This window comes from Anaeromicropila populeti, assembly GCF_900112775.1.
Lineage (GTDB): Bacteria > Bacillota > Clostridia > Lachnospirales > Lachnospiraceae > Anaeromicropila_A > Anaeromicropila_A populeti.
The window spans coordinates 1-57,671 of record NZ_FOYZ01000015.1; the positions used below are offsets into that span (position 1 = coordinate 1).

At 33.8% G+C, this 57,671-nt stretch carries 54 protein-coding genes, 8 tRNA genes, 1 rRNA gene and 1 other annotated feature (1 of these 64 running past the window's edge); of the genes, 42 read left to right on the plus strand and 21 right to left on the minus strand.

The window, feature by feature from the left end; all coding sequences use genetic code 11:
* The 18 genes from BM305_RS15605 to BM305_RS19900 all read left to right on the plus strand — a co-directional run.
* A 23S ribosomal RNA gene (locus tag BM305_RS15605) occupies positions 1-293 on the plus strand; the annotation flags it as partial.
* Between the two features lie 58 nt (positions 294-351).
* Positions 352-425: transfer RNA gene (locus BM305_RS15610), tRNA-Asp, on the plus strand.
* Positions 426-467: 42 nt separating this feature from the next.
* A tRNA-Val gene (locus tag BM305_RS15615) sits at positions 468-540 on the plus strand.
* 71 nt (positions 541-611) lie between these two features.
* Positions 612-684 (plus strand) — tRNA-Thr (locus tag BM305_RS15620).
* Positions 685-692: 8 nt separating this feature from the next.
* Positions 693-774 (plus strand) — tRNA-Tyr (locus BM305_RS15625).
* 29 nt (positions 775-803) lie between these two features.
* Positions 804-876, plus strand: a tRNA-Met gene (locus tag BM305_RS15630).
* Between the two features lie 43 nt (positions 877-919).
* Positions 920-992, plus strand: a tRNA-Phe gene (locus BM305_RS15635).
* Between the two features lie 39 nt (positions 993-1,031).
* A tRNA-Lys gene (locus BM305_RS15640) sits at positions 1,032-1,104 on the plus strand.
* An 82-nt stretch (positions 1,105-1,186) separates the two neighbouring features.
* Complete coding sequence (locus BM305_RS15645) at positions 1,187-1,909, plus strand: NAD-dependent protein deacylase (RefSeq protein WP_330393512.1); 723 nt, start codon at positions 1,187-1,189, stop codon at positions 1,907-1,909.
* A 209-nt stretch (positions 1,910-2,118) separates the two neighbouring features.
* Entirely contained in the window at positions 2,119-3,075 is a 957-nt protein-coding gene (locus tag BM305_RS15650) for a beta-ketoacyl-ACP synthase III (protein WP_092562884.1), read from the plus strand.
* 58 nt (positions 3,076-3,133) lie between these two features.
* Positions 3,134-3,364 carry an acyl carrier protein gene (gene acpP / locus BM305_RS15655; RefSeq protein ID WP_092562887.1) on the plus strand — a complete coding sequence of 77 codons (231 nt, stop codon included), beginning with the start codon at positions 3,134-3,136 and terminating at the stop codon, positions 3,362-3,364.
* A gap of 23 nt (positions 3,365-3,387) precedes the next feature.
* Positions 3,388-4,329 (plus strand): ACP S-malonyltransferase, encoded by a 942-nt coding sequence (fabD, locus tag BM305_RS15660; protein WP_092562890.1) that lies wholly within the window; start codon positions 3,388-3,390, stop codon positions 4,327-4,329.
* Positions 4,330-4,341: 12 nt separating this feature from the next.
* On the plus strand, positions 4,342-5,082 hold the full coding sequence (fabG, locus tag BM305_RS15665; RefSeq protein ID WP_092562893.1) for a 3-oxoacyl-[acyl-carrier-protein] reductase: 741 nt from the start codon (positions 4,342-4,344) through the stop codon (positions 5,080-5,082).
* A 20-nt stretch (positions 5,083-5,102) separates the two neighbouring features.
* A complete protein-coding gene (gene fabF / locus BM305_RS15670) occupies positions 5,103-6,341 on the plus strand; it encodes a beta-ketoacyl-ACP synthase II (RefSeq protein ID WP_092562896.1) in 1,239 nt (412 codons plus the stop codon).
* 17 nt (positions 6,342-6,358) lie between these two features.
* A complete protein-coding gene (gene fabZ / locus BM305_RS15675; protein WP_092562900.1) occupies positions 6,359-6,781 on the plus strand; it encodes a 3-hydroxyacyl-ACP dehydratase FabZ in 423 nt (140 codons plus the stop codon).
* 103 nt (positions 6,782-6,884) lie between these two features.
* Positions 6,885-7,538: a cadherin-like beta sandwich domain-containing protein gene (locus BM305_RS15680; RefSeq protein ID WP_092562903.1), complete on the plus strand. Its 654-nt coding sequence runs from the start codon at positions 6,885-6,887 to the stop codon at positions 7,536-7,538.
* Between the two features lie 68 nt (positions 7,539-7,606).
* The gene (locus BM305_RS15685) at positions 7,607-8,047 is read left to right on the plus strand and encodes a TM2 domain-containing protein (RefSeq protein ID WP_092562906.1); all 441 of its coding nucleotides are present in this window, start codon (positions 7,607-7,609) and stop codon (positions 8,045-8,047) included.
* Between the two features lie 122 nt (positions 8,048-8,169).
* A complete protein-coding gene (locus BM305_RS19900; protein WP_408606132.1) occupies positions 8,170-8,478 on the plus strand; it encodes a DUF2752 domain-containing protein in 309 nt (102 codons plus the stop codon).
* Between the two features lie 29 nt (positions 8,479-8,507).
* Here BM305_RS19900 and BM305_RS15695 read toward each other — a convergent pair whose 3' ends face one another.
* From BM305_RS15695 to BM305_RS15745, 11 genes are all read right to left on the minus strand, one after another.
* Complete coding sequence (locus BM305_RS15695; RefSeq protein WP_092562912.1) at positions 8,508-9,050, minus strand: DUF4190 domain-containing protein; 543 nt, start codon at positions 9,048-9,050, stop codon at positions 8,508-8,510.
* 76 nt (positions 9,051-9,126) lie between these two features.
* Positions 9,127-10,545, minus strand: coding sequence for a D-alanyl-D-alanine carboxypeptidase family protein (locus BM305_RS15700; RefSeq protein WP_177214765.1), 1,419 nt, complete (start codon positions 10,543-10,545; stop codon positions 9,127-9,129).
* A gap of 32 nt (positions 10,546-10,577) precedes the next feature.
* Entirely contained in the window at positions 10,578-11,195 is a 618-nt protein-coding gene (locus BM305_RS15705; RefSeq protein WP_092562918.1) for a V-type ATP synthase subunit D, read from the minus strand.
* Between the two features lie 19 nt (positions 11,196-11,214).
* Entirely contained in the window at positions 11,215-12,600 is a 1,386-nt protein-coding gene (locus tag BM305_RS15710) for a V-type ATP synthase subunit B (protein WP_092562921.1), read from the minus strand.
* A gap of 39 nt (positions 12,601-12,639) precedes the next feature.
* Positions 12,640-14,406: a V-type ATP synthase subunit A gene (locus BM305_RS15715; protein WP_092562924.1), complete on the minus strand. Its 1,767-nt coding sequence runs from the start codon at positions 14,404-14,406 to the stop codon at positions 12,640-12,642.
* Between the two features lie 26 nt (positions 14,407-14,432).
* On the minus strand, positions 14,433-14,999 hold the full coding sequence (locus BM305_RS15720) for a V-type ATP synthase subunit E (RefSeq protein WP_092562927.1): 567 nt from the start codon (positions 14,997-14,999) through the stop codon (positions 14,433-14,435).
* 19 nt (positions 15,000-15,018) lie between these two features.
* Entirely contained in the window at positions 15,019-15,327 is a 309-nt protein-coding gene (locus BM305_RS15725; protein ID WP_092562930.1) for a V-type ATP synthase subunit F, read from the minus strand.
* Positions 15,328-15,337: 10 nt separating this feature from the next.
* Positions 15,338-15,757: an ATP synthase subunit C gene (locus BM305_RS15730; RefSeq protein ID WP_092562933.1), complete on the minus strand. Its 420-nt coding sequence runs from the start codon at positions 15,755-15,757 to the stop codon at positions 15,338-15,340.
* Between the two features lie 12 nt (positions 15,758-15,769).
* Entirely contained in the window at positions 15,770-17,671 is a 1,902-nt protein-coding gene (locus BM305_RS15735; protein WP_242940563.1) for a V-type ATP synthase subunit I, read from the minus strand.
* A 28-nt stretch (positions 17,672-17,699) separates the two neighbouring features.
* The gene (locus BM305_RS15740) at positions 17,700-18,734 is read right to left on the minus strand and encodes a V0D/AC39 family V-type ATPase subunit (protein ID WP_092562936.1); all 1,035 of its coding nucleotides are present in this window, start codon (positions 18,732-18,734) and stop codon (positions 17,700-17,702) included.
* A 23-nt stretch (positions 18,735-18,757) separates the two neighbouring features.
* Complete coding sequence (locus BM305_RS15745; protein WP_092562939.1) at positions 18,758-19,069, minus strand: hypothetical protein; 312 nt, start codon at positions 19,067-19,069, stop codon at positions 18,758-18,760.
* Between the two features lie 174 nt (positions 19,070-19,243).
* Between BM305_RS15745 and trmB the strand changes: the two genes are divergently transcribed.
* The 3 genes from trmB (at position 19,244) to trxA (ending at position 20,458) form a co-directional block, all read left to right on the plus strand.
* Complete coding sequence (gene trmB / locus BM305_RS15750) at positions 19,244-19,879, plus strand: tRNA (guanosine(46)-N7)-methyltransferase TrmB (protein WP_092562942.1); 636 nt, start codon at positions 19,244-19,246, stop codon at positions 19,877-19,879.
* A gap of 71 nt (positions 19,880-19,950) precedes the next feature.
* The gene (locus BM305_RS19230; RefSeq protein ID WP_177214766.1) at positions 19,951-20,100 is read left to right on the plus strand and encodes a hypothetical protein; all 150 of its coding nucleotides are present in this window, start codon (positions 19,951-19,953) and stop codon (positions 20,098-20,100) included.
* A gap of 40 nt (positions 20,101-20,140) precedes the next feature.
* Positions 20,141-20,458: a thioredoxin gene (gene trxA / locus BM305_RS15755; RefSeq protein ID WP_092562944.1), complete on the plus strand. Its 318-nt coding sequence runs from the start codon at positions 20,141-20,143 to the stop codon at positions 20,456-20,458.
* Positions 20,459-20,524: 66 nt separating this feature from the next.
* Here the strand turns inward: trxA and BM305_RS15760 are convergent, their stop codons facing one another.
* The gene (locus tag BM305_RS15760) at positions 20,525-21,745 is read right to left on the minus strand and encodes an AI-2E family transporter (protein WP_092562947.1); all 1,221 of its coding nucleotides are present in this window, start codon (positions 21,743-21,745) and stop codon (positions 20,525-20,527) included.
* Positions 21,746-21,961: 216 nt separating this feature from the next.
* On the opposite strand from BM305_RS15760, the gene BM305_RS15765 reads away from it, so the two are divergent.
* The 14 genes from BM305_RS15765 (at position 21,962) to BM305_RS15835 (ending at position 41,543) form a co-directional block, all read left to right on the plus strand.
* Positions 21,962-22,034: transfer RNA gene (locus BM305_RS15765), tRNA-Lys, on the plus strand.
* A gap of 241 nt (positions 22,035-22,275) precedes the next feature.
* Entirely contained in the window at positions 22,276-22,926 is a 651-nt protein-coding gene (locus tag BM305_RS15770) for a hypothetical protein (RefSeq protein ID WP_207649504.1), read from the plus strand.
* A gap of 335 nt (positions 22,927-23,261) precedes the next feature.
* On the plus strand, positions 23,262-24,425 hold the full coding sequence (locus tag BM305_RS15775) for a serine hydrolase domain-containing protein (RefSeq protein ID WP_092562953.1): 1,164 nt from the start codon (positions 23,262-23,264) through the stop codon (positions 24,423-24,425).
* Between the two features lie 141 nt (positions 24,426-24,566).
* Positions 24,567-29,603 carry a tandem-95 repeat protein gene (locus BM305_RS15780; RefSeq protein WP_092562956.1) on the plus strand — a complete coding sequence of 1,679 codons (5,037 nt, stop codon included), beginning with the start codon at positions 24,567-24,569 and terminating at the stop codon, positions 29,601-29,603.
* A 140-nt stretch (positions 29,604-29,743) separates the two neighbouring features.
* A complete protein-coding gene (locus tag BM305_RS15785) occupies positions 29,744-30,589 on the plus strand; it encodes a DNA adenine methylase (protein WP_092562959.1) in 846 nt (281 codons plus the stop codon).
* Positions 30,579-31,919 (plus strand): type II restriction enzyme, encoded by a 1,341-nt coding sequence (locus BM305_RS15790; protein WP_242940564.1) that lies wholly within the window; start codon positions 30,579-30,581, stop codon positions 31,917-31,919. The genes BM305_RS15785 and BM305_RS15790 overlap by 11 nt, the downstream gene beginning before the upstream one ends.
* Positions 31,920-31,946: 27 nt before the next feature.
* Positions 31,947-32,462 carry a cob(I)yrinic acid a,c-diamide adenosyltransferase gene (locus tag BM305_RS15795; protein ID WP_092562962.1) on the plus strand — a complete coding sequence of 172 codons (516 nt, stop codon included), beginning with the start codon at positions 31,947-31,949 and terminating at the stop codon, positions 32,460-32,462.
* Between the two features lie 30 nt (positions 32,463-32,492).
* Positions 32,493-33,428, plus strand: a complete 936-nt coding sequence (locus BM305_RS15800) for an AAA family ATPase (protein ID WP_408606133.1) — start codon at positions 32,493-32,495, stop codon at positions 33,426-33,428.
* 11 nt (positions 33,429-33,439) lie between these two features.
* A complete protein-coding gene (locus tag BM305_RS15805) occupies positions 33,440-34,531 on the plus strand; it encodes a DUF58 domain-containing protein (protein WP_092562965.1) in 1,092 nt (363 codons plus the stop codon).
* Positions 34,509-37,040, plus strand: a complete 2,532-nt coding sequence (locus BM305_RS15810) for a transglutaminase-like domain-containing protein (protein ID WP_092562969.1) — start codon at positions 34,509-34,511, stop codon at positions 37,038-37,040. Before BM305_RS15805 ends, BM305_RS15810 begins: the two co-directional genes overlap by 23 nt.
* Positions 37,041-37,143: 103 nt before the next feature.
* Positions 37,144-39,132, plus strand: a complete 1,989-nt coding sequence (gene tkt, locus BM305_RS15815; RefSeq protein ID WP_092562971.1) for a transketolase — start codon at positions 37,144-37,146, stop codon at positions 39,130-39,132.
* Positions 39,133-39,291: 159 nt separating this feature from the next.
* Positions 39,292-40,014, plus strand: coding sequence for a GTP pyrophosphokinase (locus BM305_RS15820; RefSeq protein WP_092562974.1), 723 nt, complete (start codon positions 39,292-39,294; stop codon positions 40,012-40,014).
* 586 nt (positions 40,015-40,600) lie between these two features.
* Positions 40,601-40,846 carry a hypothetical protein gene (locus BM305_RS15830; protein ID WP_092562980.1) on the plus strand — a complete coding sequence of 82 codons (246 nt, stop codon included), beginning with the start codon at positions 40,601-40,603 and terminating at the stop codon, positions 40,844-40,846.
* Positions 40,847-40,862: 16 nt separating this feature from the next.
* Positions 40,863-41,543 (plus strand): hypothetical protein, encoded by a 681-nt coding sequence (locus BM305_RS15835; protein ID WP_092562983.1) that lies wholly within the window; start codon positions 40,863-40,865, stop codon positions 41,541-41,543.
* Positions 41,544-41,707: 164 nt separating this feature from the next.
* Here BM305_RS15835 and BM305_RS15840 read toward each other — a convergent pair whose 3' ends face one another.
* From BM305_RS15840 to BM305_RS15850, 3 genes are read right to left on the minus strand one after another with little or no spacing between them, the layout of a single operon-like run.
* Positions 41,708-42,967, minus strand: coding sequence for an Ig-like domain-containing protein (locus BM305_RS15840; protein WP_092562986.1), 1,260 nt, complete (start codon positions 42,965-42,967; stop codon positions 41,708-41,710).
* Between the two features lie 12 nt (positions 42,968-42,979).
* Complete coding sequence (locus BM305_RS15845; RefSeq protein WP_092562988.1) at positions 42,980-43,951, minus strand: S1 RNA-binding domain-containing protein; 972 nt, start codon at positions 43,949-43,951, stop codon at positions 42,980-42,982.
* 37 nt (positions 43,952-43,988) lie between these two features.
* Complete coding sequence (locus BM305_RS15850; RefSeq protein ID WP_092562991.1) at positions 43,989-44,765, minus strand: GNAT family N-acetyltransferase; 777 nt, start codon at positions 44,763-44,765, stop codon at positions 43,989-43,991.
* Positions 44,766-44,912: 147 nt separating this feature from the next.
* Here BM305_RS15850 and BM305_RS15855 point away from each other — a divergent pair, with 147 nt between their 5' ends.
* Positions 44,913-45,626, plus strand: a complete 714-nt coding sequence (locus BM305_RS15855) for an NUDIX domain-containing protein (RefSeq protein ID WP_092562994.1) — start codon at positions 44,913-44,915, stop codon at positions 45,624-45,626.
* 65 nt (positions 45,627-45,691) lie between these two features.
* On the opposite strand, the gene glgB is transcribed toward BM305_RS15855, so the two are convergent.
* From glgB to BM305_RS15885, 6 genes are all read right to left on the minus strand, one after another.
* Positions 45,692-47,932 (minus strand): 1,4-alpha-glucan branching protein GlgB, encoded by a 2,241-nt coding sequence (gene glgB, locus BM305_RS15860; RefSeq protein WP_092562997.1) that lies wholly within the window; start codon positions 47,930-47,932, stop codon positions 45,692-45,694.
* Entirely contained in the window at positions 47,917-49,263 is a 1,347-nt protein-coding gene (locus tag BM305_RS15865; RefSeq protein ID WP_092563000.1) for an alpha-amylase family glycosyl hydrolase, read from the minus strand. The genes glgB and BM305_RS15865 overlap by 16 nt, the downstream gene beginning before the upstream one ends.
* Positions 49,264-49,302: 39 nt before the next feature.
* Positions 49,303-49,881 (minus strand): TetR/AcrR family transcriptional regulator, encoded by a 579-nt coding sequence (locus tag BM305_RS15870; protein ID WP_177214767.1) that lies wholly within the window; start codon positions 49,879-49,881, stop codon positions 49,303-49,305.
* A gap of 319 nt (positions 49,882-50,200) precedes the next feature.
* Complete coding sequence (locus BM305_RS15875) at positions 50,201-51,520, minus strand: IS1380 family transposase (protein WP_092563006.1); 1,320 nt, start codon at positions 51,518-51,520, stop codon at positions 50,201-50,203.
* A 416-nt stretch (positions 51,521-51,936) separates the two neighbouring features.
* A complete protein-coding gene (locus BM305_RS15880) occupies positions 51,937-52,512 on the minus strand; it encodes a DUF1700 domain-containing protein (protein ID WP_092563009.1) in 576 nt (191 codons plus the stop codon).
* Positions 52,509-52,859, minus strand: coding sequence for a PadR family transcriptional regulator (locus BM305_RS15885; RefSeq protein ID WP_092563012.1), 351 nt, complete (start codon positions 52,857-52,859; stop codon positions 52,509-52,511). The genes BM305_RS15880 and BM305_RS15885 overlap by 4 nt, the downstream gene beginning before the upstream one ends.
* 165 nt (positions 52,860-53,024) lie before the next feature.
* On the opposite strand from BM305_RS15885, the gene BM305_RS15890 reads away from it, so the two are divergent.
* From BM305_RS15890 to BM305_RS15915, 6 genes are all read left to right on the plus strand, one after another.
* A complete protein-coding gene (locus tag BM305_RS15890; RefSeq protein WP_092563014.1) occupies positions 53,025-53,510 on the plus strand; it encodes a glutathione peroxidase in 486 nt (161 codons plus the stop codon).
* Between the two features lie 5 nt (positions 53,511-53,515).
* On the plus strand, positions 53,516-54,061 hold the full coding sequence (locus BM305_RS15895) for a glutathione peroxidase (RefSeq protein ID WP_092563017.1): 546 nt from the start codon (positions 53,516-53,518) through the stop codon (positions 54,059-54,061).
* 60 nt (positions 54,062-54,121) lie between these two features.
* Positions 54,122-54,544: a MarR family winged helix-turn-helix transcriptional regulator gene (locus BM305_RS15900; protein WP_092563020.1), complete on the plus strand. Its 423-nt coding sequence runs from the start codon at positions 54,122-54,124 to the stop codon at positions 54,542-54,544.
* Between the two features lie 105 nt (positions 54,545-54,649).
* Positions 54,650-54,886 (plus strand) — a binding site (T-box leader).
* 67 nt (positions 54,887-54,953) lie between these two features.
* Complete coding sequence (locus tag BM305_RS15905) at positions 54,954-56,333, plus strand: TrpB-like pyridoxal phosphate-dependent enzyme (protein WP_092563022.1); 1,380 nt, start codon at positions 54,954-54,956, stop codon at positions 56,331-56,333.
* A 118-nt stretch (positions 56,334-56,451) separates the two neighbouring features.
* Positions 56,452-56,904 carry a D-aminoacyl-tRNA deacylase gene (dtd, locus tag BM305_RS15910; protein WP_092563025.1) on the plus strand — a complete coding sequence of 151 codons (453 nt, stop codon included), beginning with the start codon at positions 56,452-56,454 and terminating at the stop codon, positions 56,902-56,904.
* 10 nt (positions 56,905-56,914) lie between these two features.
* Positions 56,915-57,671 carry the 5' portion of a sensor histidine kinase gene (locus BM305_RS15915; protein WP_092563028.1) on the plus strand. Its footprint extends 326 nt past the window's final position, so 757 of the gene's 1,083 nt are visible here — the first part of the coding sequence; it begins with the start codon at positions 56,915-56,917; the stop codon falls past the right edge of the window.

A 57,671-nucleotide genomic window follows, 5' to 3' on the forward strand; every position in this document is an offset into this window, starting at 1 on the left:
CGGTCCCTATCCGGCGCGGGCGTAGGATATTTGAGAGGAGCTGTCCTTAGTACGAGAGGACCGGGATGGACGAACCTCTGGTGTATCGGTTGTCTTACCAAAGGCATGGCCGAGTAGCCAAGTTTGGAAGGGATAAACGCTGAAGGCATCTAAGCGTGAAGCCCCCCTCAAGATAAGATATCCCTGCCGAAAGGCAATAAGACCCCTTGCAGACTACGAGGTAGATAGGTCAGAGGTGGAAGTGTGGCAACACATGGAGCTGACTGATACTAATAGGTCGAAGGCTTAATCAAAAAGTTTGGATGAATACAGTGTGTAGTTTTGAAGGTATGAATAGTACCTTTCAAGTACGGCCTAGTGGCTCAGTTGGTTAGAGCGCCGCCCTGTCACGGCGGAGGTCGAGGGTTCGAGTCCCTTCTGGGTCGTTTAAAAAGTAAATATTTTGTTATTTGTTGTAAGAAAAATGTGGGATCTTAGCTCAGCTGGGAGAGCATCTGCCTTACAAGCAGAGGGTCACAGGTTCGAGCCCTGTAGGTCCCATTGGTTTTGTATAATATAATGAAATGTGAATATAATAATATATACAAAACAACTATTAGATAATTGGATATGCCGACGTGGCTCAATTGGCAGAGCAGCTGACTTGTAATCAGCAGGTTATCGGTTCAAGTCCGATCGTCGGCTTTAAATATGGATGGATTCCCGAGTGGCCAAAGGGGGCAGACTGTAAATCTGTTAGCAACGCTTTCGAAGGTTCGAATCCTTCTCCATCCATTAGCCTTTAAATAGGTTTTATATAATATCGCGGGGTGGAGCAGCTGGAAGCTCGTCGGGCTCATAACCCGAAGGTCGCAGGTTCAAATCCTGTCCCCGCAATTTTTATGCAAAATTTTGTATAAATTAATAGGAAGTAGAGCATGCCCAGATAGCTCAGTCGGTAGAGCAGAGGACTGAAAATCCTCGTGTCACTGGTTCGATTCCGGTTCTGGGCATTTCATATGCACTAAGTCATGTGTAAATGATATTTTTATGGGATATTAGCTCAGTCGGTAGAGCACTTGACTTTTAATCAAGTTGTCCGGGGTTCGAATCCCCGATGTCTCATTTTATGATAAAGTACAAGTAACAGATTATAAAACAAAAGTTTTATAATCTTTTTTTTATTTAAGAGAGGAAGGAATACATTTTGAATCAATTAGAAATATTAAAGCAGTGGATTTTAGAAAGTAAAAAAATAGTTTTTTTTGGTGGTGCTGGTGTAAGTACTGAAAGTGGAATACCTGATTTTCGAAGTGTAGATGGTCTTTATAATTTAAAGTATAAATATCCACCTGAAAAAATACTTAGCAGATCGTTTTTTAAGGAGCATATAGATGAGTTTTATGAATTTTATAGGGATAAAATGATTTATTTAAATGCAGAACCCAATATTACACATAAGGTACTTGCAAATATGGAGCAGTCTGGTAAAAAAATAATTGTTATAACTCAAAATATAGATGGATTACATCAAAAAGCAGGAAGTAAAAATGTAATAGAACTTCATGGTTCTGTTTTAAGAAATTACTGTATGAAATGCAATAAATTTTATACAGTAGATACTATATTAGAACAAGAAGTTCCAGTCTGTTCGTGTGGAGGCATTATAAAGCCAGATGTAGTATTATATGAAGAAGGACTAAAAAATGTTATTATTGAAAAGGCAATTAGTGCTTTAGTAGAAGCAGATATGGTTATAGTAGGTGGAACATCATTATCTGTATATCCAGCAGCTGGAATGATTCAATATTATAAGGGTAACAAATTAGTATTAATTAATAAAACCTCTACTTCATATGATAAATATGCAAATTTACTTATTCAAGAGTCACTAGGAAAAATATTTACGGATATTGAAATTAATGTATAATTTTTGGTTAAAGAGAAATGATATACAAATAATTATATTACTAATGTAATTGAATGAAATATTTAGTTAAAAAATTAATAAAAATATTACTGTTAAATTTTAGAATTTTTAGATTTAATAGTTGACAAACTATATATATAATAATATACTTTGAATATCAAAGCATTTGAAACACAAATAAATAATAAATTATGAAGGTAGAGGATATAATGAAAATAATTGGAACAGGAAGTTATTATCCTGAATATATATTAACAAATAAAAGATTAGAAGAACTTGTAGAAACAAGTGACGAGTGGATTAAGGAAAGAACAGGTATTCAGGAAAGGAGAATATCTCAAGGTGAAGGTTCCTCTGTATTAGCAATTAATGCTGCAAAGAATGCATTAGACAATGCAAAAATTCAACCTGAAGAATTGGATATGATAATTTTGTCAACAATAACTCCGGAGTGTTATGTCCCTAATATGGCATGTCTTGTACAGAATGCAATTGGTGCCTACAATGCCCTTTGTATAGAAATGAATGCGGCGTGTACTGGTTTTGTATATGCTTTGCATACAGCTAATTTATATTTAGAATCAGGTATGGTAAAAAAAGCACTTGTTATTGGAGTAGAAAGATTGTCTGAAATGATTGATTACACAGATAGGACAACTTGTGTACTATTTGGTGATGGAGCAGGAGCAGTAATAGTTGATAATAGTTCTAGCAGCTGCTATGCTGCAAAGTTAGGTTCGGATTCTAGAAAAATGAAAGCATTGTATTGCAAACATCCATCTTTAGTAAACTATATGTCAAAAGATAACTGCCAGAGAGACTATTTATATATGGATGGTCAAGAGATATTTAAATTTGTTTTAAGAATTATTCCACGTAATATAAAGGAATTGTTAGAACAGACCAATGTTGATGTAAGTGAAATAAAATATTTTGTATTGCATCAGGCAAACAAAAGGATTTTAGAAGCAGTTGCAAAAAAGTTAAATGTACCAGAAGAAAAATTTCCAATGAATTTGGATAAGTATGGTAATACATCGTCAGCATCTGTTCCAGTTTTGCTACATGAAATGAATGAAAAGAATATGCTTGCCAAGGGAGATAAAATAGTATTGAGTGCTTTTGGTGGTGGTTTAACATGGGGAACAATTATAATAGAATGGTAATGAATTTAGAGCTACATAATATAGCTTTATAAATAAAAATTTAATGGAGGAAATTAAAATGAAATTAGATGAATTAAAAGAGGTTGTTGCAAGTGAATTAGGAGTAGCAGTGGAAGAACTAACAGAGGATACAAAGTTTGTAGATGATTTAGGAGCTGACTCATTGGATTTATTTCAATTAGCTATGGCATTAGAAGAAAAGTTTGAAATTGAAATTCCAAGTGAGGATTTAGAAAAAATTATGTCTGTGGGAGATGCTTTGAAGTATATTGAAGAGAAGTTAGCATAATTAATAGGGGAAAAGGTGAAGAAATGAGTAAAATTGTATTTGTTTTTCCTGGTCAGGGAGCACAATATGTAGGGATGGCAAAAGAGTTTTATGATTCATTTGCCGAGTGTAAGGAAGTATTTGATAAAGCGGCTGAAGTTTTGGATTTTGATATTACAGAGTTATGTTTTAATGATAATGAGGATATTAATAAAACTGAATATACCCAGGCAGCTATTTTAACAGCTAGTATTAGTATATTGAGAGCTGTTGAGATGAGAGGAATAAAACCAGATTACACAGCAGGACTAAGCTTAGGAGAATTTAGTGCGCTTGTTGCAAATGGCACCTTTTCCTTTGAAGATGCAGTTAAAGTTGTTAGAAAACGCGGAATATATATGGAAAATGAAGTTCCGAATGGAAAAGGGACTATGGCAGCAGTGTTAGGCTTGAATAGTGATGTAATAGAAAGTATTTGTAATAAAGTTACAGTAGAAGAAGGAAACCCTGTGGAGCCAGCCAATTATAATTGTCCTGGGCAGGTTGTAATTTCAGGAGAAAGACAGGCTGTTTTAAGAGCAAAGGAAGAAATGGAACAGGCAGGCGCAAAAAAGGTTGTGTTACTAAATGTAAGCGGCCCATTTCACTCAGTAATGCTTGAGGGTGTTGAGGAAAAGTTAAGGAAAGAATTTGCGCAGGTAGAATTTCATAAGGGATTAATTCCATATGTTTCAAGTGTAACAGGGGAAAAGGTTGATGTAGATACTGATTTACAAATAATTAAGGGATTACTTGAAAAGCAGGTGCATGTTTCTGTAAAGTGGCAGCAGACAGTTGAAAAGCTGATTGAAGAGGGAGCAGATACTTTTATTGAAATAGGTCCAGGAAAAACATTAAGTGCATTTATAAAAAAGATAAATAGAGGAGTTAAAGTTGTAAATATAGAAAAAATTAGTGATTTGGATAAATTAAATGATCTTTTATGAGAGGATGAATTTATGTTTACAGATAAAATTGCATTGGTTACGGGGGCCAGTAGAGGTATTGGAAGAGAAGTAGCATTACAGCTTGCCAGAAATGGGGCATTTGTAATTGTAAATTATAATGGAAGCGAAGAAGCCGCAAAAAGTGTTTTAAACGAAATAGTAAGCATTGGTGGGAAAGCTGAGATTTACAAATGTAATGTTGGAAGTTTTAATGATGTAAAAACTATGATTGATTATATAATAAAGCAATATAAGAAAATTGACATATTAATTAATAACGCTGGAATTACAAGAGATAATTTATTGATTAAGATGAGTGAGAGTGAGTTTGACGATGTCTTAAATATCAACTTAAAAGGTGCCTTTAATACTTCAAAGCATGTAATAAAGTATATGATAAAGCAGCGTTCTGGTAAAATTGTTAATATTTCATCAGTAGTTGGACTTACTGGGAATGTCGGTCAGGTAAATTATTGTTCTTCAAAAGCTGGTATTATTGGTATGACAAAAAGTTTAGCAAAAGAAGTTGCTTCAAGAGGTATAAATGTTAATGCAATTGCACCAGGTTTTATTGAGACGGATATGTCAAATGAATTATCAGAAGATGTCATTAATAGTATAATGAATTCAATTCCAATGAAAAAGATTGGTCAGCCAGGTGACATTGCAGATGCGGTTATTTTTTTATCTTCGGAACAATCTAAGTATATTACAGGACAGACATTAGAAGTAAATGGCGGAATGAATATGTAAGAATATAAATGAGGTATAAAATGAGTAGAAGAGTTGTTATTACAGGAATGGGTGCATTAACTCCAATTGGAAATACAGTAGAAGAATTTTGGGCAGGTGTTAAGAAAGGTACAGTTGGTATTGAACCTATGACTCGATTTGATAATACTGATTTTAAAGTAAAGGTTGCTGCACAACTTAAAAATTTTAATGTTTTAGATCATATTAATGTTAGGGAAGCAAAAAGGCTGGATATGGAGAGTCAATATGCAATTGTTGCAGCAAGAGAAGCAATAAAAGATTCTGGTTTGCAAGTAACAGAGGAGAATGCAGATAGAATAGGATGTATTATCGGAACTGGAGTAGGTGGAATTCAAACACAGGAAAATGAGACTAGAAAGTTGGCCGATAAAGGACCTAAAAGAATTTCTCCGTTACTGGTACCTATGTTTATTTGTAACATGGCTGCTGGAAATGTTGCAATTGATTTGGGACTTAAGGGAAAATGTATTTGTGTAATCACTGCATGTGCAACAGGTACTAATTCTATTGGAGAAGCATATCGTAGTATTCAATATGGAGAAGTAGATGCAATGGTTACAGGAGGTACAGAGGCATCTATTTGTCCAATAGCAGTGTCTGGTTTTGTGGCATTAAATGCATTATCTTTATCAGAGGATCCGATGAAAGCATCAAGACCATTTGATAAGGAAAGAAATGGTTTTGTAATGGGTGAGGGTGCAGGTGTGTTGGTTTTAGAGGAGCTAGAACATGCAAAGGCACGTAATGCTCATATATATGCAGAAATTGTTGGATATGGTTCTACTTGTGATGCAAATCATATTACAAGTCCTTTAGAGGACGGTAGTGGTGCTGGAAAGGCAATGCTTCAAGCAATTAAAGAGGCTGGTATTACACCAGAAAAAATTGATTATGTAAATGCTCATGGTACAAGTACAGAATTAAATGATTTGTACGAGACAAGAGCAATTAAGTATGCTCTTAGGGAACATGCTTATAAGACGGTTGTTAATTCAACTAAATCAATGGTTGGACATTTATTAGGAGCAGCAGGAGCAGTAGAATTAATTACATGTGTAAAATCAATTAATGAGCAATATGTTCATGCTACAGTTGGATTACATAATTCAGATCCAGAATGTGATTTAGATTATGTTCCAAATGAGGGAAGAAATATAAAGGTTGATTATGCAATATCTAATTCATTAGGTTTTGGTGGGCATAATGCCAGTCTTATTGTAAAAAAATACGAAGAATAATTTAAAAGGGGACTATTATGTTAGGAATAGAGGATATAAAAAAAATTATACCCCATCGTGCACCGATGTTATTAATTGATAAGGTAGATAAATTGGTACCTGGAGTATCTTGTGTTGCCTATAAGGGAGTAACTTTTAATGAGCCATTTTTTGCTGGACACTATCCTGAATATCCTGTTATGCCTGGTGTTCTTGTAATAGAAGCAATGGCACAGTCAGGGGCTGTAATAGCATTAAGTTGTGATAAATATAAGGGGAAAATTATTTTATTTGGTGGAATTGAAAATGCAAAGTTTAGAAAACCAGTAGAACCAGGTTCTCTTTTAAGAATTGAGACTGAATTAGTTAAAATAAAAGGACCTGTAGGAAAAGGTCATTCAAAAGCTTACGTAGATGATGAACTAAAAGTTGAAGCAGATTTAACATTTGTAATTAGATAAAAAGAGATGTCTAGGCATCTTTTTTTATTGTCCCAGTATATTACGAATTTCATATGGTTAAAATAGTTATAGTATACTATGTTAATTATAAAGGAGAAAAAATATGAGTGTAACTATTTATAAATCAAGTGTGGCAAAAAAATGTTTATCAGGACTTAGTGTAAATGATATAAATAGTGAGTTGTGTTTAAATCCAGGGTTTTTACCAACCGTTTTGGAATATAAAATTAGTACAGAGTATGATTTACCAGAGACTCCAGATGAGTATAGTATTACAATTACACCTACTATGGAGTCTGTAGGAAAAATAAAGGTAAATGGAACAGAAGTGGAAAATGGACAGCCTTCTTTTCAAATAAATTTGGACGTAGGGCTTAATACTATACCAATTCAGATTATTTCTAATACGGGAAATATTATGCGGGAATATAAGATTTTAATTACACGTGCAAGTAATGCAAACTTAAAAGAACTTGTAATAGGAAATGATTTATTGACAACTGAATTAACTCCGGCTTTTCTCTCTAATATGTTTTTTTATTCAGCTGATTTTAGGGCATATAATATTTCATCAATTAATGTAAAAGCAAAAGCAGAAGATCCAAAAGCATTTATTCGAATTAATGGTATAAATATACAGGGGGATTCTAATTCTGTTAATATTGAATTAGTGCCAGGCAGTAACTTAATTTATGTTACAGTAGGCTCTCATGTTGGAAGTTTACAACAAACTTACCAAATTGTTTTACAAAAATAAATCCAATTGAAAGCACAATATAACTGTGGTAAACTATTAACATACTATTTGAAGGGATGTATGTGAAAATGTTTTGTAGAAATTGTGGTGAGCAATATCCAGTGGAGACCTCAGTTGTTTGTGTTAAATGTGGGACACCAAAAGGAAAAGGAAAAGCTTTTTGTCCCTATTGTGGGGAAAGACTTGCACCAAATAGTGAGATTTGTCTGCGATGCGGATCTTCTGTTATTATGATAGATGATTCAGGACAAAAATCCAGAGTAGCTGCCGGGCTTTTTGCGATATTCTTTGGAACTTTTGGTGTACATAATTTTTATTTAGGTTATACAACAAAAGCAATTATTCAGTTATGTGTGAGTTCGGTTAGTATATTGTTAATGTGTTGTACATTTGGAATTACAGGAATTATAACTGGTGGAATTGGAATATGGGCTTTTGTAGAAGGAATTTTAATTTTAGCAGGGAAAATTAATGTGGATGGAAATGGAATTCCATTAAAAGATCAATGAACAAAAGAAAGCAAAAACCTAGTCCTGAAGCTTGTTTATATATAATAGGATGTGTATTTTTTTCACTTGTAATCTGCCTTGAAGTAATAAAAAAAGTATTTCATATTAATATTATAAGAAAAATGCCTCCTTGTTTCTTTCATGCATATACAGGATATTATTGTCCTGGTTGTGGGGGCACAAGGGCAACACAATATTTAATTCATGGCCATATTATAAAAAGTTTTATTTATCATCCCTTGGTTCCGTACCTGGGAATTGGTGGCATGCTTTTTATGATAAGTCATACAATAGCTTTTTTTTCAAAAGGTAAAATCAAAGGAATAAAATATCATGATTTTTATGTAATATTAATGGCAGTTATTATTATTGTACAGTTTCTAGTAAAAAATGCTCTTATTTATTTTTTTCATATTTATTTGTTGAAATAAAAATAGGATTACAATGTAATCCTATTTTTTTAATAACTATTATAATCATTTAAAAAGCTATTAATTCCAGTAGATGAATAATCATTGCTATATACAACAATTAATACAATACCAATAATAATTAAAATAGATAAAATGGCACCTATTATAGAACAAACAATTCCGCCAATAGCTTGACCAGTAAATCTAGGTTCACCCTTCTTACTAATAATACCAAGAATTAATCCAACAATGCCCATTAATATACCAAAACCATAGCAACAAGAAAAAGGTATAGATAAAATTCCTAATACCAAGGAAGCAATTGCTAAACCGTTTACTTTCTTTGGTTCAAACTGTGACTGCATATTATATCCATATTGTTCATTAAAATCATTTGCCTGATTATAGTTAGGCTTCTGGTTATAATTGTTGCTCTGTTGGTTATAGTTAGGTTGCTGATTAAAATTCATTGGCTGAGAACCATATCCAGGCTGCGGTTCCATATGATCTGATTGCAGGTTATTACTAGTCTGCAAATCAGAATTGCCGGTTGTATCTAAACCAGTCTGTTCATTATCATTGTAGTCCATTAAAAAATCCTCCCTTTGCTCATTATGTAACTCTGGTATAATTTTATCATAATTAAGTTTTAAAGACAATTTATTTTTAGAAGTTACGACGGTTATAATTTCGATACCGTCTATAATGTTGGCGAAGAGAAAAATTCTTTGCTCGTTTTCTTTTTATATGATATGATATAGCAAAAAAAACAATAATAATTAGCGTAATAATAACTATGCATATAATAATAACGGGAAATACCTTATTAGTTGAATCACTTCCAATTTGATCTTGTTTTACTTCTTGAATAGATGTTTTGGTAACTAATCTTGGAGAATCAATTTGATTGTATATTATGTTTCCAGAACCAACAACTTTTCCGTCATAAGTATATTCAATAGTTCCAATTATATTTTCACCAGGTGATAAAGAAGTATCATGAAAATATGATATTGTCTGTGTAACTTCTGAAATATCAACATTATTTGGTAGAATAACAGAGGAACAGTTATCCAAGTAAATTGGAAGTTGACCATTATTTAAAAGAGAATTATAACGATCAAATAATGGAAAATCTTCTTCTAGACTGTTAGACTCTAATGATGAAATAGTTTGTATACTGTAGTTTTGAAAGCAAAAATCAAATAATTTTTTAGTATCTGTATATTCATTAGAGGGATAAGCAGGTCCTTGCGATTTCATTACAACACAAATTAAAGTCATACCGTCTTTTTCAGCAAAGGTTACTAAAGTATTTTGCGCTTTAGTGGTATAACCTGTTTTTCCACCTATACAATATTCATATTCGTATTGAGGATATTTATATCCGTTTAGCATCTGATGATGATTTTTAATCCAATCTCTGGCAGGCTTAATATTTGTCTTAGGAATAATATAACTCTTTGTACTCGTTATTTTTCTAAAAGTTTCGTTTTTTATTGCCTCACGACTGATAAGAGCCATGTCGTAAGCTGTTGTATAATGGTTATCATCATGTAAACCGTTTGGGTTCATGAAATGAGAATCCGTACAACCTAATTCTTGTGCTTTTTGATTCATTAATTCTACGTAAGCATCAATACTTCCGGAAATATGTTCGGCAACACCCAGACATGCTTCATTAGCAGATTCCAGCATAATACCATAGAGACTTTGCTCCATAGTTAGTTGTTCACCCACATCAATGGCTATATGGCTGCTTCCTGGTTCAATTCCATACACTGCGTTTTTAGAATAGGTCACTATTTCATTTAGTGAGCTGTTTTCAAGGGCAATTAGTGTGGTAAGTATTTTAGTAATACTGGCAGGATAATGTACTTCATGTATGTTTTTTTCATACAAAATAAGTCCAGTGGCAGCATCCATAACAATTGCTGACTCAGAGCATAAACTGGAGGCATCAGGACCTTCTGGCCATTGAAAAGATGTGTTGTCATTAGTTTTATCAGCTTTTGCAATAGTTGGTTGAAAAAGTGATGTTAGTAAAAGCAAAAGTACAAAAATAATTGTAAATGGTTTTTTCATAAAAATAGTCCTCATTGATCTTTAATTTTCTATTAGTTGCAATGCATTTTTTTTATAACTTTTAACCGTGTAAACTCCTCGCGTTCTTTTTCCTCTAAAGCATTTTGGATTTCAATAGATAATGCAGTATAGTTAGGTATTGTTATATTTTGTAATGCATTTGCTCGTTTTTGGGTTTTTTTAATACTATTGGCTAATCGATAAGCAGCATTTTCAATCATTGACAGACGAATCGTTAATTCTTTTACTTTGTTAAATCGATTTACTGCTTCATCTAAAGACAAGCGTGTTCCATAAAAAGAATAAGTAGGTTTAATTCTTTTATTTTCAAATTCAACAAGTGGTATTTCAGTGCCCATAATACTGCGTTGCTTAATAACAATAGAATTTTCCTCAGGTATAGTATGACTCAATTCTTCTACATTGTAAATACCTAATTCAATATTTGCCCGTTGTAAAGCAAGATAAGCTGAATTAAATGTAGTATTTATTTCGTTTTGTATGTTGGATGCCTCATTAATAAGCTGCATTAATTCTCGTATTAAAATATTTCTTTTTTTATCCATTAACTCAAACCCCTGTCTGGCAAGTGCAAGAGAATTTTTTGCTAATATTAAATTACTTTTTGTTGGAAAAGAATTAGTATTCATTTAACCACCTCGTTTATCTCTACACAAAAGTAGTATTTTTATAATACTTATTCAGGATTTTTGTATCAATACGATCTAGTTCTTCTTTTGGTAACAGAGATAATAAATTCCAGCCCATATTTAAAGTATCTATTAACGAACGATTAGAACTGTAGCCTTGTGCAATAAATTCTGATTCTAAAGCTGTACCAAATCGTAAATATTTTTTATCAAGTGGGGATATTTCATCTTCACCAATTACACTTGCCAGGGCCCTGGCTTCTCCCACATGGGCATAGGAGGAGAAAAGCTGATTTGCAAGATCTTGATGATCTTCCCGTGTATAATCAGAACCAATACCATCTTTCATAAGACGTGATAAAGAGGGCAATATATTTATAGGTGGATAAATTGCCTTTTGATGTAAAAGACGGTCTAATACAATTTGTCCTTCTGTAATGTAACCTGTCAGGTCTGGAATAGGATGTGTAATATCATCATTTGGCATTGTTAAAATGGGTATTTGTGTAACCGAGCCATTAACACCAGAAATAATTCCTGCACGTTCATATAACGCTGCTAATTCACTATATAAATAGCCAGGATATCCTTTTCTGCTTGGAATTTCACCTTTGGAGGAGGAAACTTCACGCATTGCTTCTGCAAAGGAGGTTATATCAGTTAATATAACAAGAATGTGCATGTTTTTTTCAAATGCAAGATACTCCGCAGTAGTTAAAGCTACCTTTGGTGTAATTAGGCGCTCTATTACAGGATCATTTGCCAAATTTAAAAACATGGTTACATGTGAACTAACGCCATTTTCCTCAAATGTTTTTTTGAAAAACTCAGCTACATCATGTTTTATTCCCATAGCAGCAAATACGATACCAAATTGTTCATTAGAACGATTTCCCAAGGATGCTTGTTTGACTATCTGGGCGGCCAGCTGATCGTGTGGCAGACCATTTCCAGAAAAAATGGGCAGCTTTTGTCCTCGAATTAAAGTAGTCAAACAGTCAATTGAGGAAATACCGGTTTGAATATAATTTCTTGGATATTCTCTTTTGCATGGATTTAGTGGAAGACCATTTATATTTTTTTTGATAGGAGAAATAATTGGAGCTAATCCATCAATAGGTTTACCTATGCCATTAAAAATACGTCCTAAAATATCCTGGGACAAGGCAATTTCCATTGGATGTCCTGTTAATTTTGTACGAGTATTTTTGAGAGACATTTCTTCTGTTCCTTCAAATACCTGAATTACAGCCTTGTCCTCATAAATTTCAATAATTCTTCCTATCTTCTTATTAACATTTTCAACTGTAAATTCCACAATTTCTTCATAAGAAGCATCTTGAATACCTTCTAATACAATTAATGGACCATGAATTTCACTTAAGCCTAAGTATTCAATAGACATTAAAAAACTCCTTTCTAAATAAAATACTTATGTTTCAAATTATGCATTCGTAGTAATAAGCCGATTATAAAATTCATCAATCTGATTTTTATAAAGATCAAACTTATTTAGTTCGTTATTTGCCACATCATATTTAATTGATACAATACGTTCAAAAATACGATCTTCTCGCAGCAATGCCATAGGCATATTAAGTGCAATTAGCTGTTTACATTTTTCATACAGGTATAAAATAATTTCCATCATTTTGAGCTGCTTATTCATGGGAACGTAGGTATCTTCCTTATGAAATGCATTTTGTTGTACAAAGCCCAGTCGAATGACTCTTGCAATTTCTAAAATTAATTTTTGATCATCTGGAAGTACATCACTGCCTATTAATTTTACAATTTCATTTAGTTTGTTCTCTTGAGATAGAATGCTTAATATTTGGTTTCTACAGTTTATAAAACTGGTGCCTACATTTTGGGTATACCAAGGAGTTAGATCAAATATATAATCGCTATAACTGTTTAGCCAATTAATGGCTGGAAAATGCCTTGCATAGGCCAATGCCTTATCTAATGCCCAAAAGCATCTGACAAAACGTTTGGTATTTTGGGTTACTGGTTCTGAAAAGTCACCTCCCTGGGGAGATACTGCTCCAATTATGGAGACACTTCCTTCGGTGCCATTAATATTTTGCATAAAGCCAGCCCGTTCATAAAAAGCAGCCAGCCGGGATGCCAGATAGGCAGGAAAACCCTCTTCCGCAGGCATTTCTTCCAGACGTCCAGATAATTCCCGAAGTGCTTCAGCCCATCTGGAAGTAGAGTCAGCCATTATTGCTACATGATAGCCCATATCGCGATAATATTCGGCTAATGTAATTCCAGTGTAGATGCTGGCTTCTCTGGCAGCAACAGGCATATTTGAAGTATTAGCAATCAAAACGGTTCTTTCCAGAAGGAGATTACCCGATTTTGGATCTGTTAATTGTGAAAATTCTTCTAATACGTTGGTCATTTCATTACCACGTTCGCCACATCCAATATATAAAATAATATCCGCATTGGACCATTTTGCCAGTTGATGCTGTGTCATTGTTTTACCAGTGCCAAAACCGCCTGGAATGGCAGCAGTCCCTCCTTTTGCAATGGGGAAAAGTGTATCTAGAATTCTTTGACCAGTCAATAAAGGCTGTTCTGCTGAGAATCTTTTATTTACTGGTCGTGGAATTCGAATAGGCCACTTTTGTAGTAAAGATAATGGAAGTTCCTCATCTTGCTCATTTTTAATTGTTATAATAGGTGTATCAATTGTATAAGCACCATCTTGTAAAACATTTGTTACAATTCCAGATATATGTGGCGGAACCATACACTTATGAATAATAGAGGCTGTTTCAGGAACTTCAGCAATTATAGTTCCGCCCCATACTTTATCACCTGCCTTCACAGTAATATGAACGTCCCATTCTTTTTTCATATTAAGGGGAGATACACTAATTCCTGGTGGAATAAATGCACCTGAACTGTTAGCAATTACATTTAAGGGACGTTGAATACCATCAAAAATATTTCCAATAATACCAGGAGCTAATGTGACGGAAAGAGCGCTTCCTGTTGAGTAAACAAGTTCACCTGGCTTTAATCCTGTTGTATCTTCAAATACCTGAATTGTTATTATATCTTTTGTCAGACCAATTACTTCACCTACAAGTCGTTCTTTTCCGATATAGACCATTTCCCCCATTTTAAAATCTAGATTTTCCTTTATATAAACAACGGGGCCATTAACACCATATATAATTCCTGTTGGTTCCATTGTAATCACCTCCGGTTTTTTTGTTATTAAAATGAAAATTTCTCCAGTTCCTCTGCTAGTTTAGTTGCAAAAGAATAATCAATTAGTATGTTTTTCGTATGAATAATAGCACGAATACCACCAGTAAAATCATCCTTGCTTAACTCCAAAGAAATGCCAGTTTTCTCTTCTAAAAATTCTTTTTTATTAAAATCTGAAGAACTTAAGTAAATGGTTACTTCTGCACCTAAAATAAAATTTTTAGCAAAATTTATTTGTTTTTCCAACAATGTCAAATAGTCATTTGTCTTCATATAGGTCAATAGCTTTGAAAGAACCTTATTGTATATTATTTGTTCATACTCTTTGTTCTTTTCTGCCAATGTACGTTTTAACGAAAGAGTAGTATCTGAAATAATCTTATTTTTCTCTTTCATAATGGAGTCCTTTTCTATTTGCAGTAACTGTTCAGCAGCTTGTTGAGACTTTTCCTTTTGAATTTTTGCAGACTCCCTTAGGTTATTTTCATATTCCTTTAACAGTTCAATGCTTTGAGTGGTTGCATCACTAATAGCAGCATTGTAAAATATATCTAGTTTTTCATTTAAGGTCATAGAATACCACCCCCACACTTTATAATTTAAGACCAATTGCTTCTTTTACATAGTTAGTTATAAAATCTGGTTTTCGTCCAGTTCCATGTCTATCAGGAATTTCTACAATTAGCGGAAGACGACGGTTAAGTTTTACGTCATCTATAATATCAGGAAATTCCCGTCCAAACTTTTCTGTTAGTAGAACGATTCCCACTTCTTTATCCTTAAATGCTTTCTCTAATTCCTCTTTTAAATGCTCTTTTGAATGAATCACAACACCATTTACACCGGCAAGCCGCATACCTGTATAGGTATCCACATTATCACTTATTAAATACATTTTCATAACACCATTCCTATCCTAATATAGTAAAGGAGATAAGCAGGCCATATAAGGCAATAGATTCTGCAAGGGCAACAAAAATCAGTGCTTTACCCATAATGCTGGAATCTTCGCTTAAGGCTCCAAGGGCTGAGCTGGCAGCAGAGGCAACGGCAATACCAGCGCCAATACAGGAGAGCCCTGTAGACAAAGCGGCAGCCATGTATTTCCAACCGCTTTCGGCGGTATTTGTAACGGCATCTGCTTCAGCAGCAGAAATTTTTCCTCCAAATAAAAAGATATCAGCGATAATCAGGGTTCCAAAGAAAAATAATATGTTAAAGCCCAATGCAGCTATAAAGCTGCCTTTTTTCTTTTCACTAAACAGATATACTCCAAAAGGAATTACAATACTAAAAATAAGTATAGAAGCAAAAATTATTTTTGTAGTCATAAGGCTGTCCTCCTAATTTGTAAACTTTGAATTAAATGGTTTAAATGTTTTCCCTGTTCCGCGATAAAATCGGCTGAACATTTCATAATATTCCAGTCTTAATACTTGAATACCAACTACAAGTCCTTCCAATGCGGTAACAGCAATATTTCCAATAATCAGTATAAAGACATTAGGTGTTCCACTAGCAGTGTCTGCAAGCGATAGGACGACACCCATCATGCCGGCATGGCTAAGAGCAAATGCCCCTACACGTACAAAAGAAATAGTATTTGTAGCATAGCTTAAAACTACGTCAAATAATTCAACCAGTCCTTCTATAAAAAACATAGATTTACTGCCTGGAGGAAAAATTTTTTTTTGTTTTTGAACCAAATGTGTAAAAGGCTCTTTTAAAAATATTGCAGCTAAGGGAAGACAAAGCAAAATTCCAGACAGGTGAGAACCTGGTATTTTACGTCCTGTTAGTGCTAGAATAATAAGTAATACAGCAAGGCTATAGCATATTAATCCAGCTAGACCACTGGGATCAAAAAAAACTTTTTCAATATTTTTGGATCGAATTCCATTAATTATATTTAAAATCATGGCAAATATTATAAGACCAATACCAAATCCAATGGAAGTAAGTAAGGTTGACATGATATTATCCATTGGCTTCCGCCATAAAGCGGGTATAATTTCTTCAAATCCAAAAATACTTCCGTAAAAAAAACCAAAAATAGTGGACCAGATACCAGCCAAGCCGATAATGGCACCTAAATTCATTTTTTTTAGCCAGTATAGCAGAAAACCGCCAATAGCTAGGCAAAGACCTTGCCCAACGTCACCAAACATAATGCCAAACATTAAGGTGTAGGTGAGAGCTACAAAAATAGTAGGATCCATTTCGTTGTAAGCAGGTAATCCGTACATATCTATAAACAGCTCAAAAGGTTGAAAGAGCTTGGGATTTTTTAACCGTGTTGGCGGTTTTGTTAAAACATGCTCTTGGTCATTTTCTGAAATAATATAAATGTCTGGATCAGGCTCTGTTACCGCAAGAAAGTTTTTGGCATCATTTTCAGTCATCCAACCACATATAATATAAAACACAACGCCTTTCTTAGTACCTTTTGTGCAGGCAGCAAGCTTTCTTATTTCAAAATTTTGATTGTAAGTAGTTAACGTCTGATGTGCAAGAAGAAGATCATCCTCTATTTCATGCAATCTGTTTTTTATTTCAACGGATAATGCTCTATTCTGTTGACGGATATTAACCAGTTTTTTTGTTAGGGACTGATAAATATCTTCTGGAGTACCACTATATCCATCTGGTATAATAATTCTTTCAAAATGAAGAGAAGAAAATACAGCATCTACTTTTACCGCTGATGAAGCAGGTACAAAATAAACGCCCCATACATAACTGGCATCGCTGTCACATTCCAAAAAAACTGTATTTAAATTATCATAAACGTATTTTGAAAATTTGTTATAATACTGGTGAGATATTTTTCCAAATCTAAACTTTAAAAACTTGAATTTCAGTATTTTTTGAATTTCGTAATTTAATAATCGAAATGGCTCAATTAGAGATATAATTTCAATGAGGGCATCTTTTTTCTGACTTAAATGTTTTTTTTGATTATATAAATCGTCTGTAAGCTGGCATGCTTTTTTAATCGTATAAGCTGCGTTCTCAGGTGTAATTGAATGGTCAGAAAAACTAGTATTACTATTTAATTTTTCAATCAGTAACTCGGACTTTTCTAGTATGTCTTTATATGGATTCACTTCCACAAATGGTTTTAGTTCATGGACATTGCTTAATTCAGACAGTGCATTTTCAAGGTGAATCTCAAACTTACAAAGATATTGACTCATAATCCGGTCAATGTCATCCTTTGGTCCTGTTATAGTTAGAAATCTCATTTTTTCAATTATAGTAATCACCTCCATTTTAAGTATGATTTATATAGTTAAGGGATTTTTCTGGGGGTATTTTATAACGTATACATTCTAGTGCAGTAGTAAGTTTATTAATCTCCTGCTCCTTTGCGAATAAATAGTAAAAAATACGGGCAATAGAAACGGGATATTTTTTTACACATTCTTTGTAGTTTTTAATAAGTAAATGCAATTGATATTCTTCAATTAAATCATGGTTTTCCTGATTTACAAGTTCTTTATAAGAAGTAGAAGATAAAATAGTAAAAAACTCGTTTATTGTGCTGGTTTCTATTAGTTTGGTCAGTTGTTCCTGTTTTAAAGAATAATGAACAGGAATAATTAGTGCCAAAATATCTGAAGTATCAAGTTCGTAATATTTTTTGGAACGGTAAATCCACATAATGTTTAATAAATCTATCTGTGTACCATACAGTGCAGTCAGTATTTTTTGCGATTCGCCTTTTAGTTTTTTGTTAATAAATCTCCAGGATACTGTAAAAAAATAAACATCAAGTTGCTCTTCATAAGTGTGGCCAGAAAAATTGCTATTTTGAAATTTTGTAAACAGTTCATAATATTTACTGCCTTTCAAATTACCGATAAATTCATTTAATGAGTTTGAAGCTGACAGGCGTATCATATCTATTTCTGAATGTGTTTTAAAAAAATCTGCAAATACAGAAAGCTTGCAAATTTTATTGTTGGCATGAATGGATTGTAAGCATGCTTTCAGTATATTTATTTCATAACGAAAAAAAATAATGGATAAAGGAGTTCTAAGATCATTTGTAGAAAATTGATATATTTTAGTGTAGTCCATATAAAGAGAATTATAAATAACTTCTTCAATGTTACCTCGGTGTATGGAGGTTTCGTTTATTTCATTAAATATATTATGGTAACCAGGAAGTGACTTGAGATAGGCAATAAAACTTGCAGGGGAATCCAGTTGGATAATCTGCTCATATTCTGCATTGCTTATCAAATCCCCAGACATACCATGTATTTTTGTGATAATACCGCCATAGGTAAGTAAATTTCCCATTAAAAACCCTCCAGCATAATGTATTAGGCAGATATAATGCGATTAAAAATTTCGTTGGCGTATATTTCATTCTTTTTTTCATACAGGTATTCTAGATTTTTCAAGAGAGAATTGTGAGTATTTTGCAGTTCTTCTAACTCTTTCGTTAAAGCTTGATTAGTTTCTACACGAATTTTTTCTAGCTGTTCTTTCGTCTTTTCATTTAGTTCAGCATCAAATTTTTCTATTTCCGTACGAATCTGATTATTCAGTTTTGTCTTTTCTTCGGAAACACTATTTAAAATTTTGTTTGCCTTTTCCTCAATTTCTGATAAAAGAGTAATCATTTTTTCCATGGTACAGCCTCCTAATGATAATATTTCTATGAGTACTATTCCCATTACATAGTTTTCCATTCATTATAATATCATACTACTTTTTTTGAAATTTAACTATAGTAAAATTATATTTTTATGATATACTTAGAATTTGAAAGATATTCATAAGAGGAACAGACTGGAGAATTGGATATGAGGTTAAGAAATGTAAAAGGTTCTAGAGAAAAAATTGCGGATAATCAATTTGTAATACATAATCCAGAAGAGTATAAGGGGTTATGGAAACAAGTATTTAAAAATGATAATCCTCTTCATATTGAAATTGGAATGGGAAAAGGACAATTTATAATAAAGATGGCACTGAATAATCCCCATATTAATTTTATTGGCATTGAGAAATATTCTAGTGTGTTAGTTCGTGCAATCGAGAAGAGAGAAGAAGTTGAGTTAAATAACTTGTTTTTTATTCGTATGGATGCAGAAGATATTAATAATGTTTTTGACAAAAATGAGGTTGCCCAGATTTATTTAAATTTTTCTGATCCATGGCCAAAGGAGAGACATGCAAAACGCAGGCTGACATCACATCAGTTCTTGGCTAAATATAATCAATTTCTTGAGCAGAAAGGAAAGGTGATTTTCAAAACAGACAATAAGGAGCTGTTTGAGTTTTCATTGGAGGAAGTTTCTGTAGCTCAGTGGATCTTAGAAAGTAAAACATTTGACCTACATCATAGCGATGAACAAGAAGGTAATGTAATGACAGAATACGAGCAGAAATTTTCTGAAGAAGGAAAGCCTATTTGCCGGATGATTATTCATAGATAGATTATTGTTGTTTTATTTCATATGACAGAATCATAGATTATAAAGAATATATTTATGGTGATGGTTATTAAATGGCTCAGTCTCAGGTTAAATCAAAAATTGCAAAAGCAACCGGTACTAATCCTAAGTTAAATAAGAAAGCAATGGAGTTTAAAAAATCATGGGATCAGGTAGATAGTATATTACAGTCTTTAGGTAAGCATAATAAAAAAGGAAAGTAGTTACTGTATTCAAGTTTTTATAACAAAAGGAGGAAGCAGCATGGCAACACAATTTACAGAAAATAATTTTCAAGAACAGGTATTAAATGAAAGCATGCTTGTAGTAGTGGACTTTTATGCAGACTGGTGTGGACCTTGTAAAATAATGGGTCCAATTATTGAAGACCTTGCAAAAGAATATGAAGGAACAGTAAAAATTGGAAAGCTAAATGTAGATAATTGCCCCAATATTAGTGGAACGTACAGGGTAATGTCTATCCCGACAATTCACTTTTTTAAGAATGGTAAGGTTGTAGATACGGTTATGGGTGCCGTTTCAAAATCGGTATTGCAGGATAAAATTAATCAACATAAATAAAGAAAAAGCAGGATAAATCCTGCTTTTTCTTTATTTATGTTCAAATTATCTTTCCTAGCTTGAATACTATATATTTTTAATATTTTTCCGATCTAGCTTTCTTTGAATAAACTGGTTTAGTAAATATCCCAAAACAGCAACAACTGGGACACCAAGAAACATACCAATAACACCAAAGTAGGCACCACCGATGGTAATGGCAAAAATAACCCAAAGTGGCTTTAGGCCAGTAGATTCTCCTAATATTTTAGGTCCGAGATAAAGTCCGTCAAATTGTTGAAGTGCAAAAATCATAATAATAAAAATTACAGCTTGGATAGGATTGAGCAATAAAAAAATAATTACACCTGGCACGGCACCAATAAAAGGACCAAAGTACGGAATCATATTGGTGATACCAACAATTACACTTAGCAGCAATGCATAAGGAAGTTGAAATATTAGCATTAGTACAAAGCAAATGGCACCTATAATTAAGGAATCAATAAATTTACCAATAATAAAACCACTAAATATACTATTACATTCCTTTGCAGTTGAAAAGAGATATTCGGCCTTTTCTTTTGTTAAAAGAGCATAGACAAGCCTTTTAATGTGATATAGTAAAAATTTCTTATCCGATAATAAATAACAAGAAATCACAATAGATAAAAATATATTAATAATCCATTTCATTATTGATACAGAAACGGTTACCAAAACAGGAAATAAGTTTGTTACAAAATTAGTTCCAAAAGATAAAGCCTGAGGAATCAATTCATTAATCTGTTCTTTAATAGCAGGAATATCTAAATCAGGATATCTGGTTTCCAGTGTGTTTAAATAATCATATATACCATTAAACATATTTGAAAATTGTTCTGGATTATCTGTCAGCTTTTGGGTTAAGTCCTGAATACTTGTTCCAAGCTGAGGAATGACATAAATAAATGTCAAAATAATAATACCTAAAAAAACTATATAAGAACAAAAAATTGAAATACCTTTGCGAAAAGAAGTATAAGAGGGACTTTTCATTAAGTATTTTTCTAATAGTTGATCAATATTTTTAGTAAGCGGTGTTAGTAAAAAGGCAATAAAAAATGCAGCAATAAATGGTGATAAAATACCAAAAACATTTTCAATATTCTGTCTGGTTTCGGACCAGTTCATAATGCTGTATATAATAATGGAACCAACCGTTATTACAAATAGAGCATAGATACATATGGTAAAATACTGTTTATTTGATTCAAATACATTTCGCTTATCAGAATTTTTATTTGAATCAGAAGAGTTTGCCGCCATAAAAATGTTCCCATCCTTTCAATCGTTCAATACTATAAGTTGTATTTGTATTATAGCCTTTTTTTTTATTTAATTCAACGAAAAATATAAGTTACAATATAAAATAAAACGAAAAATTATTTTTTTTTAAAAAAAGGCTTGCAATTTGCAAAACTATCATATATAATTACTTTTGCGTTTAGGAAATATAAAAAAAGAATAAAAATAATAAAGTATGCGCTTCTAGCTCAGTTGGTAGAGCACCTGACTCTTAATCAGGGTGTCCAGGGTTCGAGCCCCTGGAGGCGCACTTGCAAAGTACCGGTTTTGCAGACGAAAGAGCTGTGGGGTTGGTGCTTTTTTGTTGCAAGAAAGTAAATATTACAAAGAACACATAATTATACAAATAATATATTGACATGTAAAAAAATAGTATATAATAGAAAATGTTGGATTGCTATGAAGTTTAAAAGTAAAAATCAAACAAAATTATTAAATAAGATAAGGAGATTAGTGAAATGAAACAAAAATTTTTAAAAAAGTTAACATGTTTGTTATTAATTATGGGGTTGACTTTATCTATGTTTGGTTCTAAAATTAATGCAAAAGAGTTAGTAGATGTTGAAAGTGAGTATCAAAAATTACTTTTAGAAAAAATTCAAGAATCAGATATTTTAGATGAAAACAATTATTCTATTAGCTTTTCCAGTGATAGTAGTGATAATCAAGATACTTTGAAGATGAATTCTATTGATGAGGTAATTAGTTATCTTGAGCAAAATGAGAATGAGAATGTATATAATGAATCGGTAGTAATAACACCTAACACTCAAAAAAAGGGACTGTTAGCACTTAATGACATTACATATTATACTAAAAATGTAAAATACGTACGTTCCTTGACTAGTACATATACATTATCTGCTGATGTGACAATGAAGTCTACAAATAATTATGTAACTTCAATTTCTAATCCAAGATTAACATTGACAGGATTTACTATAGGCGTAGGTATTGAGGATATCAGCTATTCAACCTCAATTTTAGATGGAAGTAGGACAGCATATGTATCAAGTGATTATACACATGTAACAACTATCACAACTCCAATTGGAGTAATTGAGGTTCATAGAGAGTTATGTCATATGTATATGTATTACAAGTATGATTCAGTTTATGATAAAGGGTTTTACTATTTGTAAGATAGGAGGTAAAATAATGTGTTAATTATTGATACAATAGTATCATTATTAAATGTTATAGTAATGGTTGTATTTTTTGTTATGTTATGCATTGGTTTCAAATATTTATTTAAACAATCTAACAATAATTTCAAAAGATAGTATTATGGTTTTTATAATATGATTTTATTTTGAAACGTAGTTAACTTTGATTGTGAAGTTAATTACGTTTCTATTTTTTTGATAATCTATTAAATATAATAGCTTTTTCAGATATTCATTTTTCAAAAGATATGCTATAATAGCGGTATATTTCACATGCAAATGATTATACAGGAAAGGCGGATAGATAATAAATGAATACAAAAAAACTAAGCTGGTTAAATAATTTATTTCAAAAAGAATTAGACGAAAAAAGAGTGCTGGGCGCGTCGATTCAAATAGAACATAAAGGGAAAACAGCATTTCATAATATATATGGATCAGATAAAGAAGATACTATTTATAAAATATTTTCCATGACAAAACCAATTACGGCAACAGCTATTATGATATTAGCGGAGAGAGGTCTGATTGATCTGCAAGAGCCAGCAGATAAGTACATTCCAGGACTTAAAAATATGAAGGTGTCAACGAAAGAAGGACTTGTAGATGCAAAAACTCGAATTACAATTCAGCATTTGTTGAATATGACATCAGGAATTGCGTATCCGTGGGAAGAAGGCGTACCTGAAAAGGGAATGCTAGACATTCAGCAAGACTTGCTAAAGCGAATGGAGAAGGGTGAAAAAATTGATATTGTAAAAATTTGCAACTGCTTTGCAGAAGCACCACTGGACTTTGAACCAGGAACTAGTTGGAAGTATGGTGCGTCAGCAGATTTCTTGGGTGCAATCGTACAGATTATAACAGGAATGAGGTATGGAGATTTTTTAAAGCAGGAAATATTTGAGCCACTTAGAATGGTAGATACAGATTTTAAAGTTGCAGAGGAAAAACGCCCTCGTCTAGCAAAAGTGTATTCAAGAGCTGACGAAGAAGGACATCTGGTGGAAGCACCAGCAGACGAGCCTAAGATATTAAGACTCCTCCAACCCGAGGAAAATCCGGATATTGAAGCAGGTGGAGCTGGTTTATATTCTACCTTGGAGGATTATATACATTTTGTCCGCATGCTGGTTGGAAAGGGAACATTTGAAGGAAGACAGATTTTAGGTCGTAAAACCGTAGAATATATGGGGAAAAACCAGTTAACTCCCGAACAATTGAAAACAGTTTATTTTGAAAGTATTTATGGATATGGGTATGGTAATTTAATGCGTGTTATGTTAGATACCTCAGTTGCAGCAAGTAACGGAAGTGTGGGCGAATATGGATGGGATGGACTTGCAGGGACATATTTTTTTGTAGATCCAAAGGAAGAACTAGTAATGGTCTATATGCAGCAGATTTTGCAGGGGGGAGACGTTAGCTTAAGAAGAAAAATGCGCCAGATTATTTATGGGGCATTAAGTGAATAAGAAGAATCATATAAAAGGGTGTAGTGAATTTGACTGCGCTCTTTTATTGTTTTGGTAAATATTACTTATATACAAATTCTCTATAATTCGATAAAATGTGATATAATAGGATACTTATGGACATAATATACGGAGGTACAAATGAGAAAAAGAACATTAAAAGTAACATGTGTTATCGTTCTAGCTGCTATTTTAATAAATATAATTCAGTTTAGCCCGATAACAAAAGTACATGCGGCATCATTGGATACCAACCTTTTGGTGAATCCTGGCGGAGATGCAGGAAATAGTACAGCAAATGGGTGGACTGGAGCAAGTGGTTACAACTCTAATACAAATAATTTGCGGTCAACGGCTGGAGGAAGGACTGGTAATTATTTTGGTACATTTTCACAAGGATATGTAGATTCTGAAATTAATAATTATCAAGATATCGACATTAGCAGCCAGGCAGCTAAAATTGACAGTAGCACATTAATGGTTAATTTTAGTGGATATTACATGAAGACAGGTGCTAAGTCTGGCGATTACATTAAAGTAAAAATTCAACAATTTGATGGAAGTGGAAATGAATTGTATAATGAGGAAAAAAGTTGTGGAAGTACTACTACATATTCTTCTATCAGTTGGGAACAGTTTCAGATAGTAGAGGCTGTGGCTGCTGGGGCAAGAAAAATCAGAATTACCTTATTGTGCTTTCTAACATATCCAGGCGGGATCGGGGCATACACCTATGCAGGATATGATGATATGTCAGTAATATTATACGAAAATGGAGATATTGCTCCTTCTGTTTCTCAAATCGCGGATCAGTCAGGTGATTCAGGAACCCAGATAGGTCCTTTTTCATTTACCGCATCGGATATGGATAATGCAGTTGGAACACTTACTGTTTCAGCAAGCTCATCTAACCAATTAGTTATTACCAACTCTAATATAAATGTTTCATTATCAAATGGAAATGGTTCTATCTCTGTAACATCAACAAGTGGACAGACGGGAACGGCAAATATTACGGTAAGTGTTTCGGATGGGACAAAAGCTACTAATATGATATTTAAAGTTACAGTTTATCCAAACATTCAATTAGGAAGTAATATTGTAAGTAATTCAGATGGTACTACATTAGATGGATGGACAAATTCAGAATCTCGTATGTATACCAATGGAGGTGTATTTATTGTTGGGTCGGTTTCAAGTGGACAGTCAAAATATTATGTTTATCAAGATATAGATATAGCTAAATTTGGTTCTATTATAGATACTGGATTATTAGAATTTAACTCATCTTATACTAATGTGCAAAGTGGTGAGTGTAAAGTTGAGGGATATGATGGAACTGGTAATCTCTTATGGACTAAAAACAGCGGAACAATAAGTTCTGGAACAAGAAAAATCAGGGTTACAATGGGTGGTTCTGTAGGTGCTAGGATAGATAATGTAAGTGTAGTTATATCTAATGCAACCGTTGTTTCTGTTATAAATGATCAAACATTAAAAGCAGGAGCTACTGCAAATAACATTCCATTTACGGCTGTATATAGTGGGTCAGACATTACTTTGACAGGTACGTCTTCCAATAACAGTATTGTGAATAGCAGCTCCATTACTTTTGAGGGAAGCGGATATTATAGAAATATTAGTTTTACGGCCCAGGCAGGAGTTTCAGGAACTGCTGAAATTTCAGTTAAGGTAAATGGAACGGTATATAGAAATTTTCAGGTAACGGTATATACTTGTCCTGGAAAACCATCTATTACAGCTGTGACAGATAGTTCTGACGGAATTATGGTATCCTTCAATGGTCCGGCATCAGATGGAGGAAGTTCTATTAATTCTTATATAGTAACCTCAGGTGACGGGAGCGTAACAGCAACAGGTACGTATAGTCCTATTAAAGTAACAGGTCTTACAGCAGGAAACAGCTACACATTTTCAGTAAAAGCAAAAAATGCTGCGGGAGAAGGAGAAGCTTCAGATAGTTCAGAAAGTATTATATTTACATCTATACCTACGGTAAATACAGAGTCAATTACATCCATTACATCAACTAGTGCTGCAATAAATGGAAATGTAGTAAGTGATAATGGAAGCGCTATTTTAGAAAGAGGTATTGAATATAAAAAAGCTACTGATTTAAACTATACAAAAGTAATTTTTAGAACATCGACAACAGGTAGTTTTAGTATCAGAATATCATCTCTTTCTAATAATACCTCGTATGAGGTAAGAACATATGCAACTAATGCAAAGGGAACAAACTATAGTTCTGTGGCAACATTTGTTACATTAAACAACATGGCACCAACTATAAATTGTTCGATTGACCTTTGTGTCATTAATGAGGATTCCTCTACGGCAGATTTAGGAGAAATTAATTTAACAATTAACGACGAAGAAACTTTGGCAGATAATTTAACAGTAACTGCAAGTTCTAATAACAAACTGCTTGTGCCTGAAGATTCAGCCCACATTATAGTGGAAGGGACGGGTGCCAATCGAAAAATAAAAATTATTCCCGCTAAAAATCAGTCTGGAACAGCAATCATAACGGTAACAGTAACGGACGAACAAGGGGCATTCGCATCAGACACTTTTCAACTAGGAGTAAATTCAATAAATGATGCACCAGTAGCTTTGGACAGCACAATTTCAACTTTTGAGGATATGCCAAAAGGCGGAATGCTTTCTGCCAGTGATATAGAAAATGATGTACTGACCTATCAATTAGTATCTGGAACCTCAAAGGGCACCATTACATTACAGGCAAGTGGTTCGTATATGTATGTTCCGAATAAAGATGTAAATGGGATGGATTATTTTACCTACAAAGTAAGTGATGGTAATTTGTATTCCAGTACAGTAACCGTAACAATTGAAATTACCTCAGTAAATGATATTCCTGTGGCAAATGACAGCTTTTTTACGATCAATGAGGATACAGAAAAAACTGGAGCTTTAACAGGAATGGATATTGATGGGAATACCCTGGCATTTAGTAAGACAGTCGAATCTTTACATGGTTCTGTTACAATCAACAGCAATGGAACATTTCAGTACATGCCAGATGCTAATTATAATGGGATAGATCGTTTTGAATTTAAAGTAAATGATGGATTGGCTGATTCATTAGCTGCAACAGTTACTATTAATATTACAGCAGTAAATGATGCACCGGTTGCACAGGATAGAGTACTAAATGTGACAGAGGATGAAGATGAGCATGGAATGCTTTGGGCATTAGATGTAGATGGAGATGCTTTGAACTATCAAATCGTGTCTGTTCCTCAAAAGGGCAATGTTTTTTTGGACGCAAATGGAAGTTATATCTATCTCCCAGCATTAAATGAAAATGGAGTTGACAGCTTTACGTATCGGGTAACAGATGGAGTAGAATATTCTAATACAGCTACTGTAGTAATTACGATAGCTGAGGTGAATGACATACCATATGCTTATGATAAAAGCATTACATTAGAAGAAGATGGAAGTTCAAATGGATCGTTGTATGGATTTGATGTGGAAGGAACCCCACTTGTATTTATTAAAACAAGAGAGGCAAATCATGGAACGGTTATAGTTGATTCAAATGGACTATATCACTATGTACCAAATGAAAATTATTTTGGAAGTGACAGTTTTTCATATAAAGTCAGTGATGGTGTAAATTTTTCTGAGTCGGCAGTTGTAACGGTTACAATTAACAGTGTAAATGATGCACCTGTTTGCCAGAATGCAGTACAAAGTGTATTAGAAGACGCTACATTAAATGGTGTGCTTTCAGCAAGTGACGTGGAAGGTGATACATTAACATTTTCTGTTGTGGAAAATGCTAAAAACGGTAGGGTTAGTCTAAATGAAGATGGAAGCTATAGCTATACACCAGACAATAACTATTTTGGAAATGACAGTTTTTCATTTAGTACTAATGATGGAACAGCTAATTCTAATGTTGCAGAAGTGAGTATTACAGTTACAAGCGTAAATGATTTGCCAGAAGTTGCAGATATAAATAAAAGCGTATATGAAAATCAGTTAGTATATTTTACGGCAACGGATTTTACTCAACATTTTTTAGATGTGGAATCGGATGCGTTGACAAAAATTAAAATTACTTTTATTAATAATTTAGATTGTGGAACTTGGAAACTTGTTTCTGGCAGTACAAGTACTACAATAGCAGCAGGACAGGAAATAGAAGCAGCTGATTTAAATAAAATTTGTTTTATTACGAAAGCAAATACCTGCGGAACTACTTATCTTTTATGGAAGGGATCAGATGGAACTGGTTATTCTGATATGGAAGCAGGAGTAGAAATAAAAATAAAAGAAATGGATTCTACTGAGATAACACCAGTTCATAAAACAGAATCCCAAGATTTAATGATTTATAGACAAATTTCTTCCGATATTAATGGTGGCAATAAGCTAATATTAAATGCAGGAATATTGAAGGCAGCAAAGACTAATGAAAAAGGATTGTCAATAGTCGTAAAAGATAAAAATCAAAAAGAATGCTATACATGGATGTTTGCAAAGGATCAACTACTGAAGGCTGCTGAAGAAATGGAAGATATTAATTTAGGTATGCAGCTAAAATCACAGGAGGCTGGAGTGACAGTATCCTTTGAAGAGAATGACAAACTGCCTGTTTCCGCAAGAGTTAACATTAATTTGGAAGATCAGCCAGGTATAGTACCAGGAAGCAAAGTAAATGTTTATCACTACAATGAAACCACAAAAAAATACGAAACATTGCCATATAGTTCAAATTATTATGTAAGTGAGGATGGAAGCGTTTCAATCAATATAGTGCAGGGTGGAACGTATGTCGTGCTTTCCAATAAACTGTCTGCTCAAACAGTTACAACTTTAAAAAATCAGATAAAAGTAAAATCAGAAAAAAGTAAGCTGAAGTTAGGTCAGAGTACAAAAGTAAAGGTAACGCTTCCAGTGACATTGCAAAGTGTAAAGAGTTTAAAAAGTAAAACGGACAGCAGTGCAATTGGAGCTGCAACTGTTTCTTATTCTTCTAGTAATAAACAGGTTGCTACAGTTAATAAAAGTGGTCAGATTACATCCGTTGGTGTTGGAAAAACGATAATAACAACTACAATAAAATTATATAATGGACAGAAAAAAATAGTGAAAGAAACTATTATAGTAAGCAAATCGTAATGTAATATAGAGATAATAAAATCGGCAGTTCTGATTAAGTTCAGACTGCCGATTTTGTAGTTAGTTCCTTTTAAAAAATTTTCACAGATGGTTTTATTTATGTTATACTATTGAAAGAGTAGAATGACGGAGGAATAGACATGAAACAGGATTCTTTAGTAGCACCAGCTTTAAAGTGGGTAGGTGGAAAGAGACAGTTATTAAAAGATATAGAACCAATGGTGCCAAAAGAATACTCCACTTATTATGAGCCGTTTGTTGGTGGTGGTGCGGTGCTGTTTGCTTTGCAGCCAGCTAAAGCGGTTATTAATGATGCCAATGAAGAGTTAATCAATGTATATATTACAATCAGAGATCAGTGTGAGGAACTAATTAACGAATTAAAATTACATGAACAGAATAATAAATCAGAATATTATTACGAAGTGAGAGGTTATGACAGAAACCAGGAAAAGTATACAGGGATGAGCAGGGTGGAGAGAGCGGCCAGGATTTTATATTTAAACAAAACCTGTTATAATGGATTGTTTCGGGTAAATCAGTCTGGTCAATTTAACTCACCTTATGGTAAATATAAAAACCCTAACATAGTAAATGAAACGACATTAAGAGCATTACATCGTTTTTTGAATAGAAAGGGAATTAGAATTTTGTCAGGTGATTACAAGGAAGCTTTAAAGACAGCTAAAAAAGGAGCTTTTGTATATTTAGACCCGCCTTACCACCCTATATCGTATTCTAGTTCATTTACAGGATATACAAATAATGGATTTGGGATGAACCAGCAAATTGAATTAAAAGAAATTTGTGATAAACTGAATAAAAGAGGTGTGAATTTTTTACTTTCAAACTCGTACTGTGACTTTATTCTGGAGTTATATCAGAATTTTACGATAAAGCAGGTATCTGCCAAAAGGGCAATTAATTCTAATGCAAGTAAGCGTGGAGATGTGGAGGAGGTATTAATATCAAACTATGAAATCTAGTCTGTTAATGGAAACAAATGCAAAACTTCTTTCAAATGAAAGCAACTTGTCTAAGAATGAAGCGGCTTGGATTAGGCTGTTTGATAAGTATGATATTTTTAGTAAGGTTGAAAAAAATGGAGTATTTGAGATAACAGCCAGTCAAATTAAGGAATTTCGGGAACCTCGTCTTATGACGAAATTTGATACAGAAGAATCATTACCAAAATGTTTTGGAAAGGGAAATGGGAAAAAGCTTTCTATTTTACCTAATAGCCGGGGAAGCTATGTAATGGGGTATTTTGATTCTTATCACGCTATTCCTGAGATGGAGCGTTTTATTAAACATATTGATTTTCCAGAACATTTAGAAACTATTTCGAAAGAAAATATTAATAGTGAGGCAAATGTAATTAATGTACTGGGAGTAACCAGTGTATTGGATGATTTTTTAGGGGAAAAGCAAATGGTTCAGACAATAAGCGGCAGGATGAAATCAGGAGAGTTTGAATTTGTAATACAAAATACAAAAAATCAGGGACAAGCTCTTATATCTGTGAGAAATGCCCAGATAGAAATAGATGCGGGTTTTGAAAATCATAATTGTGTATCTATAATTGAGGCAAAAAATGTTGTGCATAAGGATTTTATTGTCAGGCAGCTCTATTACCCTTTTAGACTTTGGAAAACTAAACTGGTAAAAGAGATTCGGCCTGTCTTTTTAGTATATAGCAATAATATTTTCAGACTAATGGAATTTGAGTTTACAGATGTGGAAAATTATAGTTCAATTAAATTTGTGAGGCAAAAAAATTATAGTTTTGAAGATGTTGATATTACAATGGACGATTTAACAGAGGTATATAATAGTACTAGAAGCAAGGAGGAAAACGACGGAATTCCATTTATACAGGCAGATAGTTTTCCTACGGTCATTTCATTACTGGAGCTTTTGAAGGAAGAGGATAAGACAATTTCAGAAATAGCAGAAGCAATTGGATTTGATAAAAGGCAGGGAGATTATTATTTTAATGCAGCCAGGTATTTGGAATTGACAGAAAAATATAAAGCTGAGAATGGTATAGTGAGAGTAAGGTTGTCTGCCTTAGGAGAAGCTATTATGAAAATGCCTTATAAGAAAAGGCAGCTTAAATATGTAGAGCAAATGTTTACACATGAAATATTTCGGTATATTTTTATGTTTTTCCGACAGCAAGGAGAAGCGCCAGATAAGAAGTTAATTGCATCTAAAATCCGTGAGTTAAATTTGTGTGGTGAAAGTCTTGTAGAAAGAAGAGCCTCTTCTGTATCGGGATGGATAAAGTGGCTTTTGGCTACAATAAATAATTAGGAAAGAAAGTAGGAAAGAAGGAGATATATGATTCATTTATATTGTGGTGATGGAAAAGGGAAGACGACGGCAGCAGTAGGTCTGGCAGTTCGTGCCGCAGGAAAAGGGAAAAGAGTTTTTGTGGTTCGTTTTATGAAAACAGATGATTCGGGAGAAGTTGAGGTATTAAAGGGGATAGAAAACATAACTGTTTATCCTTGCAGCCAGTGTTATGGATTTACGTTTCAAATGGCAGAGAATCAACGAGAGGAGGCAAGGGGGTATTATTCTGCGGTATTAGAAAACACAATTAAAAATATGGAACTTCAGTTTTATGACGTAATTGTAATGGATGAGATTATGTCGGTGTATAACGAAAATTTTATTTCTCAAGAGAGGTTTTTGATATGCTTAAGGGAGGCACCGGAGGACCTGGAAATTATTTTAACAGGTAGAAATCCTTCTGAAGAACTTATTTCACTTGCGGATTATGTAACAGAAATGAAAAAAGTAAAGCATCCTTTTGACAAGGGAATTGGGGCTAGAAAAGGAATTGAATATTAGAGAATAAACTGATTTGGAGGGACAAACGTGATTCAGTATGAGGATAAGATAAATAGAATAACAGGGTTAGTGGAACAAGCTATTATTGGGAAAAGAAGTATTATTGAAAAAGTTATGATGGCAATTTTGGCAAAAGGTCATATTTTAGTGGAAGACATACCAGGAGTTGGTAAAACTACGTTAGCAGTAGCATTTTCAAAGGCAATGAATTTAAAGCAAGTGAGGATGCAGTTTACGCCAGATGTGTTGCCAAGTGATGTAATTGGCTTTAATGTGCTGGATAGTCATAATAATATGGAGTTTAAGGAGGGAGCAGTATTTTGTAACTTATTTTTGGCAGATGAAATTAACCGGACCTCTCCTAAAACCCAGTCAGCCTTGCTTGAAGTAATGGAAGAAGGAAAGATTACAGTGGATGGACAAACTCGTTTGGTACCAAATCCATTTGTAGTAATTGCAACCCAGAATCCAGTGGGATCTATTGGAACACAGATGCTGCCAGAGTCACAGCTAGACAGATTTATGGTACGCCTTACGATCGGGTATCCAGATATTCAGTCTGAAATTAATATTTTAAAGTCTAAGCAGAAAGAAAACCCTCTGCATAAGGCTCAAAATGTAATAAATGAGGATGAGTTATTAGAAATGCAGGAGAGGGTAGATACTATTTATATTCACGATAAAGTTTATGATTATGTTGGAAAACTTGTTTATGAAACAAGAAACCATAGTATGATTGAATTAGGGGTAAGTCCAAGAGGAACAATTGCATTAATGTCTATGGCAAAAGGACGGGCATTTGTAAAAGGGCGGGAGTATGTAAATCCGGATGATTTAAAAAGCGTATTTAAGGATGTAGTATGCCATCGGATTTTACTTAACGCGCAGGCAAAATATAAGCAAATTAGTGTGGATGCAGTAGCAGATGACATCTTAAATAAGGTGCCAGCACCCAGAGTTGTATAAGGGGGCACCCAATGATTCGAAATTTGATACTTTATATAGTTTTTTCTGTATACGGAATTATTTTATCGGTTTTGTATACGGATTATGTAATTTTTATTTTGACAATTGCATTATGTTTACTGCCTATTGTTAGTTTTATTTTGACGCTGATTGCCAGCTGTTCATTAAAATTTTCTTTTGAGAATGAAAGTGTAAGGATTGAAAAAGGAGAAAGCTACCCATTATCTGTTTTGGTAGATAATAATTCTTTTTTTCCAATTGGAAAATGTAAATTTTATCTGATATGCAATTATGGGGGTCAGAAAACAAAAATTAAAAGGAAAATAAAATTTTCTATTTCAAGTCGCACAAAGCAAAAGTTGGAAGTGAGAATTTGCCCTGAATATTGTGGTAAAATTCAAATTCAGATTGCTAAAATACGAATTTATGATTATTTTAAAATATTTAAATTGAGTAAAAGAGCAGCAAATTCCTTTGAAGCGGTTATTTATCCAAAACTTCAATTCTACTTTTTAGAGGTAAAACATAGTAATTACTTGGTTAGGGGAGAAAGTGAGGAATTTTCAGATAAAAGGCCAGGAGATGATCCATCGGAGGTATTTCAGATACGGGATTACCAACAAGGGGACCGGCTGCAAAGAATACATTGGAAACTTAGTTCTAAAAAGAAAACTCTTATGGTTAAGGATTTTAGTGAACCAGTTATAACAGAAACATTGGTTTTATTTGATTTGTATTGCAGTAATGAGGGGGCAAAAATGATGGACGAGCTGGATTCTTTGATGGAACAGGTGCTTTCGGTATCGTATTCCTTAATAACGCAAGGGCATAGACATTATGTATCATGGTATGATGCAGCGATAGACCAGATTATTAGGAGAACTATTTATAAAGAAGAAGATTTCTATTTTCTCATGGAGGAGATAGTAAAATCAAAAACTTATCAAGCTAAGGGAGTGTTTGCAAAAAACTATGCTGCACTTTTCCCAAGTGAAAAAATGACAAATGTATTTTATGTTGGAAAAGATAACGTAGAGTCTTTTGAAATGTTTGGATTAAAGCCAGAGGTGGTGAGTAAAATTGAAAAACAGTCAGTGGATTAAAAGAAAGTATACATTATTTAAGGAAGATTCTGTAAAAGTAATAAAAATGGAAAAAGGTCATAGAAGTAACACAAAAAAAATCATACAAATTTTGTTGGAGATGTTGTTTATATTTTTGTGTACATATGGTTCATTATGTGGATTTATTAGTGCTTTTCATCTTTTGGTGGGGATAAATACAATCAAGTATATGCTATTTGTCTTATCTATAGCTTGTGTTATTGGTATTTATCCTGCAAAAAGTAGAAAATTTGTTGTTGGTGGTTATATTTTATTATTAGGTATTTGTTTTTTTGCAGTAAACCAAATTGCCCTGGATGGAGCAAAGCTGGTGTATAATCAGGTAATTCAGTATATGAACGAATATTTTGATATTAATATATTGGAAGTCCTTGTGAATTCAGATAGTGAAACAAAGAAAATGACTGTTTTTTTTATGTTATTAGCAGCAGCAGAAATATTTGTGGTATCTTTTGTCGTATGCTGTAAGAAAAGCCGAATTCTATATGTAGATGCCACGCTTCCTTTTGTTGCACTTCCGTATTTGGCTGGACTTTGTATTAGTCCACAGTATCTTTTGGCTTATGGATTAACTACAATGGTTGTGTTAATAAGACCTGCAAAGAAAAACCAGCTGGCAACACAACAGATTCAGGGTTTCATGTTTTTAGCTGGTACGGTGTTTTTAATACTTTGCTTTACTTTTGTTAAAAAAGAGTATTTTTACGAGGATTTTAATGCAGTAAATAAACAGGTGAAGTGGCAAAAGGATATTAAAAAATTGTCGGAGCAAGATACCTGGAATGAAATATTGAAAACAGATTTTCTTAACAAGAATACTGCCAGAGGTGGTCTAAATGGGGGAAAGCTAGGAAGAAACAGTGAGATAAAGTTTGAAAATAAAACTCAGTTTATTATTACAATGGAACAGACAGAAGAGTTTAGTAAGTTGTATTTGCGAGGATTTGTAGGAGAGAAGTATAGCAAAAATAGTTGGAAAGTACTAAGCAAAGAGGAGAAAAAGAATCTGGAAATTATAGAGGATGCATATGAAGTTTACAGTGAAAATATTTCTGCTAAATTTATCAGAAGTATGTCCAGTGAGGACTATATGGTATTAAGGTCTGTTTCTCAATTCTCTTCGTTAAGAAAAATTAAGGAAGTTGAAATAGATAAGAAAGCAATTGAGAATAAACAATATTTAATGCCATATGGCACAAAGGATACTATTTTTATGAAAGATACAGGCTTTCTTTCTATAAGAGAAAACAAAAATAATTATCAATTATTCTTTTATCCCGTTTTTAATGAGTTTCAAAAAATTCTTACACAGAACATTGGTTTGACAGAAGAGGAAGCAAATATTTTTTTTTATAGCAGTTCAGAAGATAAACAAACCTATAATACACAAAATGAGCAAATGGAAAAGGAGTATCGTGATTTTGTATATTTTAATTATTTAGATGCACCTGACAATGTGGACGCGCTTGTAGAAGCAAACAGCAATTTAAAAAATATGGAAATTGATTATTACGATAATAATCATTATCTAAGTAATCTAGGTGCTATTATTCAGACAATAAGGGATAATATGTATAGTACGTGTTCCTATACTTTGAGTCCAGGAAGGCTTCCCGCTAATAAGGATTTTGTAGAATATTTTTTGAAGGAAAGCAAAAAGGGTTATTGCACCCATTTTGCATCAGCGGCTGCCTTATTACTTCGCAAATCGGGAATACCTTCCCGGTATGTGGAAGGGTATGTGGTAACAGAAAGCGCCTATAGAACGGGAAAAGTAAATAATTTTATGAAAACAATCAACGTAAAGGATAATGCTGCACATGCATGGGTGGAAATATATATTAATGGGATTGGATGGGTTCCTGTTGAATTTACACCTTCTTCTGGTGAAGGAACAGTATCAGCCAATCAAATAACTAGTACATGGAAGCCAGGTAATGTACAGCCAACCGTACAGCCAGTTTTTTCTCCACGAAACACACCTTCCAGCAGGCAGACATCTACTCCGAAAGCCTCAGGAAAAAAAGGAACTACAGGAAAAGGAACTCAGGCAGAAGACAGAAATTATGTTAATATAATATTTCTGGCTATTCTAGTAGTAGTGGCTGTTATTGTGGGTGCTCTGCTTCTACACTATATTTACTTAAAGAAAAGGGCAAAAAAACTTTTGGGCACAACAAATCGAAATAAAAAAGTAATTTTTTTATATCAGCAATTATGCTTTCAGATATGTACACTAGGTCAATATTCTTTTAGCAGGATACAAAGTGGGGACTGGTTTGAAGCAATTGAAGTACTGGGTATCATAGAAAAAGAGGAGCTGTCATTTCTGTTTGAAATAATGGACAGGGCTGCATTTGGACCAGGGTGGATCCCAGAACAAGAAATGGTACATGTGGAACACTTGTATGTGAAAGTAAGAACAAACTTGTATGAAAATGCAACAAAAATGCAAAGACTATATTATCTTTTTTGGAAAGTATACTAGATATTATATTTTTCGTGGATTTTTTAAACATTGTATTGTATAATAATCAATGATTTTAAATGATAAAATAAAGATTTAGGAAGAAAACAGGAGGTATTCAAATATGAGTAGTATCGAAACAATGTCAGTTAATGCAATTCGTGTCTTATCAGCAGATGCGGTTCAAAAGGCAAATTCAGGACACCCAGGGTTACCATTAGGTTCTGCGGCTATGGCTTACGAACTATGGGCTAACCACATGAAACATAATCCATGCAACCCTAATTGGCCAAATAGGGACAGATTTATTTTATCTGGTGGACATGGTTCCACATTACTGTATTCGTTATTACACTTATTTGGATATGGAAATCTTTCAACAGAAGATTTGTCACAGTTCAGACAAGATGGTTCTTTAACACCTGGACATCCAGAGTATGGACATACAGTTGGTGTAGAGGCAACCACAGGACCTTTAGGAGCTGGTATGGGTATGGCTGTTGGTATGGCAATGGCAGAGGCACATATGGCTGCAAAGTTTAATAAGGATGAGTATAAAATTGTAGATCATTATACATTTGTTTTAGGTGGAGACGGCTGTATGATGGAAGGTATTTCATCAGAGGCATTTTCACTTGCAGGTACACTTGGACTTGGTAAATTAATTGTATTATATGATTCTAATAAAATTTCTATTGAAGGCGATACAGACATTGCATTTACAGAGGATGTTGAGAAAAGATTTCAAGCATTTGGATTCCAGACTTTGTGTGTAGAAGATGGTAATGATCTTGTTGAAATTGGTAAAGCAATTGAAGCAGCTAAGGCAGATACAACAAGACCTACAATGATTCGCGTTAAGACAAAGATTGGCTTTGGATGTCCGGCAAAGGAAGGTAAGGCTAGTGCACATGGTGAACCGTTAGGGGCAGATAATGTGACAGCATTAAAAGAAAATTTGGGATGGCCTTCACAAGAAGCTTTTTATGTTCCAGATGAGGTATATGTTCACTATAACCAGTTAAAAGAAAAATTATCAGCTGAAGAAGAGACATGGAACAAATTATTTGCAGAGTATGAAGTAAAATTTCCTGAGATGAAAGCTTTATGGGATGATATGCACGCAGGAACAGATGCAGAAGCTCTTTTGAACAGTGAAGAACTTTGGGCTGTAGATGACAAAACAGAAGCAACGCGTAACCTGTCAGGTATGATTATTAATCGCTTAAAGGATATGATTCCAGGGTTATTTGGTGGTTCTGCTGACTTATCTCCATCTACTAAAACATATATGAACGGAGAAGGAGATTTTTCAAAGGACAATTATGCAGGACGTAATCTTCATTTTGGTGTAAGAGAACTTGCAATGGCGGCAATTGGAAATGGACTTGCTTTATATGGAGGATTAAAGCCATTTGTTTCAACGTTTTTTGTATTTAGTGATTATGTAAAACCAATGGCAAGACTGTCTTCTTTAATGGGACTTCCATTAACATTTGTTTTAACCCATGATAGTATCGGGGTTGGGGAAGATGGACCTACCCATGAGCCAATTGAGCAGTTAGCCATGTTACGTGCAATGCCTAATTTTACAGTATATCGTCCAGCAGATGCTACTGAAACAGTTGCAGCCTGGTATTATGCAGTTACGTCAAAAAATACTCCTACGGCAATTGTATTAACACGTCAAGGCCTTCCAAAGCAGGCTAACTCAAGTAAAGAAGCTTTAAAGGGTGGTTACATTTTATCAGATTCAGAAAAGTCAGTGCCAGATGTAATTTTGATGGCAAGTGGTTCTGAAGTTGCATTGGCTATGGATGCAAAAGAAGAGCTTGCAAAGGAAAATGTAGATGTTCGTGTAGTAAGTATGCCATCTATGGATGTGTTTGAGCAACAGTCGGCAGAATATAAGGAAGCTGTTCTTCCAAAGGCATGTCGTAAGAGAGTTGCAGTTGAAGCATTAACTGATTTTGGATGGGGTAAATATGTAGGTCTGGATGGTGCATATGTTACAATGAAGTCTTTTGGTGCCAGTGCTCCAGCCGATATATTATTTAAAAAGTTTGGATTTACAAAAGAAAATGTTGTTAATACAGTAAAAGGTATTTTATAAATAATTCTCTCTTCTATGTGCAAATTGTACAGAAAAAGTATGAAGGATTCCTAAAGAATTTATTAAATAACTTGATGTTCAATCTTTTGTAACAATTTTATGATATGATAGTAACAAGTAAAATAATTTACTTGTTATGATGCACATAGGAGAGAGTATATGGAGTTGCCAATTTATTATGATGAGAGTGAAGAATGGAGCAAGGCAATTTTGCTTTATGATTCAGCACTCAAAGAGATGAATACAAAGCTTGAAATTTTAAATAATGAGTTTAAATTAGCCCACAGCTATAATCCAATAGAACATATTACATCAAGAATTAAGTCACCTGAGAGTATTGCTAAGAAAATCAGACATAAAAACAGAGAGTTAACAATAGAAAATATTGTTAAATATGTGAATGATGTAGCAGGCATTCGTGTTATTTGCTCTTTTTCATCTGACATTTATCGTATAGCAGATGCCATAGCAAAACAAAATGATGTTAAAGTACTTAAAGTCAAGGATTATATTATGTGTCCAAAGGAAAATGGGTATAAAAGCTATCATATGATTGTATCCGTTCCTATTTTTTTGTCGAATAATGTAATTAGCACCAAGGTGGAAATACAAATCCGGACAATAGCCATGGATTTTTGGGCGAGTCTGGAACATAAAATTTATTACAAATTTGAAGGAAATGCACCAGAACGGATTCGGAATGATTTAAGGGAATGTGCAGATATTATATCTTATCTGGATGTTAAAATGAAGTCGCTTAATGAAGAGATACAGGGATACAGCAAAAATTCACTGGATGAATATAAAGATGGGTTGTCTGATTATTATACCACGGAGATAAAAGAATCGTATGGAACGATAGTAGAGGAAGAAGTAGAGTAGGAGTATTGAGCAGAGTGGAAAATGAATAGATTAGTTAGTTCATTAAGTAGTTTACTTCTTTACAAATGCAAAAAAATGGAATATAATACTTGTTATAGTTAATAATAAAAGAATAAAAAGTGAAAGGGGAGTGTAGTGAGGAGGTTAACAAAAAGTATTGCAGACATTATGAATAAAGCGGATTATTACTCATGCAGCTTTATTTTTACTGTTATTATAACGGCAATTTTTGCCTGTTTGGACTTATGCATTAGTGATTCTATAAAAGTTGTAGATTTTTTTAGAATTCTAATTACATATATGGTGCCATCATTAAATACTTTGTTCTTATCGTATTTTCTATTTGAAAATTTCAAAAACGGAGTAAGGACATTTTTAATTTCATTGTCACTATGTAGTATCATTCCGTATATAATATATTTGAAGTTTGGAAATAATATTTTTGGGGGTATTATTTTTTCAGTTATATTTTTTCTATATTATTATGGACTGAATTTGCATATATATCATATTAAAGATGTTTCGGATTACCGGATACAGGAAGTACAAAACAAGGTTTCAGGCTAAGGAGTGTGATTAAAAATTTATGGATTTAGCAATAAAAGTTATTTTTATAGTAATTTCAAGTATATTTTTTATGTTAGCACATATCGTTCCTAAATATTCTATTAAGTATAAAAGAAACAATAGGAAAAAGAATGTAGCAGCTGAAGTAGAAAGTATGATTCGAGATGTTTTTCTTTTAAGGTCATTCAAAGTTATAAATCATGAAAAGGCCATTGATGATGTTTATGAAAGAATGTCTAAATACAATACAAGTTTTAGAATATAGGATTGAGTGATTTTGCATGAATAGTAATACTTTTGATGCTATTTGGAATGTCACAATACAGATAGCAACACAGTTGATTCAAAGGATAGACAAAAAGGTAGCCGCTCAAATTGATTTATGCATAGTGGACAGTAAAAAAGAAATGATATTAAAACAGTATGATAAATGCAGAAATGAGCTTAAGGAAAAGTATTACCAAGGAGTTTATAAAAATGGATTGATATGCCACCATAAAATTGCGTCATGTTATTGTAGTGCTCTGATTCAGCATAAAATAGTAAGATATGATTGTATGAAAATTGATTTGAAATATCTTGCTTTTCTAAGTGAAGATAAGTTGAAGAGTGGGATTAAAACAAAGCAGGAAAATATACCTTTTTTAAATTATAAGATTGCTTTTTTAGCGGGTCTATCGATTGTGTATTTATATTTATTGGAATACTATGAAACCAGTGAACAATTAACGGAGAACGAGAGAGAATTTGCAGTGAAAATATTAATTGAACGAGGTAATTTGGAATATCCAGCTGTAAATGATACACATGATGATTTTCTAGATGGTGTAGTTAAGATGATTGGGATAAGAGACTTAAATAATGATGAATTTGATACGTTGGGTTTTTCTTACATATATTATTTTATTGAAGAATACAATAAAACGATAATACGAAAAAATTATTTGGAACAGTTATCTTAGGACAGGCTATTTACTTGAAAAGCTAATATTGTACAGTTGTCAGTAGATGGTTCAGAAGCAGAAGTAATTGAAATGATAGAGCATTGCAGTGATATTTTTCTTAATATAAAAAGCGTCCAATGCTCTAAAAATTGAGTAGTGGACGCTTTTTACAAGGTAAAAATCTATTTTACAGTAATCTTAATTTTCTTTGTTTTATTACTTCCATCAGTTGTTTTCACCGTAATGGTACATGTCCCCTTTTTCTTTGCGGTTATCTTACCAGTGCTAGATACGGTTGCAACACTTTTATTAGATGAACGATAAGAAAGCTTCTTATTGGTTGCAGTGCTTGGAGCTACAGTCACTTTTAGCTGAAAACTTTTACCCTTTGTTAGTGTTTTCTTAGTAACATTTGGAGTAATGGAGGTGACAGCAATTCCTTTCACCACTGCTTTGGTTTGCGCTGTAAAGGTTCCGTCTGACGAGTAGCAGGTAATGGTTGCAGTACCAGAAGACTTGCCTGTAACAATGCCATCTTTAGAAACACTTGCAATATCCGTATCAGAAGAGTACCATATTAAGTCATATTCGGATTCATCTCCTGTAAAGTTAACAAATTCATAATCAATAGAAACCTGTCCATCTACACTAATAGTGGGTGGGGTTGTTAAACGCAGGTAAGCAGTTGGGTTTGTTACAGTGGAAGCATCGTCTTTACATACCATTAAAATATAAGAACCATCCGTGTAGGCATCAAAAACATATTGATTCGATGTATTCACATAACCGTTCATTTTAGCCATAATTGTCTTGCGATTAGCAGTATAGAATACAGAAACATAACTTTTATCATAACCACTTGGTATCGATACTTTTACAGGAAGTGGTTTGGCGGGATCAAACAGCAAATCCTTGATATCAAGTTCAAAAGCAAAAAAAGTATTGGTTAGATTAATTTCATGAACAGCATCTTCTACTTTACTTTTATCAATTAATGAAATATTCATTTCGGTTGCATAACCATAATCCTGACCGTTTATGTCCACCGTAAAGGTAGCAGAAACAGTGCTGTCAGAAACAGTTTGAGTTAAAATTTCGGGATAATTGGATGATTTTTGTTCCCATTTGGCATATAAATAAGTGGTTCCCGTTACCTTAGTCATCATATCAAATGGAATCGTTAAACCGGAGTTGGAATACCATCCCCGAAACCAGTACCCATACCGATAGGGAGTATTAGGCAGTTCAATGGTCGTTCCATAGGGAACATTATAAATTGGACTAACATACGTACCTCCATTTGAATTAAAATAGACGGTATAAGTGGTTCCCTTCAAACTGGAAGCCAACACAGTATTTGTAACCTCTACAGGTGGTGTAATAGTTATAAATAGTAATAAAACCATTATAAAAACTGAAACATTCCTTTTATTTCTTTTCAATATAAATCCTCCTTACGAATCAAAGTGAAACTTAGATAAAAGAGAGCCTAATGTTGCAGGAGCAGTGTCCTCAGAAATATATTCAATAGGTGCCTCCTCAATGTCCTCAACTATTTCTGCCTTTTCTTCGACTGCTTTTATGCTCAAGCTGATTTTCCCGTCTTTTACATCTATAATTTTGACGGTTACTTCTTGTCCCTCTTGAACAACTTCCTTTGGTGATTTAATGTGCTTTCCGCAAATCTGTGAGATATGAACCAGTCCACTGAGATTTTCACCAATATTAACAAAAACACCATATGGCATAAGCTTTTCGATTACGCCTGTAGTCACTAAACCTACCTGAAGACTTGAGATTTTTTGCTTTTTCTGTTCAGCCTCTTTACGATATTCTACTTCCTTAGCAGATAAAATAAGTTTCCTTTTGTCTTCCTCTACTGTAATTATAATAGCTTCTACTGTTTTGCCAGCCCATTGGTCAAGATTATCCACATATCCAAGAGAAAGCTGAGAAGCAGGAATAAATCCACGGATACCTTCAACATAGGTAATAACGCCGCCATTTACAATTTCTTTAATTTTACAGGTATATACAGTTTCTAGTTTCTTTGCTTCCTTTAATAAATCCCAGGATAAAGCATCCTTTGCTTTCTTTAGGGATAGCACAATGTGACCTTCTCCGTCATCTTCAGAAAGAACAAGAGCAGTAACGGAGTCCCCAAGTGACAAATCAGACTTAATAGAAAAAGAAGGATCATTGCTAGCTTCTTCTGCTTTAATAATTCCTTCGGTATAATATCCCAAATCAACCATAACTTCTGTTTCTGTTATACCTATAATAGTGCCAGTTATACATTCTCCTTCGTTAATAGAGCGAAAAGATCTATTTATCTCATCTTGAAATTCATCCATGGAAGGTATTGGTTCTTTTACTTCCACAGCTTCTTCTTCTGTAGTTAATTCATTGTTTAAAGAATCAGACATATAAAATACCTCACTTACTTTTTTCATATTTATTTTATTATAACACAGGTTTGGAACGGAACCAATAGGTATATAGATACTGAAAGCCAAGACCTTCATAAAGTTTTCTGGCAGTGTGGTTTCCTTCTACTACCTGTAGATAGGCGCGGCTGGCTCCGTGCCGCATTGCTTCCTGAATAATGCGGCTGCATATCATATTGCCCAGACTTCTCTTTCTATACTGGGCATCAACATAAATGGCATATAAGCCAATATGATCACGGTCTAGAATACCTAAACCAGAAGCAATCATTTTTTGGTTATCTTCAATACGCACTACAATAGTCTTTTTTGGTATTGCTTTAAACATAGCAGGAACAATTTTCCGATGAATTGGATCCATCGTTCCGTTTAAATGAAAAAGATTATGAATCCAGTCATCCGTAATGATGTCAGTAACTTGAACTAATGTTTCTGCTTCGGTTTCTAATTTAGTATGTCCTAAATAAGGATGAAAGCAGGATAGAGGCATGGTCATAACCTCTGTAGTATGTTCTATTTTGTACTGTTGTTTATCTAAATAAGAATCAATTTCCGGATTGGTTAAGGGGCTAATTTTAAAAATACAAGGTGTTTTTTCGTTCCTATATTCATTTTCACAAAAAAGGACTTTATCTGATAAAGCTATTTTGGAAGGAGAAATAATATTTACACAGTTAGTCCTGTGAGTGTAGTTATGCGAAAAGCGAAGGAGCCATCCATCGTACATCTCCATTTTATGAGATGGCCATGCATTTAAAGAAAGCTCTTCAATTGTATAAATATAATCATTCATGTTAAAGGTCTCCCATTTTTCAAGCGGAATATACACGCTATTGTATATATTGATTATATTTTATATGATTGACTTTTGCAACGAAAAAGGATATTTTTGAAATAGAAACAATTTTAAAGAAATAGAAAACTGGAAAGGAAGAAAAAAATGGCAGCATTTTTAGAAAATATAACGCCTTTTATAGGAAACGGAACCGTTAATGAGAATGGAGAAGATTTAGAAACATTTTTAGATCATTATAATGCAGATAAATATAAGAAGCCAAGTGTAACAGCAGATATTCTGGTGTTTAGCTATTGTGGAACACTAACAAAGAAGCTGGATGGATTAAAACTGTTAATGATTAAGCGACGAAACCACCCTTGTATAGGCATGTGGGCGCTTCCAGGTGGATTTGCTAATATGCAGGAAGATCTTATAGAATCTGCCCGCAGGGAACTAGAAGAAGAAACAAGTCTTACCGATGTGCCTATGGAACAGCTTTTTACTTATGGTGAATATAAACGGGATCCAAGGGACAGAGTAGTTACAACAGCATATATTGCACTTATAGAGGAGGGAACTAAAAAGGCTCAGGCTGGTGATGATGCAGCAGAGGCGGTCTGGTGGGATGTATCGTTTCAGCTGAGGAAAGAAAGACAGTTTCAGGAAAAGGAAAGAGAAGTAAAAGAAGAGATATATCAGATTATATTAACCGATCAAAATACAATGGAATGTATTTCGGCAGTGGTAGCAAAATATGAAAACACCAGTGGGGTGTTAAAAAATACTAGATTTCAGATGATTGAGACGAATGGAATAGCATTTGATCATCCTAGGTTTATTGTACAGGGGCTTTTGTATTTGCTAGAAAGAATTTAACAATAATAAAGAGGTTGAATTGCTGCACCTATAGTAAGGTGCGGCAGTTCAACCTCTTAAAAAGTTTATCTTTTCTTTTTCTTTCCTGAATGGTAATGATAATGAAATACAACAATAGAAAGAGGTGGGAGTGTAAAGGTAATGGAATAAGTTTTTCCATTACAGCTTTTTTTGACAGCATGAACAGAGCCACCAATAATTTTTCCTTGACCACCAAATTCCAACGCATCAGAATTTAATACTTCTGTATAATTGCCAGGACAAGGGACACCTACAGTAAACTCCGTTTTTTCAACAGGTGTAAAGTTACAAACAAACAAAAGCTGATCCTTTGATGAATTTCCGCGGCGAATAAAGGAAATAATACTGCTTTGGGCATCACTACAATCAATCCATTCAAAACCAATTTGTTCTGCGTCATTTGCATAAAAAGCAGAGTTTTTAAGATAAAGCTTATTTAATGTTTTAACATAGTGCTGCATCTGTTGGTGCTTTTCCTCCTGAAGCAGATACCAGTCTAAAGAACGAGCCTCGCTCCACTCCCGAAGCTGTGCAAATTCCTGTCCCATAAACAATAGTTTTTTACCAGGATGACCATACATAAAGCCATAAGCGGTACGTAAATTTGCAAACTTATCAAAATCCTCTCCTGGCATTTTATTTAGCAAAGTACATTTACCATGAACCACCTCATCATGGGACAATACCTGTATAAAATTTTCGCTGTAAGCATACATAAGACTAAAGGTCAGACGGTTGTGATTAAACTGTCTGAAATAAGGATCTAGTTTCATGTATTCCAGAAAATCATTCATCCAACCCATATTCCACTTAAAGTGAAAACCTAATCCTTTCATGTCTACTGGAGCAGTAACGCCAGCCCAGGCAGTAGACTCTTCCGCAATCACCAGAACGCCAGGATAATCTTTCTCAACTACTTCATTAATATGCTGCATTAATAGAATGGCATCATAATTTTCACGTCCACCATTTTCATTTGGAAGCCACTCACCATCTTGCTTACCATAATCCAGATAAAGCATGGAGGCAACAGCATCCACACGAATGCCATCGATATGGTATTGTTTAATCCAGAATAAAACATTTGCAAGTAAGAAGTTTTCCACTTCCTTTTTCCCATAATTAAAGATATATGTTCCCCAATGTGGATGTTCTCCCCGTCGGCTGTCTGGATGCTCAAATAGTGCTTCACCATCAAATCGAGCTAAGCCATGGGCATCTTTAGGAAAATGTGCAGGCACCCAGTCTAATATTATGGAAATACCTTTTTGATGCATGTAATCAATAAAGTACATAAAATCCTGAGGAGTTCCATATCTTCTTGTTGGAGCATAGTAGCCAGTAACCTGATATCCCCAGGAACCGTCAAAAGGATATTCTGCAATCCCCATTAATTCAATGTGGGTATATCCCATATCTACAACGTAATCAGCCAGTTCATGTGCCAGTTCTCTATAGTTGTAAAATCCGTTATCATCATTATCATTATGTTTTTTCCATGATCCAAGATGAACTTCATAAATATTTATTGGTTCCTTTAAATAATCAACACGGGCTTTTTGAGTCCGTTGTTTCATCCAAGAATCATCCTGCCAGTAGTAATTTGTAATATCTGCAACTACAGAAGCATTATTAGGCCTTAATTCACTGCAATTTGCATAGGGATCGGATTTGTGCAGGACTTCGCCTGAGCGGGTCACTACCTGGTATTTATAAATTGCACCTGGCTGTACCCGTGGAATAAATAATTCATAAATGCCGGATGAACTGATGAGATTCATTGGATGAAGCCGTCCGTCCCACATATTAAAGTCACCAATAACGCTTACACTTCTGGCATGTGGAGCCCAGACAGCAAAGGAAACTCCTTCAACGCTATTTCTGACTACAGGATGTGCGCCCAGCTTATTATATATTTCATAATGTTTGCCTTCACCAAAAAGATGTAAATCAAGCTCACCGATTTCAGATGAAAAGCTATAAGGATCTTCCGTTATTACAATGTCATTTACTCCATATTCAATTTCAAGCAGATAATTTTCAAAAGGAAGCTCTTCAAAAAACGCTCCAAATGTGCCAGCATCATCAATTGGTTTTAGATAATATCTAGAACATCCAGAAACATCAGTTGCTTTAACAGATTTTGCATATGGGCGGTAAACAACAAGTACATATCCACCGGATATTTTATGAAGTCCTAGAAGTTTCTTAGGACAATTGTTAATTCCTTTTTGTAATTCTTCATACTGATCTTTATTAATAAAATCCATTAGCCTTTGATCCATAATAACCTCCCACTATTAGCCTTAAGTTCTATAATGGCATTATCATTTTCGCATAAAATCTGTTGGTTTGTAAATAAATCTACTACGTTACTGCCATGTCCTTTTAACGGTACTACAATACGAGCAGGAGAATCATCATTATTTACGGCTGTAATACATCCTCCCGTTTGGGTAAACCGGCCAAAAGCATATTGACGATTGGTCAGCAAAAGCTCAATATATTGCCCATAGGTAAGTGAATCATGTTCTGCCTTTGCCGTGCTTAGTTTACGGATTAAACCAAGCAAGAAATCGTCATTTATTTCTTCTGTTAATGACTTTAAATCGAGAGCTGGCCTTAGTGGATCATCAGAACCATTTATTTTTCTGCCTTCCAAAGCAAATTCAGAACCATAGTAAAGTGATGGAATGCCAGGTAAAGTATAAAGCAGATAATAAATAGGAATCAAGTGAGCTTTGTTTGTGACTTTTGATGCAATCCGGTCAACATCATGGTTATCTACAAAAGTATACAGACTACTCGCATGACCCTGAAGCTGGTCGTTTAATCTCTTTACCGTATGAGCAATTTCAAAATAATTGTGGTCATTGTGACCAGAATAGAGAGCCTTATGTAAATGATAATTGGTTACGGAATGAAAAATATCAGGGTTTACCCAGCGGCAGTACTCACCATGTATTACTTCACCCATTAACCAAAATTCAGGCTTTACTTCATTGGAAACGCGGCGCAGTGCTTTCATAAATTCAAAATCCAAAACATCTGCGGCATCTAGCCGGATACCGTCAATGTCGAATTCTGATACCCAGAACCGGATGACATCACAAATGTAAGAAATAACCTCTGGGTTATGCTGGTTCAACTTTACAAGCAAATTATGTCCCCCCCAGTTTTCATAGGAAAATCCATCATTGTATTCTGTGTTGCCCCAAAAATTAATGTTTTTATACCAGCTTGTGTAGGGGGAGGATTCTCTATGCTGCTTAATATCCTGAAAAGCAAAAAATCCACGTCCTGTGTGGTTAAATACACCATCTAAAATGACTCTTATATCAGCAGAATGACAAGCCTCTATAAAATGTTTTAATGTATTATTAGTACCAAGTCGCTTGTCCACCGTTTTGTAATCAGAAGTGTCATATCCGTGGGTTGCAGATTCAAAAACCGGGCCTAAGTAAATGGCAGTACATCCCAATTCCTTAATATGAGGAATCCAATCCTCTAAAAGCTGTAATCGTTCACAAAGCTGGGCACCTTCGTTTTGTTTCGGTGCATTTAACAGACCTAGTGGATAAATGTGATAAAAGACTGCTTTTTCATACCATGCCATAAAAATATCTCCTTCCTTATCGTTGCACTTCATAAATAATTATGAAAATATACCATGCATAAACTGGTGAACTAGTGAATATGCAACTTGTTCTTGTGTAATTGCTTTATTCAAATTATTTTTTTCAATCAGGACAGTAATGTATAGGTTAATAATACCTAAAAATCCCATAGCAAACTGCTCCTGTCTTCCGCGCATATTCCCCAGTTGTGGAGTAAAACGCTCAAAAACCCCGCTTAAAAGCTGGAATTGTTCTGTTAAATAAGGGTGTATTGCTTTATGGGATTCATTTTCTTTTGCGGAATAAAATAATGCCAACATAAAAAAGAAGAACTCTTTTTCTTCTGTGGCAGTCGATAAATAGATTTTTGTGATTTCACATAACGAAACCGTCAAGTCGGCTGAATACAACGATGAATTGCGGATACGGTCGTTAAATGGTCTACATTTATATTCTAAAATGCTCTCAAGCAGTCCATATTTACTTTTAAAATAATAGTACAGGGTAGGTTTTGTAATGCCTGCGTGGTTCACAATTTCCTGTATGCTAACTGCATCATATCCACGCTGATAAAAAAGCTGCAAGGCACATTCTAAAATTTTTTCTCTGTTATCCATAAGTTTTAATACCTTTCGTATTACTATATTCAGGTACATGATCGAGTATACCAATCGGTATATAAAATGTCAAGAAAAAGGAGTGACACTTTGACTTAAATAGTAAAAAAGTATTGAGAAATAAATTAAGGAGTAGTACTATAAAAATAAAATATTAAGCCTGAATTATTCATAGTGCTATAAAAAATTAATCTACGCACCAACTTTATATTTGAAGCTCAATTATGGTGGAAATTATTAATACTGTGCCTAAAAAAGGGTATAAAATCCCTGTGATAATCAAAATCACCATTTTAAAACTGTCAATGTACAGTATTTTTTATTCTAGCTTTGGTAGTAGCTTTATGTTCTTCAAGGTTTCGATAAATGCTTCCTTATAAGGGCAACTGCTACAAAGCTTGAATGTAATATATCGGGCTGAATGCACCATTTTAGCAGCGATTTTCAATAACTTCAAACGGACCGTATCTATCTGAAGCTTTCTCATAGACTTAGGAAGCACGAGACGACGAAACCAGTTGAAAATGTTATAAACCAATACCGAAATCTGCATTCTGTTAGAATTAATAGCCATGCTGCGACTAGACATAGTACCCATATCAACCCCGTTTTTGGATTCCTTGATGAAGTTTTCCATCCTACCACGATTACAGTAAAACAGGATGATTTCTGATGGTTTCATGTCCATGTTTGTTACAATAAAGGTATGCATATATACAAGCTGTCCAGCTGGTTTTTCAACCTTTACGACAATTCTTCTTGTTTGTCCCCAGCTTAACGCAGCATAACGAAACTCTCCATAGACAACGGCATAATCTACCTTGTTGTCAGCAGTTATCTCATCAAGTTCTCTTTCAAGAGATTCTGACAGTTTTGCTAGAGTATCATTTGCTATTAGACGTATTGCATAGGAAGTACCATTGGTTTCAAGCAGTTCAAATAAATCTGGATCTGCAAATCCACTGTCCCCTCGCAGATATAGCGCCACATCAGGATAATCCTCTTGGTATTCCATCAGTAACGGTTTTAGGAATGAACAGCAATCCGTTGAAGTGTAGACATTTCCTGGTCTGAGAATAGCTTTCAATAAATCACCTGTCAGTCCATCATAGCAGAGCAAAGGATGATATCCATTATTAGAATAATGGTAATTAAATCCCTCACCTTCCTGTTTGCCAAAAGTATTAAACAGGGTAGAGTCTATATCTAATAGAACCATTTCTGGTTTACGAATGAAATAGATTCTTTTCCGGAGAAGATATAAAATCCAATCCAACTGCATTAGAGTAATATCATCCATTCGATTAAAAAAACGAGACATAGTCGGTTGAGATGCTAAAGAATCTTTATCAAACAGATTTGTAAAAATGGGGTCAATAGTCAGCTCATCAGAATCATCATCAGCAAAGTAGCCTGCTAACTGTTGATATATTTTTTGTAACAAGTTTTCGTTATCCTTGTGGATGCGGATAGTTTTATCATTGGTCTGAAAATTCTGTTCAATCAGCTTGTCAAGACCGATTTTGCAGATAAACTCTTTCAGTAAGAGCAGACCTGCATCGGAGGATAAATCACCTCCATCAAAATTTATTTTAATCTTACTATTGCTTTCAGAACGAAGTTCACTTAAACTATACATAAAGAGTTTCTCCTTTGTAATATGGTGTTGTGGTGACTTCATTTTAACAAAAAAGGAACTCTTTTTCTATTGTTTTGGTTTCACTTTTTAAGTGAAAGTAATAAGAAGATGAAAATACAGTAATTATACGGTGCGAAGCACCGATAGATGAATTACCATGAATAATTCAGGTTAAGTTCTACAGATTATTTTTATTGTTTTTTTATGAATAATTTTGTTGATATAAAAAGATATAATACTTTTATACAGGAAATTGAATTAAGTTATGACAAGATACAGCCATTGCTTTTAGCTGAAATGTTAGATAATTACAATTATTCCGAAGGGCCTGATAAGTATATATATGGAAATGGAACACAGTCTATGCTGGACATGTATAAGGAAATAATTTATAGAAATGCCTGTATGTTGATGGTTCAGTATTTAAAAGATGAATATACATTTCCTTTTCGTTTTTTTGACACAGCTTGTGCATATTTAATTTCTAGCTTCAATAAGAAATAACCAATTAAAAATAATAATACACCTAAAAAAATAGATGTTGGAAAAACCAAAAGAGGATGCAAAGAATATGCACCAACTTCTATTTTAATATATGGGATGTCAAATCCAAGCAAGAATCCAATGCTTTTAATTGCACCCATAATGACAGACATAACACTACATATTAATAATGAAAATGATAAAATACTTAAAATGGGGTGAACAAATACATTAGTCATTCCAATTAAAATATATAATGAAAATAGCTTTCTAATTTTTTCTATTCCAAATGAGTTTGACTTACTTACAGACTTTTCTAAGAATTCCAGTGCTAGTTGCTTTGGAGGTGTCAGCTGTCTCAAAACCTCATCTGCTGAGATGCCTTCATTTTTTTGTAAATCTTCTATATAGCTTTCTAATTCCTTTATTATGTCAGTGCGTTCTGCTTTTGGAATATGTTTTAAATATTTATCAACAGATGAAATGTAGTGGTCTATATCTTGGTTCATGTGTTATCTCCCTTCAAACTTTTTATTAATTGAACTAAATCCTCCCATTCCAATGTCATTAGTGCTAAATAATCCTTTCCTTTTTGAGTTATTGAATAGTATTTTCTGGAAGGTACACCTTGTACGGTATCTTGCCAGAAGGAGTCCAAATATTCATCTTTTAACATTCTTCTTAATAAAGGATAAATGGTACTTTCTTTCGTGGTGATACAGGACCATTTATTAAGCTCCATTAATATCTCATATCCGTACCAGTCCCTCTTATTCACTAGTAGTAAAATGCAGTATTCCAAAGTTCCTCTTTTTAATTGTGTTTTCCATTCTTCTATTTTACAATTATTTTCCATACATACATCGTAACACATAGTATATCGTTTGTCAATATATTGTTTATGACGCCACAACAAATATATTGCACACAATTAAATTGTATAACTGACAATGCGATTTAATTGTGTTAAAATAAATTGCATAAAACCAAATGTGAATATTAAATAAAGGAGAAGTGCAAAATGAGTATATATGATTATCAAGTTAAGGATGCAGAGGGTAAAGTAGTGTCATTGGCAGACTATAAGGAAAAGCTGCTTCTTGTAGTAAATACAGCTACAGGCTGTGGCTTTACACCACAATATGAAGGGCTACAAAAGCTTTATGATAAATACCAGCAAAAAGGTCTGGAAATATTAGACTTTCCATGTAACCAATTTGGACATCAAGCGCCTGGCACAGAAAAAGAAATTGTGGGTTTTTGCCAGTTAAACTATGGAGTAACATTTAAACAATTTGCTAAAGTAGAGGTAAATGGAAAAAATGAAGATCCCCTTTTTACATTTTTAAAGAAAGAACAGGGGGGAATATTAGGAGCAAAAATAAAATGGAATTTTACTAAGTTTTTAATTAATCAGCGGGGGGAAGTGGTGAAACGATATGCACCAGCGGAAAAACCAGAGAATATTGAAAAAGACATTATAGAATTATTAAAGGAAAAGAGGTAAAAAAGATGAATGTTTATGACTTTATAGTTAAGGATAAGGATGATAATGAATTCTCTTTAAAGGAATATGAAGGAATGGTTTTATTAATTATGAATTCCGCAACTGGCTGCGGCTTTACGCCACAATACGATGAATTGCAGGATTTATATGAAAAATATGCAGATCAAGGATTTGCAATATTAGATTTTCCATGTAATCAATTTGAAAACCAGGCACCTGGAAGTACAGAGGAAATTATTACATTTTGCAGCACAAAGTTTGGGATTACATTTCCTATTTTCTCTAAAATTAATGTAAAGGGTGATGATGCGGAGCCTCTTTTTCAATACTTAACAGAACAAAAGGGGTTTGAAGGATTTTCCTCAGACCATCAGTTAACGCCATTACTAGAACAAATTGTTTCAAAAAAAGATCCGGATTATGCGGGCAAAGCAGATATTAAATGGAATTTTACAAAATTTCTAATAAATAGAAAGGGTGAGGTAATAGCCCGATTTGAGCCGACGGAATATATGTATGTTATCGAAGAAAAGATTAAGGAGACATTATAATTTTAAAGAATTGTATTCAATAAAATGACATGCTATAATGAAGACAAGGAGATGAGTTGCATGAACACAGATGCATTAAAATTAGAAAATCAGCTTTGTTTTCCTCTATATGCATGCGCAAAAGAAGTTGTACGAAAGTATAAACCATTTTTAGATGAAATCGGAATAACATACACACAATATATAACGATGATGGTACTTTGGGAACACAGAAGTATAAATGTAAAAACGCTGGGCGAATATTTATATTTGGATTCTGGTACACTGACCCCGCTTTTAAAAAAGCTGGAAGGAATGGGGCTAATTAAAAGACGGCGTCTGGAAACAGACGAAAGAAATGTAATTGTGGATTTAACCGAACAGGGAGAAAAACTAAAGCTGGATGCAGTTGGGATTCCTGAAAAAATTGGCGCGTGTATTTCGTTAGAGGAAGAGGAAGCGAAAACATTATATCGCATTTTATATAAAATTTTAAAACAGTAAAAGAGTATAGGTAAGTCTAGTTCATGGGGATTTACCTATAATTCCTTTGATATTCATATTGACAAAACTAAGTAAAAAGCCGTATACTTTTTATATAATTACAAAAGTAAACTAATGACTAAGAGTAGTATGTCAGCATTATTGTTTTAAGCGAATTGCAGTTGGTGTGAGTGCAGTAACAAGGGTGACAGAATGGACTTAGGAAGGCAGGAGGAACGGCGCAGCCTAGTAATACCTGACGTGTGCCTGCACGTTATAACAGGAATGTTGAGATACACATAGTTGAGAGGGCTTTATGCCAATTTGGGTGGTACCGCAGAAGTAATTGCTTTTGTCCCAAAGAGGGATAAGGGCTTTTTTTAATTGGTTTTAAATTACAAATACAAGCGATTGAAAGGATGACAAAGAAATGGCAAAAATACCACATAGAATCTATTTATCAGAAGAACAAATGCCAAAGCAATGGTATAATTTACGTGCAGATATGAAGGAACTTCCAGAACCAGTGCTTAACCCACAAACCTTTAAGCCAGCAACGGTAGAAGACTTGTATCCTGTTTTTTGTGAAAAACTGGCACAACAGGAATTAGATGATAAAACGCATTATATAGATATTCCAGAGGAAGTACAGGAGTTTTATAAAATGTATCGTCCATCACCATTAATTCGTGCATATAATCTAGAAAAATATTTAGATACACCTGCAAAGATTTATTTTAAATTTGAGGGAAATAATACATCAGGAAGTCATAAGCTGAATAGTGCAATTGCACAGGCTTATTATGCAAAGGAACAGGGGCTGACAAGTCTTACTACAGAGACAGGGGCTGGACAGTGGGGAACTGCATTATCTGAGGCATGTGCCTATTACAATATACCTCTTACAGTGTTTATGGTAAAATGCTCCTATGAACAAAAGCCTTTTCGTCGTGCAGTAATTGAGACTTTTGATGCAATGATTCATCCTAGTCCAAGTACAAACACAGCAGCTGGACGTGCTATTTTAGAGGCAAATCCAAACACAACAGGAAGTTTGGGATGTGCTATTTCTGAAGCGGTTGAAAAAGCTGTTACAACAGAAGGATGTAAGTATGTATTAGGTTCTGTATTGAATCAGGTATTATTACACCAGTCTATTATTGGAGAAGAGTGTAAGATTGCTATGGAAATGTTTGATGAATATCCAGATGTAATAGTTGGCTGTGCAGGCGGTGGTTCTAATCTAGGTGGCTTAATTGCTCCATTTATGCGTGATAAACTTACAGGCAAAGCAAATCCAAGAATGGTAGCAGTGGAACCAGCATCTTGTCCATCCCTGACTAGGGGCAGATATGCATATGATTTTTGTGATACAGGTAAAATCACACCACTTGCTAAAATGTATACATTGGGTTGTGAATATGTACCTTCTGCAAATCATGCAGGTGGATTAAGATATCATGGTATGTCTCCAATCTTATCAAAGCTATACCATGATGGATATATGGAAGCTATTTCAGTTGAGCAGACAAAAGTATTTGAAGCTGCTGTATTATTTGCAAAACAGGAGACAATTCTGCCAGCACCTGAATCTGCACACGCTATATTAGGAGCAATTCAGGAAGCTCAAAAATGTAAAGAAACTGGAGAGGCAAAGACTATATTATTTGGCTTAACAGGTACAGGATATTTTGATATGACAGCATATGACTCTTATCGTTCAGGAAAAATGTCAGATTATATTCCAACAGACGAAGATTTGCAAAAAGGCTTTCATGGACTTCCAAAGATTCCTGGGATTCAAGAATAGAGATAGTTATATAAAAACTGGGTGCCATTTTGCAAAGTTGCAGTGTGGCACCTTTTTATATGCGTTAAGAAGATAGCTTTTATTTATTGCAAAAAAATGAAAAAAGGATGATAATAAAATGAAAGTATTTATACAAAGAGTAGAAAAAGCATCTGTTACGGTAGAAGGAACGTGTATTGGATCAATTGGCAAGGGGCTTCTGATCTTATTAGGCGTGGCAAATGAAGATACAAGGGAAATAGCAGAGAAAATGTTTCAGAAGATGGTAAAGCTTCGTATTTTTGCTGATGAGAATGGGAAGACAAATCTTTCTCTTAAGGATGTAGGAGGAGAACTTTTAGTTGTTTCACAATTTACATTATATGCTGATTGCAGAAAGGGAAACCGTCCAAGCTTTATTCAGGCTGGAGGTGCCAGAATTGCAGAAGAATTATATGAATATTTTTTGGAACTATGTAAAAATGAAATGGGAAAAGTGGAGAGTGGTAAATTTGGAGCAGATATGAAAGTAGACCTTATAAATGATGGACCATTTACAATTCTTTTGGATAGTGAACAAATATTAAGCTAGGAGATGGCTTATGAAAAATCTAATGATGTTTATAAAACAAAATAATTTAATTATTACACTGGTTTTTTTGCTGATAGGGACAGGAATGGCATTTTTAATTTTTAGCTTTGCGTCAAAAAGTCTGATTAACATTATATTATTATATATTTTGACACTTATGTTTATAGTAAGGTATACAAACAATTATTACTATGGAGCTATGGCTGCATTCATTTCCATTGCCTGTGCAAATTATTTTTTTAGTTATCCATATTTTAAATTTAATTTTACCCAGACAGAGTATTTTTTGACATGTGCTGAGATTCTTGCTATTACCCTGTTCACGACTACCACAACTTCTCATGTAAAATCTCAGTCACAAATGCTAGAAGAGCGTGATAAGCAGTTAGTAGAAGCAGAAAAGGAAAAAATGAGGGCAAATCTTTTGCGTGCAGTTTCCCATGATTTACGGACACCCTTAACCAGTATAATAGGCGAAATTTCATCTTTTAGGGAAAATGCAGATAATTTAAGTGAAGAAGAAAAGAATGACCTTGCAAAGAATATATATGATGATGCCATTTGGCTGCTCAATATGGTAGAAAACTTGCTTTCCATTACAAGGATAAAAAACAGTGTGACAAAAGTAAAAAAATCATCAGAAGCAGTAGAAGAGGTTATATCAGAAGCGGTAACAAGGTTAAAAAAGAGAATACCACATGCCAACATTGTTGTATCTGTACCAAATGAATTTTTAATGATTCCTATGGATGCCATATTGATTGAGC

Coding starts and splice junctions, on each gene's coding strand:
- trmB (WP_092562942.1), top strand. CDS start 19,244: ATGAGGTTAAGAAATGTAAAAGGTTCTAGAGAAAAAATTGCGGATAAT.
- BM305_RS15785 (WP_092562959.1), top strand. CDS start 29,744: ATGAAACAGGATTCTTTAGTAGCACCAGCTTTAAAGTGGGTAGGTGGA.
- BM305_RS15705 (WP_092562918.1), bottom strand. CDS start 11,195: ATGAATACTAATTCTTTTCCAACAAAAAGTAATTTAATATTAGCAAAA.
- BM305_RS15790 (WP_242940564.1), top strand. CDS start 30,579: ATGAAATCTAGTCTGTTAATGGAAACAAATGCAAAACTTCTTTCAAAT.
- BM305_RS15795 (WP_092562962.1), top strand. CDS start 31,947: ATGATTCATTTATATTGTGGTGATGGAAAAGGGAAGACGACGGCAGCA.
- trxA (WP_092562944.1), top strand. CDS start 20,141: ATGGCAACACAATTTACAGAAAATAATTTTCAAGAACAGGTATTAAAT.
- fabZ (WP_092562900.1), top strand. CDS start 6,359: ATGTTAGGAATAGAGGATATAAAAAAAATTATACCCCATCGTGCACCG.
- BM305_RS15870 (WP_177214767.1), bottom strand. CDS start 49,881: ATGGATAACAGAGAAAAAATTTTAGAATGTGCCTTGCAGCTTTTTTAT.
- BM305_RS15880 (WP_092563009.1), bottom strand. CDS start 52,512: ATGAACCAAGATATAGACCACTACATTTCATCTGTTGATAAATATTTA.
- BM305_RS15895 (WP_092563017.1), top strand. CDS start 53,516: ATGAATGTTTATGACTTTATAGTTAAGGATAAGGATGATAATGAATTC.
- glgB (WP_092562997.1), bottom strand. CDS start 47,932: ATGGATCAAAGGCTAATGGATTTTATTAATAAAGATCAGTATGAAGAA.
- BM305_RS19900 (WP_408606132.1), top strand. CDS start 8,170: ATGCCTCCTTGTTTCTTTCATGCATATACAGGATATTATTGTCCTGGT.
- BM305_RS15730 (WP_092562933.1), bottom strand. CDS start 15,757: ATGACTACAAAAATAATTTTTGCTTCTATACTTATTTTTAGTATTGTA.
- fabF (WP_092562896.1), top strand. CDS start 5,103: ATGAGTAGAAGAGTTGTTATTACAGGAATGGGTGCATTAACTCCAATT.
- BM305_RS15830 (WP_092562980.1), top strand. CDS start 40,601: ATGGATTTAGCAATAAAAGTTATTTTTATAGTAATTTCAAGTATATTT.
- BM305_RS15745 (WP_092562939.1), bottom strand. CDS start 19,069: ATGGAAAAAATGATTACTCTTTTATCAGAAATTGAGGAAAAGGCAAAC.
- tkt (WP_092562971.1), top strand. CDS start 37,144: ATGAGTAGTATCGAAACAATGTCAGTTAATGCAATTCGTGTCTTATCA.
- BM305_RS15850 (WP_092562991.1), bottom strand. CDS start 44,765: ATGAATGATTATATTTATACAATTGAAGAGCTTTCTTTAAATGCATGG.
- fabD (WP_092562890.1), top strand. CDS start 3,388: ATGAGTAAAATTGTATTTGTTTTTCCTGGTCAGGGAGCACAATATGTA.
- BM305_RS15700 (WP_177214765.1), bottom strand. CDS start 10,545: ATGAAAAAACCATTTACAATTATTTTTGTACTTTTGCTTTTACTAACA.
- BM305_RS15820 (WP_092562974.1), top strand. CDS start 39,292: ATGGAGTTGCCAATTTATTATGATGAGAGTGAAGAATGGAGCAAGGCA.
- BM305_RS15720 (WP_092562927.1), bottom strand. CDS start 14,999: ATGACCTTAAATGAAAAACTAGATATATTTTACAATGCTGCTATTAGT.
- BM305_RS15835 (WP_092562983.1), top strand. CDS start 40,863: ATGAATAGTAATACTTTTGATGCTATTTGGAATGTCACAATACAGATA.
- BM305_RS15685 (WP_092562906.1), top strand. CDS start 7,607: ATGTTTTGTAGAAATTGTGGTGAGCAATATCCAGTGGAGACCTCAGTT.
- BM305_RS15900 (WP_092563020.1), top strand. CDS start 54,122: ATGAACACAGATGCATTAAAATTAGAAAATCAGCTTTGTTTTCCTCTA.
- BM305_RS15650 (WP_092562884.1), top strand. CDS start 2,119: ATGAAAATAATTGGAACAGGAAGTTATTATCCTGAATATATATTAACA.
- fabG (WP_092562893.1), top strand. CDS start 4,342: ATGTTTACAGATAAAATTGCATTGGTTACGGGGGCCAGTAGAGGTATT.
- BM305_RS15710 (WP_092562921.1), bottom strand. CDS start 12,600: ATGTCTATTGAATACTTAGGCTTAAGTGAAATTCATGGTCCATTAATT.
- BM305_RS15695 (WP_092562912.1), bottom strand. CDS start 9,050: ATGGACTACAATGATAATGAACAGACTGGTTTAGATACAACCGGCAAT.
- BM305_RS15725 (WP_092562930.1), bottom strand. CDS start 15,327: ATGAAAATGTATTTAATAAGTGATAATGTGGATACCTATACAGGTATG.
- BM305_RS15760 (WP_092562947.1), bottom strand. CDS start 21,745: ATGGCGGCAAACTCTTCTGATTCAAATAAAAATTCTGATAAGCGAAAT.
- BM305_RS15715 (WP_092562924.1), bottom strand. CDS start 14,406: ATGGAACCAACAGGAATTATATATGGTGTTAATGGCCCCGTTGTTTAT.
- BM305_RS15780 (WP_092562956.1), top strand. CDS start 24,567: ATGAGAAAAAGAACATTAAAAGTAACATGTGTTATCGTTCTAGCTGCT.
- BM305_RS15845 (WP_092562988.1), bottom strand. CDS start 43,951: ATGTCTGATTCTTTAAACAATGAATTAACTACAGAAGAAGAAGCTGTG.
- acpP (WP_092562887.1), top strand. CDS start 3,134: ATGAAATTAGATGAATTAAAAGAGGTTGTTGCAAGTGAATTAGGAGTA.
- BM305_RS15680 (WP_092562903.1), top strand. CDS start 6,885: ATGAGTGTAACTATTTATAAATCAAGTGTGGCAAAAAAATGTTTATCA.
- dtd (WP_092563025.1), top strand. CDS start 56,452: ATGAAAGTATTTATACAAAGAGTAGAAAAAGCATCTGTTACGGTAGAA.
- BM305_RS15775 (WP_092562953.1), top strand. CDS start 23,262: ATGAATACAAAAAAACTAAGCTGGTTAAATAATTTATTTCAAAAAGAA.
- BM305_RS15805 (WP_092562965.1), top strand. CDS start 33,440: ATGATTCGAAATTTGATACTTTATATAGTTTTTTCTGTATACGGAATT.
- BM305_RS15885 (WP_092563012.1), bottom strand. CDS start 52,859: ATGGAAAATAATTGTAAAATAGAAGAATGGAAAACACAATTAAAAAGA.
- BM305_RS15905 (WP_092563022.1), top strand. CDS start 54,954: ATGGCAAAAATACCACATAGAATCTATTTATCAGAAGAACAAATGCCA.
- BM305_RS19230 (WP_177214766.1), top strand. CDS start 19,951: ATGGCTCAGTCTCAGGTTAAATCAAAAATTGCAAAAGCAACCGGTACT.
- BM305_RS15855 (WP_092562994.1), top strand. CDS start 44,913: ATGGCAGCATTTTTAGAAAATATAACGCCTTTTATAGGAAACGGAACC.
- BM305_RS15875 (WP_092563006.1), bottom strand. CDS start 51,520: ATGTATAGTTTAAGTGAACTTCGTTCTGAAAGCAATAGTAAGATTAAA.
- BM305_RS15890 (WP_092563014.1), top strand. CDS start 53,025: ATGAGTATATATGATTATCAAGTTAAGGATGCAGAGGGTAAAGTAGTG.
- BM305_RS15735 (WP_242940563.1), bottom strand. CDS start 17,671: ATGAGATTTCTAACTATAACAGGACCAAAGGATGACATTGACCGGATT.
- BM305_RS15865 (WP_092563000.1), bottom strand. CDS start 49,263: ATGGCATGGTATGAAAAAGCAGTCTTTTATCACATTTATCCACTAGGT.
- BM305_RS15740 (WP_092562936.1), bottom strand. CDS start 18,734: ATGGGAAATTTACTTACCTATGGCGGTATTATCACAAAAATACATGGT.